The following is a 57,671-nucleotide window of genomic DNA, read 5'->3' on the forward strand; positions in this document are numbered from 1 at the left end:
TTAAGGCTAAGTTTTTACTAAAAATAGCAAAAATATTCCTATTCATAGAAATTGAAAGATTTATTCAACAGTCTTTCAAAGATAAATAGAATAACAGACATACTAAGACGAGATGACGGAATTAGCGGGGCGATGCACTATACTGAGCAAGTCAGCTGGATTCTTTTTTTAAAATTCTTGAACGACTATGAGAATGAAAAATCTCTAGAGGCAGAGCTAACAGGCGAAGAGTATACGTTTGTTTTAGATGAAAAATACCGTTGGAATACTTGGGCAGCTCCAAAAGGTGCAGATGACAAGCTAGATGTTATTAATGCTGATAGCGGTGATGATTTACTGGAGTTTGTTAATAAAGAGCTTTTTCCATATCTGAAATCTTTTAAATCGATAGATGAAAATGTCAAAACTCTTAAATATAAAATAGGTGCAGTATTTGAGTATATAGATAACCGTGTAGCTAGTGGTCATACTTTGCGTGATGTTATTAATGAAATTGATGAGTTAAACTTCAATAAAAAAGAAGACCTATACCAACTATCACAGATCTATGAAAACTTACTTAAAGAGATGGGTTCTGATGGTGGTAATAGTGGTGAATTCTATACTCCAAGACCACTAGTTAAGGCTATCGTAGATGTAGTTAATCCTCAAGCTGAGCAAACAGTATATGATCCAGCGGCTGGAACTTGTGGCTTTTTGATAGATGCTTATGAGCATATGTATAGCAAGGAGCTATCAACTACACAGTTGAAATTTCTTAATGAAGAGACTTTCTTTGGCAAAGAAAAAACACCTTTATCGTATGTAATGGGTGTGATGAATATGATCCTACATGGTATTACATCGCCAAATATTAACAAGGCAAATACACTTGTCAAAGATATTCGTAGTCTTGAGGAGAAAGATCGTTATAATATCATCCTTGCTAATCCACCATTTGGCGGTAAAGAAAAAACAACTATTCAGACTAACTTTCCAATCAAATCAAATGCTACGGAGCTACTATTTTTACAACATATTTACAAAAGTCTCAAACTAGGTGGTAGATGCGGGGTAGTTGTGCCAGAGGGTGTGCTTTTTCAGACAAATAACGCGTTTAAAAATGTCAAAAAAGAATTACTTGAAAACTATAATGTCCATACTATAGTTTCATTACCTGCTGGGGTATTTTTACCATATAGCGGAGTTAAGACAAATGTGATTTTCTTTGATAGAGAGGGTAGCACTACAGATATTTTCTATTATGAAATAACACCACCGTATAAACTAACTAAAAATAAACCAATTCAGTTTGAGCATTTTGCAGAGTTTTTAGAAATTTGGCAATCTCGCAAGCTTACAGAAAATAGCTGGATAGTAAATGTCGCAGATATTAAAGACTATGATATATCCGCTAAAAATCCTAATAAAATTGAAACAATCGAGCATAAATCACCATTAGAGCTAGTAAATGAAATCAAGCAAAATACTGCTGAGATAGATAAATTAATAAGTGAGATTGAAGCTGTACTAAAATAACTCCATCTGTCTATCATCAACTTCTCCTAGGCGTATACCAATACCCATTAAACGGATTGGATAATTTTGTTTTTGATATAACTCAATTATTAGATTTTTAAGGACTTCTTTATCTAGAGTTTTAGCTACTCTAGTTAGACTTGTTTTATTAAATTTAGTATCTGTAAATTTTACAAAAATACCTACAATATTTTTATAATACTCATCTGACATTCTGCTAGTTAGCTTGTCATATAAACTAAGTAGTTTTTCTAGACAAGCATCTAAAGTATTTAAATCGTCTAGATATGTATTTTCAACACTTACAGATTTACGAATACGGATAGGGTTAACTTCTCGATTATCAATACCTCTAGCATAATTATATAAACTAGCACCAAATTTACCGAATCTATCTATAAGGGTATTTAGACTAATCTGTTGTAACTGTGAGCATATTTCAACGTTCATATTTTTTAGTTTTTCTTGAGATACCTTACCAACACCAAAGAGTTTTTTGACTGGTAGATCTTTTACGAAATTATTAACTTGCTCGGGAGTTATTACATATAATCCATTAGGCTTATTTATATCACTAGCTATCTTTGCCAAGAGTTTATTTGGAGCTACGCCAGCTGAGCCTGTAAGACCAGTTTTGTCAAATATCTCTTGTTTAATTGCTTGAGCAATCAATGTCGCACTGTTTTTATATTCTTCTACATTTGTAACATCGAGGTATGCTTCATCAAGAGATAGAGGCTCAACCTTATCTGTAAAAGAATGAAATATCTCTCTAATAATTGCAGAAGCAGCTTTATATTTTGCAAAATCAGTATTTAAAAGTATTAGGTTAGGGCATTTTTGTAGTGCAATAGATGTTGGCATCGCAGAGTGGACACCATATTCGCGCGCAATATAGTTACATGTAGAAATTACCCCTCGCTTAGGATTTGTACCTCCAACTGCAAAGGGCTTATCTTTTAAGCTTGGATTTGTTTTTTCTTCTACTTGAGCAAAGAAATAATCCATATCAAGATGTATTATTTTTCTTGTCTTATCCATGATTATTATTTATAAATATCTGCAAATTCATCTATAGTTGCATCTTCTTGCCAGGAGTATTCTATCTCAATACTTTTTTGTTTAGCTACATCATAACCCAATAAATCTGCAATAAATCCTAAACTCATATCTATACCAGCACTAACTCCTGAGCTTGAGTAAATATTTCTATCTTTTACCCATCTAGCTTTATCAATCCATTCTACCTTTGGAGCTATAGATTTTGTCCAACTAAGAGCTTTCTTATTTGAGGTAGCTTTTTTATTATCTAGTAGAGTTGTCTGTGAAAATAAAGAAGATCCTGTACAAACTGTTAAGATATATTTAGCGTTAACTGCTAATCTAGTTAGTTCTATTATTAGTTCTTTATCATATATTAACTGGCGAGTACCCATACCTCCAGGGACAAATAATATATAATCTTTTGAGTTTATTTGATCTAGTTTTTTGGTAGCTATTGAGACATTTTGACTACTGATAATATTTCCACCTTTAAGAGAATAGTATTCAAGTTTGAAGTATTCTTTAAAACCTCCTAAGACTTCTACAGGACCAAATACATCTAGAGTCTCAAAATCATTAAATAATACAATTATAATATCTGTCATTTATAAGGTTATTTAAATACTAACTACTTAATTATATCATGACCATTTAGGAGGGTACTTTTTATAGCTGCTAAATTATATGTAATTTAATTATTAATTTATTATTAAGAGTATGAAAGTGTGTGATATGATTCTAAAACTGAATTAGATGAAATAAAGTAATGTACTAGGAGAACATCTAATATGATGTTAATAATGATTAAGTTAACACTATCTATACTAATGGTATTAGGGCTTATATATATTTCTGAGAAAAGTCCAAGATTAGGTGGATTGTTCTCTGGGTTACCATTAAGTGTAGGTATCTTTACTTATTTCTATGCCCAACAAAATGGAGTTGGATTTTTAGTTAACTCGATGCCTTATGCAATAGCAGGGTTTGCTAATACCTTGTTATTTACAATAGGTTTTTATCTGGGTGGAAAATTATATGCTAATCGGCGCTTTTTAAATACTATCAGTGCAACTGTTGCTGCTTTAATTATTTATTTTATTAGTGGATATTTTGTCACATTATTAAATTTAAACGTATTGTCAGGATTTGTAATATTTATATTATCTATGATAGTTAGTATTATATTTTTTTCTCAAGTACCAAAAACTACAAACGTCACTAAGAAAAATACATCAAAGCCACTTAATAAAATTATGATTATTTTATTTAGGATAGTATTTGTTTCCGTACTAGTTTTATTAATTACAGGAGTATCTAAATCTGTTGGCCATCAGTGGGCAGGGATATTTTCCTCATTCCCAGTAATGTTGGCATCAGTATGTACAGTATTAATTTTTAGCTATGGTGCACAAATTTATCCAAATGTACTTAAACACTTTTCATATGGAGTGTCTATTTTAGTAATATATGATTTGTTAATTTTTTGGTTATATCCAATTATAGGAATTAACTGGGGAACAGTTGTTGCTTACATTATTTGTTTTATTTATCTAGCATTGCTAAATAAGTTAAATCGATAGTCTACTTTTAGTTAAAACTCTTTTATATAAATACTTAATGTATATAATCTTAGATAATTAAAATATTTATATTAAAACTGATGATCTTCTTTAAGAATGTATCTTATCAAGTAGAGATAAAAGAGTTATTTGATAATATTAACTTCTCAATTTTTCCTAATCAAAAAATAGGTTTAGTTGGAAAAAATGGTACTGGTAAAACTACGCTTTTTAATTTAATACAAGGTAACTTAACTCCTGATAAAGGAGATATTGAGATTGCCAAAAATACTCGTATAGTTACGGTTAAGCAAGAGGTTGATGATTTTGATGCTAAAGTGATTGATTATGTAGTTAACGGTATAGAATCACTAAAGCAGCTAAAAATAAAAATGGATGATTCTCTAGCAACTGAGAATTTCGTTGAATATTCAAAATATCATGAGGAGTATGAATCTCTTGGGGGATATGCTATAGAATCTCAAGCGGGTAAGTTATTATCAGGTTTAGGTTTTAGTGTTAGTCAGTTACAACAAAAAGTAAAAGAACTCTCTGGTGGTTGGCAGATAAGATTAAATCTAGCTCAAGCATTATTACAAGAGTCAGATATTTTATTACTTGATGAACCTACGAACCACTTAGATCTAGATGCAGTTTTATGGCTTGAAGAATATTTACAAGAATATAAAGGATCATTATTACTTATTTCGCATGATAGAATTTTTTTAGATAATGTTGTCAAACAAATATTTCATATTGAGAATAAAAGTATAGCTATATATACAGGTAATTACTCATCATATGAAAGACAAGCTTATGAACAACAAGTTCTACAACAAAAGCAATTTGAGAAACAGCAAAAGCATATAGCTCATTTACAGAGCTTTGTTGATAGATTTAAAGCCAAAGCATCTAAAGCAAAGCAAGCACAAAGCCGTGTAAAAATGCTTGAGAAAATACAGCGTGTTGAAGCTGTTAAGACAGAATCAGACTTTAGCTTTGAATTTAAACAAGTCAAAGAGCATTTGGGTGGAACTTTAGTTAGTCTGCAAAATGCTGATCTTGGCTATGGCGATAAAAAGATCTTAAATAATGTAAAACTAAATATCTATAATGAGATGCGTATAGGTCTCTTAGGTTTAAATGGAGCTGGTAAGTCAACTTTGATTAAATCTCTAATTGGTGAGATTGATATCTTATCTGGTAAGATTGAAAAGCATCCAAATCTTAGAGTAGGGTATTTCTCACAGCATTCATTAGATATGCTTGACTCAGAGGCTTCACCATTACTACATATGCAGCGCTTAGATCCTAAAGCAACACAAGAAAAGCTACGAACTTTTTTAGGAAGCTTTAATTTTGTTGGTGATAAAGCGCTAGCAAAAGCAGGTACTTTCTCTGGTGGTGAAAAAGCTCGTTTAGCTTTAGCAATGATTGTTTATCAAGAGCCAAACTTTCTTTTATTAGATGAACCAACAAACCATTTAGATATTGGTGTGCGTGAAGCTCTAACAGTAGCATTACAAAGTTTCCAAGGAGCTATTATTTTAGTTTCTCATGATAGGTTCTTACTTGAATCAACGGTCGATGAATATATGCTTGTAGGTGAAGGCCAAGTTAGAGCATTTGATGGTGATATGAAAGATTATTATAAGTATATTCTTGAAGTTAAAAAGACTGAGAATAATATATCAAGTAAATCACCAGAATCTAGTGATGATCCTAAAAAGCAAAATAGAAAATTATCTGCAGATAAAAGAAAACAGCTAAAACCTATACAGGATAAAGTTAAAAAACTTGAGCGAGCATTAGAAAAGCTTCAGCAGCAAGATTTACAAATACAAAAAATTCTACAAGATCAAGAGTTGTATGATGACAAACAGAAGTTACAACAAATTTTAAACGATCATGCACAGTTAAAAGAAAAAATTGAAGAAACTGAGCTAGAATGGTTTGAAGCGTTAGCTGAGCTAGAAGAAATTCGATAAAATTGATACTTATTTAAAGCTTATAAAATTTCATTTCAAATATAAATAATTCTATTTTCAATTAATTAATTTTTTGTCTATTTTTTAATATTTTATATACAAACCATTTGGTCTGTAATATGATTAATAAAGGGAAGTAATATTCCGTTAAGCATTATAGAACTAGGGAGTTGGTTATGTTTCAAATAAGTAATAAAAAAGAATATACAAAAGTCACTGTGGAAGGAAAATTAACACATAAAGATTATATAAATACATTGATTCCAGTAATAGATGAGCTAGCGAAAAAAGGAGCTATAAAAGTAATGATTATTATAGATGATTTTACTGGAATGGAACTAAAAGCAATGGTAGATGATTTTAGAACAGCAATATCACATAGAAAAGATTTTGCTAAGATGGCTATTGTTACTCATAAAACTTGGATGAAAGTGTCTGTAGATATTTTTAAAGTGTTTATCTCAGGAGAGATTAAAATATTTGAAAATGAGAAAGATGCTGAAAGCTGGCTAATAGAGTAAGTAAAGTTAACATGAGTACACATCAAGTTAAAACAGAGCAAACAAAACAAAAAATATTACAAGCCGTATATCAAATAGTCAAAGAAGAAGGAGTACAAGCTCTATCTTCTACAAAAATTATTAAAAAAGCTGAAATTAGCAAAGGTAGATTTTTTCATCATTTCTCTCAAGTAGATGATTTATATTTATATATTTTGGATTGTTTTGTTGAGAAGTTGGAAGTTAATCTAGCATCTATAAAATTTAAAGATTTTGAAGAATTTCTTCATCAAGCAACAGAATATAGCTTTTTTTTACTAGATCAGTCACCAGAAGAAATTATTATGATTTTCTATTTTTTAGGATATAGCCAGCATAATTTTGAATATAGACCTAAGTTTAAAATGATTCTTAATAGCTCGTTTAAAAAGTGGGCAAATGATATATCTCAATATTTTAAATCTGATTTATCAGAGAAACAAAAGGAATATATGGTTCGGTTGTTAGATATGTATTTTTGTGGGTTGAGCTTTCATTATTTAATATTAGGTGAAAAGAAATTATATAAAGAAATTACCAATAGTTTTATAGAAATGTTTATTAGTTTTATCAAAAAAGAGGGATTAGTATGAAAATAGCAATTAATGGAGCAGGGGTAGCTGGACCAACTTTAGCTTGGTGGCTAAAAAAATATGGATATGAGCCAGTAATATTTGAAAAAGCATCAGCCTTACGTGAAGGAGGTTACGTAATTGATTTCTGGGGAACTGGATATGATATTGCTGAAAAGATGGGATTATTACCTGAATTAAAGGAGAAAGGTTATTTTATAGAGACTCTATCTCTTTTAAATAAAGAAGGTAAAAGAACCTCAGATATTAACGTAAAAACATTAGCATCAGTTGTTAATGGACGTTTTCTAAGTATTAGACGTAGCGATCTTGCTGCTACTATTTATAACTCTTGCCATGGTATAGAAGTAAGATTTGGTGAGCATATTGTAGATATGGAACAAGATAATAAGAGAGCACAGGTAACACTATCTAATGGTAAGCAAGAAGAGTTTGATCTAGTAATAGGAGCAGATGGTCTACACTCACATATTAGATCTAAGGTATTTGGTTCAACTGAGAAATATGAAAAAGACTTAGGAGCTTATGTTGTTGCTTTTACATTATCAGATTATCAACCAAGGGATGAACTAACGTATATGGTTTGTCCAGTAGCTACCAAGCAAGTAGCTAGATTCTCTCTGAGAGATAATAAAACATTATTTTTATTTACTTTTCGTTCAGAGCTTGTGACTGGTATTCCTAAAAATAAAGAAGATGCTAAAGAAATACTTAATAATATATTTGCAGATATGCAATGGCAAGAAGTAAATAAAGCACTTTCACAAATTGATGAAGTAGATGATTTTTATTTTGATCATGTAAGCCAGATTCATATGGGGAGTTGGAGCAAAGGTAGAGTTGCATTAATTGGTGATGCAGCAGCTTGTGCTTCATTATTAGCTGGTGAGGGTAGTGGTTTAGCAATGATCGAATCTTATGTGTTAGCAGGAGAACTTTATAAAGCTAAGGGTAACTATGAGTTAGCATTTAAAAATTATGAGGATAAGTTAAAATCATTTCTTCAGAAAAAACAAAAAACAGCAACTAGTAATCTTTATCTTTTCGCACCTAGAAATAACTTCCAAGTAAATATTGCTAAGCTAATGTTAAAAGTATCAAATATTCCTGTGCTTTCGAAAGTATTACTAAGGAGTATGTTGAAAGATAGAATCAAGTTACCAGAATATGATTAAGAATAAAAAAGATAGGTTTATCTATAAGCCTCATCCCAATTACCAGTTAACCCAGCAACTTCATATTCTGTTACACGATTTTCAAAGAAGTTTGTATGATCTGCGCCATTTAATATCCACTCTAACCATGTTAAAGGATTCTTTTCAATATTATATATTTCATTTAATCCTAACTGATTCAAACGTCTATCAGTAATATGACGAATATATTCTTTCACTTCACTGGCATTTAGACCTTCGATAGTTCCTATTTCATATGCAAGATCAATAAATCTATCCTCAAGCTCAACAGCTTGTGTTGCCATTAGATATATTTCTTTTTTAAATTCATTATCAACTATATAAGGGTTTTCTTGGCAATACATTCTAAATAGAGCAGCATTACCTTCTACGTGCATTGATTCATCACGAATAGACCATTCTACAACTTTTCCCATGCCCTTCATCTTACCAAAACGTTGAAAATTAAGTAGCATTGCAAATGATGCAAATAATGCAACACCTTCATTAAATACAGTTTTAGCTAGACATAAACCTAAACCACGACGAGTCGAAGGATCTGCATCCATCATAAATTCAATTTTATCTGTCATCGCTTTATACTCTAAGAAAGCATGATATTCAGAATCAGGGAGTCCTAAAGTATCATTAAGAAGAGCATAAGCTCTTTGGTGAATACCTTCACGAGCTGCAAATGATCCTAGCATATTACGTACTTCATTATTCTTAAAAGCAGGGATAAATTGATCATAATAATTTTGACCAACAGCAACATCAGATTGTGTAAATAGTCTTAGAATATTTGTTATATATTCCTTTTCTATTTTTGTGATTTTACCATTTTTCCAATCAGTAACATCTTCTGAAAGATCTATTTCATCTTCGATCCAGTGAGCTTTTTCATGCTTGACAGTTAGATCAACTGCCCAAGGATAACTAAATGGTTTATATGTTTTTGAGAATGTTGTTAAAGATGATCCTTTAACTCTAGCTATAACTTCACCAGCTCTAGCCATAAGATTATCATAGCCACCTATATGTACATCGCCAATGAATATTTGAGGTACAGATTTTATATGCTCTTCTATTAAAAGTATATTTTTGTTTACTTCTGAATAGAATTTAAATCTTTCTTCATCATTATCAAGAGTAATCTGTGTAAAAGGGATATCATTTGCACCAAACCAACTTTTTGCAAGGGCACAAAAAGGGCAGTTTGTTTTTGTGTATATTTTTACTTCCACTATTTTTTACCTATTTTTTACTTAAGATTTTATCAGCATTCGCTTTTAACTCTGTAAAGCCACCAATATGTTCATCATCAACAAATATCTGTGGTACTGTTGAGATATGGTAGCTAACCTTACCACTTTGATTCATTTCATCATAGAAGTTAGCTCTTTGAGCATAATCATCTATAGTGATTTCATCAAAATTTATACCATTATCATCAAACCATTGTTTTGCCCAAACACAAAAAGGACAACCATTTCTAGTATAGATTTTTACTTTCATATTTTATCCCTCACAAGCAATACATTCATTCTCAGACTGTTTTAGTTCAGAGAATTCTACTAATCTTTGTTTTTCCACTTTTTTAGAGATATTTTCCGCTCTATTGGAGGTTTCAGTTCTTAGATAATATAAACCCTTACAACCATATTTCCAAGCATTAAAGTGTACTTTATGTAGATATCCACGAGATGCTCCTGCTGGGAAGAAAACATTTAATGATTGGCCTTGGCATAGATATCTTTGACGCTCTCCACCTAAGTATACAACCCAATCTTGATCCATTTCAATAGCTGTTTTAAATACATCTTTGACTTCTTTACTTAAAAAGTCTAATTGTTGTACAGAGCCGCCATTTGTAATAATGTTAGACCAAACTTCTTCATTATTTCTACCAACTTTTTCAAGCTCCTGCTCTAGATATTTATTTTTTGTTAGATGTGATCCAACTCTTGTTCTAGATGTAAAGGCATTTGCTTTCCATGGTTCAATACTTGGAGAGGTATTTAATATTAATGAGCTGTTTGCATTTGGAGCAATTGCCAATAAATGAGCATTTCTACGACCACTACCTGCCATATCAGGAGCTTCTCCTTTTTCTTTACCAAGGATTAGAGTTTCCTCTACAGCTTGATCTTTTATTCTCTTGAATATTTCCTCATTAATTTCTTTAGCTCTTTGAGATTCAAAAGCTATACGATGTTTTTGTAAATATGAGTGAAAGCCCATAGCTCCTAGGCCAAGGCTTCTTTCACGAGATGCACTATACCTTGCTTTAGAGATTTCATCTCCAGCATGATCTATGAAAAATTGTAGGACATTATCTAAAAATCTAATTAGATCTTTAATTAGAGTAGTATCTTTCCACTCATCATATTTTTCTAAATTTACTGAAGATAAACAACAAACTGCTGTGCGATTTTCATCAGTAACTAGGTGTATTTCATTACATAGGTTTGAGCCTTTGATAGTTAATCCAAGCTCTTTTTGAGATTTTGGTAATGCTTTATTTGCCGTATCTATAAAGTTCAGATATGGTTCACCTGTACGATAACGAGTTTCAAGAATGGTCTCCCAAATCTTACGTGCTTTAACTACATCTCTTACAGTTTTATCATCTGGATCAACAAGTTTCCAGTCTTCATCATTAGCAACTGCTTGCATGAAATCATCTGTAAGGTTTACAGCATGGTGAAGATTTAGACATTTTCTATTAACATCGCCTGTAGGTACACGAATACCTAAAAACTCAACGATATCTGGATGAGATACATCCATATATGCAGCATAAGAGCCTTTACGAGTTTTACCTTGTCTATAAGCTACCATATCTGCATCTACTGTATGCATAAATGGTATTGGTCCAGGAGCCTTATCTGATACAGCTCTAACATTTGACCAATGTCCTCCAACACCACCACCTTTTACAGATAACCATCTAAGCTCAGAGGAGTGCTCTATGAGTCCTTCTAATGAATCTGGCACATATGATAAAAAACAACTAATAGGTAATGATTTAACTTTTGCACCTGGTAGGGGAGCATTAGAAAGCACTGGTGATGCAAACATAAACCAACCATTAGATGCAGCATCATATATACGCTGAGCTAAATTAGTATCCCCAAATGAGTATGCAACAGCGGCTCTAGCAAAAGCATACTGTGGAGATGGTTCATTTTCTAAGCAGTAATAGTTTGTAAGAAGTTGTAAAGCTTGCTCTGAAAGCTCACGATCTTTTGATACATTAATATTAATGCTAAGATAATTTTTGTCAGACATAGTAAAACCTATTTTAATACATTATTAATGTTACAAATCTATACTAGATTAGTATAGATTCAATTTTATATGTAAAATTTTATCAATTTTTTAAAATTTTGAAATACTAAATAGTTAAATATTATTCTTGACTTTGTAGAATGAGTTTTAAGATGTAGATGGTATAAGGATTATCTACATCTTAATAATTTTTTTATTTTGATAAAATTTCAGCGGCAGCTTTATTAAGCTCTTTAACTGCATCTATAGATATTTGTAATTGCTCTCTTTCTTTGTCAGAAATCTCAACTTCTACAGGTCTTACACCATTTGCAGAGATCTCAGTAGGAACACCAACAAATAAATCTTCATCTAGACCATACATACCAACTTTTACTTTAGCAGCACATGGTAGGATCATTTTTTTGTCTCTTAAATAACTTTCAGCCATTTGAATACCAGCAGCTGCAGGAGCATAATAAGCAGAACCAGTTTTAAGTAAAGCTACAATCTCACCACCACCACTTCTAGTTCTAGCAACTATAGAGTCTAGTCTTTCTTGCTTTAAAGTCCCTTCTTTTACAAGCTGCTCTAGAGAAACACCAGCAATATTAGACATTTTAGTAAGAGGTACCATAGTATCACCATGACCACCCATTACATAAGCTTGAACTTGTTGTACAGATACATTTAGCTCATCTGCTAAGAAAGTTCTGAATCTTGCTGAATCTAGAACTCCTGCCATACCAACTATTTTATTATCTGGTACACCAGAAAATTTTTGTAGCATGTTAACCATAATATCTAGAGGGTTTGTAATACATATCACAAATGCATTAGGACAGTTGTGTTTGATACCTTCACCAACTGATTGCATTACTTTAATATTAATACCTAAAAGATCATCACGAGACATACCAGGTTTTCTAGCAACACCTGCTGTTACTATTACAACATCCGAGTTTTCAAGGTCTCTAAAGTCATTTGTACCTCTAACTTTAAAATCAACGCCTTCAATTGGGCACGTTTGTAATAAATCAAGGGCTTTACCTTGAGGCATACCTTCAGCGATATCGAATAAAACTACGTCGCCTAGTTGTTTGATAAGTGCTAAATGAGCAAGTGTACCACCAATATGACCAGCACCGATAAGTGCTATTTTTTTTCTAGCCATTAAGATCTCCTTTTTTATGCTAAAAAGTGAATACAAGAATATATTTATAATTATACATAATTAATTGCTTGTTATTCAATGAAAACTTTTGTAACCATCATAGTTTATATTTATAATAGTAATCAAATAAATTTATTTATTCTTCTATGCAAAAAAAATATATCCAGAGTATAGGCTTATATCTAGGTATTATAGGCTTATTAATATTTATGTTTGGTCTAACTGAGACTAACATCTCTGATAAAAATATAATTGTATTAGTCGCTACATTTTTTCTATTTATTTCAGCAGCTATACAAAAAGAGCCTTTTTTTAGTGGTTCTCAAGCTATAGCATTTATAAGTGCTATTATGGTTTTCTTGCAAGTAGGAAAGACATATAACCTTGTAGTCTTTATATTTTTAGTAGTTGTATTTTGTATCTATTACTTTAGTAAGCATAAGTTAAATATTCCAAGAATATTTGCATTTATTGGCTTAGTATCCTTGTCTCTAGGCATACTTTTAGGTAGAAATGAGCCAATGGTTGTATGTGGAATTGTTTTAGCTATTTATGCAATATTTTCTATAAAGGAAGGCTTTAGTGTCGGGTGGGTATTTTTGATACTCAATATTTTATTTGCGATAGTAGCAGCTAATGCATTATATAGGTTTTATTAAGTAGGGGATAGCATTATGAGAAAATTATCATTTTTGGATAGAGTTATTGAAGAACTTGATAGTTATGCAAGATTTACAAAAGCGCCTTTAAATCCAAATAGAAAATCTCCAAGTAGCAATACAGTTGATGGTAAGTTATCTGAGAATGATAAAAAGCACGCTGCGGGGTTAATGAGAGTTGATTATACCGGTGAAATTTGCGCTCAAGGGTTATACAGAGGCCAAGCAAGTGTAGCAAAGTCAGCAGAGACTAAAGAGCATCTATACCATGCAGCTGATGAAGAGTATGATCATTTAGCATGGTGTGGCGAGAGACTTCAAGAGTTAGATGCTAAGCCTAGTTTACTTAATCCATTTTGGTATTGGGCATCATTTGGTATAGGAGCAACAGCTGGATCAATAAGCGATAGTTTAAGCTATGGTTTCGTTATAGAAACAGAAAAACAAGTTATGAAGCATTTAGATTCGCATCTAAAAAGTTTACCTATAAATGATAATCGCTCACGAGAAATACTTAAACAAATGTATATAGATGAATCTGAACATGCTGTTGAGGCAGAGAAGGCTGGTGGTAAAAAACTACCTAAACCTGTTAAAGTAGTTATGAAATTACAATCAAAAGTTATGACAACTCTTGCATATAGATTTTAATCTTAGCAATTTTGAAGTTCTAAATTATAAACTTGACTCTTTAGTCTTACTTTTGCCGCAATAGCTTCTTTTTTTAGTAGTGAGTCATTATTTTGATAAGGATTGTTTGTATAGTTTTTATATCCGCCTTCTCCAAGCATATATGCCAAATAAAGATCAAAACTATCAGAAGGTTTTAAGTGAAGTTTATGAGCTAATCGTGACATATACCAGTCTACAAATTCAACACTATCATTGAAATTATTACGTTTAGCATTAGGCTCAACATCTTTTTGGAATACTTTCCAAGTCCCATCTAATGCTTGAGCGTATCCAAATGCAGATGAATTTTTATTTTTTGCATTTGCGTGAAATTTTGACTCTTGATGAATAACAGCTAAAGTAAAAGCAGGGGGAATATTATATTTTTTATCAACGTTTTTTAAAGAATTTTTCCAGCTTGGATGATATTTTAATATTTGACAAATACTAATATTTGAGGTGTTTTGTGCTGAGGCTAGAAGGCTTGTAGTATTAAGTAGTAATATACTTATTATAAGTATAGCTAAATTTATTCTTTTCATAAAAAATTAAATTTTACAGCCTTTTAACTGAGAATTATAAAGTTTTGTATAATTGGTTACTTTAGCAGCAATTTTTTTATCTTCTTGGATTTTTGCTTTATTTTTAAATGTACCTGCTTTATAACGCTTAAATCCAGTTGCTCCAAGCATATATGCCATATAGAGATTTTCACTATCTGTCATACGTAGCTTTAAGCTCTTTGAAAGTTGCGACATATACCAACCTATGAACTGTACACTATCATCAAAATTATTACGCTTAGCATTTGATTTAACATCTTCTTGGAAATGTTTCCAAGTACCGTCTACTGCTTGAGCATATCCATAAGCTGAAGAGTATTTACTTTTAGCTTCAGAATCAAAACGAGATTCCTGATAAATAATTGCCATCGCAAAAGCTGACGGTAAGTTATATTTTTGTTCAGCTGTTTTTAGTGATTTTTTCCAGCTTGAATGCTGAGCTAATATTTCACAAGCTCCCATGTTATCATTAATTTTTGCCTTTTCAGAACAGCTTGAAACTATAATGATCAAAAATATTAGTAATAAATATTTAAAGTTAAAAGTTTTATGCATATTAAATTTAAATCAACTGCTAATAAATATAAGGGTAAATTATATAAATTTACATTTCTAGAGATAATTAAAATATTTAATGATTAAAATCATCGCCTATAATTGATTTGATAACAACTCCCGCTATAGTAAGCCCAAACAATGATGGCATATAGCTAAGAGTACCATTAGTAGCTCTAGATCTACCTTGTTGGTTTGGTTCAGGATCTTTAGGTGGTAGGGGGGCTATACCTTTTTCTGTTGAAAAAACTGCTTTTATGCCTTTTTTGACATTTTGTTTTTTAAGACGAGTTCTCATTGCTCTTGCTAATGCACAAACATCGGTCTTATAAATGTCTGTAACTTTTATTTGTGTTGGATCAGTTTTACCTCCAGCTCCCATACTAGATATGGTTTTTATATCTAATTCATGAGCAGTTTTTACTAGGTTTACTTTGGCATTTAGAGTATCTATAGCATCTATAACATAATCATATTTATATTGAGTAAGTAATTCATTAGTGTTTTCAGGATTTATAAAAGTTTCTAAAGCATTAACGTTACATTCTCGATTAATATCATTAATACGCTTTTTCATTACCTCTACTTTAGGCATACCAATAGTACTTTGTAGTGCTACAAGCTGGCGATTAATATTTGAAGGGTCAACAACATCCATATCAACTATTGTTAGGTTACCAACTCCAGCTCTTGCTAATGCTTCTATAACAAATGAACCAACTCCACCACACCCTGCAATAAATATATTAGCATTATCTAGTTTTTTTAAGCCTTCATCATTAACTAATATGCCTGTTCTTTCTGTAATTTCTTTAATCATATTATGAGTAAACCCTATTCATATCATTTATATAGTTATATGCAAATAAATTTGCATAAATTTCACCTGTAACATGATCTATTTCATTTATATTAAGATCAACAGGAAGCCAATCAATAGTATTAGTTAGAATTTTATCATTATTTAAAACAAAGCCATCTACTATAGCATTAGCATTCTTCATGAATTTATCATAATTTAAGCGAGTTACAACAGAGTCTTCTTTAAGTGCGAATAAATACATTGGAGTTCGAGTTTTTTCTCCATGATTTACAATATCTGCGTCTTTCATTGTTTCAAGAAGTTCTTTATTAGAGAATATTTTTTGGTTAAATAGATCATACATTGAGTTATTGCCAGTTGGTATACCATAGTGTGAAGCAGATTCTTGATTTGGATATTTTTTATATAATGCACTATTAAATATTGCTTCAGCAAAATCTGTATTAGGTATATGTTTTTGTAGAAAAAGGTTGTCAAATGTATAGTGTTTACCTTGGATATCACACTTATCCTGAGAAAAAGTAGAACATTGCATATTAAAGAACGCTTTATCGAAATCATTTATGCTAATAGTTTTTGAAATATTTCCATAGTGATAATAGCTCATGAAAGTATTAGACATTAATCCTGGTTTTAACATGGTTGTTATTAGTTTGCTATGCAAGGCATATTTAGTTGAATCGTTATTATCAGTCATAAAATTTAGTGTGGTTTGGCTAATATCATAAGCACCACTTAATCCTGCAGCAGCTCTATATTTATATAGATTATCTAGCTTATCTACACCTTTACAATCTCCTCGCCACCCTAAACATTTTGCACTCCATATAGAATAAGCACCACCTTCTGAATAACCTACTGAGTACAGGTTTAAATGTTGATTATTTTTTAAATCATATTTTTTACGAATATCTTTACTAACGTTATTTAACATATCTACAGCAGTATTTACAGTTTGTCTTGGATATAGAACATATGGATGATAGTTTTTATAATCATCTCCTTGACCAATGTAGTCTGGAGCAACAATAATATAACCATTTGCAGCATATATTGCAGCGTAGATAGTATTAAAAAGCATGCTGGTTTTATTATTTTTATTTAGATTGGAAGGAACTCCAGCATTATCAAACACAGTAGGGTGGTAATATATAACTACTCCTCGTGGATTTTTTGTATCTGGCAGCATTAAAAGTCCAGAGACGTTAGATTCTATTTTACCTGTTGCTGGAAAAGTGTTTATAGTTTTATAAGTAATTTTATTTAATTGAATATCTTTAATATCTTTATTAGCTAAAGAGTTAACGTCAATATTATAAGACTTCATATTCTGTATATTTTTTTTACAATCATCATCAGATAAATTTTTATTACAAAAATACTTGTTTAGATAATTTTTTTCGATATCTTTAGTTTTCCACATAGTTGTTTCAACAACTTCTGTATAACTCAAAGATGATATTAAAATTAAGCTAGTTAATAGAATTGTTTTTTTCATAGCTAGAGTTATTTTTAAGTTAAGTAATATAGCTATATTTTATCAATTATTTAGTTATAAGTCTGCTAGCTAGTATTATTAGTCTAAATTAATATTTCTAACATCTGTAATAGTCATTCCTGCTTTTAAAGCATTAATAAGTCCTGGCACACCATCTTCAAAGACATGACATTCATTATTTTTTACATTATATTTTTCTGCTAATAATGTAAAAGCTTCTGGAGTATTTTTACTTGGATGATTATCATCAGCAGTAATAATCTCATCAAATAATTCTGTCAACTCTAATGTATCTAAAGCTTTATATACATTTTTCTTCTTGCCACCAGATATTACTATCATGGGAATTTTTTTATGATAATGTTTGACTAAATCAACAATTGGTTGAATAGGTTTTGTCTGACTCAAAAGATTGTATGATGTTTCTTTTATTTGTTCTGCAATAAGAGGGACTTGCTTACTATCAAAGTTAAAAATTTCTTCTAAAATCATTTCACTAGGTAAGCCATTATATTTTTCAAGAGTACTTGGAAATATTGTTATTTGCTCTTTAGTTAAAACTTCTATCCAGGCATTAGTATGTATATGCATATTATCAGCTATAGTTCCATCACAATCAAAAATTAAAAGTTTAGTATTTTTATGAACAGGCAAAAGCATAGCATTTTATATTATTATTTATAATGTGAATTATTATATACGATAAATATTATTGACATAAGAGTAAATAATAAGCAAAATTAGTATCGTTAAATTTGATAAATAACCATAAGAATTTACTAAATGGAGGATGAAATTATGGTATTAGTAGGAAAAAAAGCTCCGGTATTTAATGCGCCAGCTGTATTAGGCAATGGTGAGATAGTAGATAATTATGATTTTGCTAAATCTATACAAGGTAAATACGCTGTTGTAGTTTTTTACCCATTAGATTTTACATTTGTTTGTCCATCTGAATTAATTGCTTTAGATAAAAGAACAGCTAAGCTTAAAGAATTAGGTGTAGAAGTTGTTTCTGTATCTATAGATTCTCACTTTACTCACAATGCTTGGAGAAATACTCCTATAAATGAAGGCGGTATTGGGCAAGTTAAATATACTATGGTTGCTGATATTAACCAAGAAATCGTAAAAGCATATGACGTTCAATCTGAAGGTGGAATGGCTTTTAGAGGTACTTTCTTAATTGATAGAGAAGGTGTGGTTCGTCATCAGGTAGTTAACGATCTTCCATTAGGTAGAAATATGGATGAAGTTATCAGAATGGTTGAAGCTTTACAATTCCATGAAGAGCATGGTGAAGTTTGTCCTGCTGGTTGGAATAAAGGTGATGAAGGTATGAAAGCATCTCCAGAGGGAGTAGCAGAATACTTATCAGGCCATGTTGTAGACTTATAATTCAATAATTTTCACTAAAATTCTATTCTTTTATAATTTTCTTTTAAGTTGCATAGATGAAAAAAATTTACTTAATTTTAATAAGCTTATTTTTGCTTACCTATAACATCTATGCAGCGAGTGATATTTCTAATGAAAATGCTCAAAAAACTTTAGATAACACTGATAAGAACAAAGCAAATAATTCAGCTGTTGATATTGTTGAGGAGTATGAAGGAGAATCTCTTTCTTCAGGTAGTACATTTGATGTTGGTAAAACATTACTAAACGTAATACATTTAGATAAGGTTAAACCACCATTTTTTGATGGAATTGATAATAATGTTATATTTTCACAAGCATTACTCAATACTCAACAAGAAACAGGAGATGGACTATTTATCCTAGAATCTCGTCAAAATGGACTTTTAAAAGATAATTATTTATATTTAGGCGGGATGGCTTCTTTTACTCCTGTTTGGGGTAGAGATTCTCAGGGAGGCTTATCTTCAAATTCTGTAAATAACTATACTTTAGAATATTATGTATTAAGTACTCTTGGTGAGTGGACTTCTTTTTATGCATCTTTAAATACTTATACAACAAATGGTCAATGGAATGTAACACCAGGAAATATCTTTTTTATATTAGGTAATTTAGAAAAATTTCCTATATATTCATATGCAGCTTTATCTACTGTTAATTTTGGTAACTTTAATGAAACAACTAACTTTTTACCTACATTAACTAGATTATATTTCATGCAATCTGGAGGAAACGTTAATGTTTCTTATAATCAGTATGGACTACAAGCAGACTTTGTTTTTCTAGGATCTTCACGAAATAATAACTTATTACAAGTTGCTAATGCCTATGATGGCAATGCAAACTTAGGATATTCTGTAAATTTAAAATATACTCGAGATTTAGATAAAGTTGGAGATTATTGGTATGCAGGAGCTGCATATTCTAATGTTTCAGGCTTTACAAATCAAAATAATGATAATGTAGGTGTTGTAGATTTTAACTTCGGTATAAATATTAATAAGTTCGAATTTATAAATGAATTTGTTTTTACTGATAAAGGTGTAGATAGAACAACAGATCTTTCAGCAGGGTTTAATTTAAGAGAATCTTTCTCAGCTTCTATATTTCCTGGTTTGCAAACTAAAGATTTTTTAACTAGTGGTTCAAGAGTATATTCTTGGTCATCACAGTTAGATTATACCTTTGATTTATATAATAAAGATCTTGTACCATATGTGAGTTATTCACAAATACAGCAATCATCTGATAATTATGCAGCAATGGTTAATACTGGATTTAGATATAATGCATTTTCAGATGCTTGGGTTGGTTTTAGCTATAGCTATATGAAAGGACAAGCAAAAGACTTTAATCAACAAGATAATGTATTAGCTCTATACATGAGGATATTCATTTAAAATAAATTATTTTTAATTTTATGTTAAACTACTATCGTTATTAAAGTAGTATAGGGATAAAAAATGGAATCTTTACCACAGTGTCCAAAATGTCAATCTGAGTATGTTTATCAAGATGGAGAACTATTAATATGTCCTGAATGTGGTTATGAATGGCAACTTGGCGAAGAAAATAGTAGTGAATTAATTATACACGACTCTAATGGTAATCTATTGCAAGATGGTGATACTGTAACAGTAATAAAAGATCTAAAGCTAAAAGGATCATCTCAAGTAATTAAAGTAGGTACAAAAGTTAAAAACATTCGTTTAGTAGAAGGTGATCATGATATTGATTGTAAAGTTGATGGTTTTGGAGCTATGAAATTAAAATCACAATTTGTCAAAAAAGTATAATAAGCAACAACTATGAAGCTTGAGAGAGTTTTATTTTTTATATTATTAATATCTATATTTAGCTTGTGTTATGCATATATTGTAAATGATAATGGTAAAAACATTAATGTTACGAATAAACAAGCTAATTTAATTGATGATATTGAAATGCAAGAGGGAGAGGCTTTAAGTAAGGAGCAAATTCTCAGCATTATTGGTCTTAATAGTGGCTCCAGTTTAAAATAAATTATGTTAAAAAGAATAGCTATTGCATTAACTACTTTTCTGATAGTTTTTATATGTAATAAAGCTATTGCAAGTGATGTATCTTCAAATAATAGTAGTTCTTCTGAGTCTAATACTAAATATTCACCTGATTTTATCAGAGAGTTGGAATCCAATGCATTTAGAAAAGTTTTTCCTAATGAAGATTTTATAGCTAATATAGCTCCCTTAGATTATGAAGAACAAAAAAAACAACAAGATGAGCAACAGGAAAAAGTTGCTCAACAAGCCATTCAAGATTTAGCTATTAAAGAAGGTGAAGCTCTTACAGATCATGAAAAAAGGGCGCTTGCTAAGAAAAGTGTTGATAATAAAATCAATGAGGCATTAAATTATGACCCAATAAAAACATCTTTTTTTAATGGTTTCCGGGTTAGTGAGACTTTTTCTCATGCGATGCTAAACACTCAGCAAGATACTGGAGATCCTCTATTTATGCTTCAGGCTAGAGAGCAAGGCATATTAGATGATGATTATATATATTTTGGTGCTAAATTAGCCTTGATTGATTGGTTTAGATTAAATAAAGTACCTCCAGGAGGAGAAAACCAACAGTTTTCATATGCTGTAAATGCTTATGTAGCCTCAACTATATCAAAATGGTTTAGTGCATTACTTGGGTTTACTCTTTATCAAGATCATCGCGATGACTTTAATGTTACACCTAATACAATCTATCTAATAGTTGGTAACTTATCAGAGAGCCCATTTTTTGGTTATGTTGCGAACTCAACAGTAATGTTTGGTAACTTTGATATTGTTTCTAACTATGTCCCAACTTTAACACGAACGTATTTTATGCAGGCTGGTGGAAATATTAACTTTTCTTATCATACTGATAAATTACATTTAAATGCAGTAATACTAGATGCTAATCCAAATAACTACTTCGGTGTTACAAATGCCGGTAGTAAAAGCGGCGTAGGATTTAGTTTAAATGCTAAATATATTTATCAAATGGACACTGTAGGTGATTATCAATTTTTTGGTGCAGCATATTCTAATGTTTCTGGCTTTCAAACTAGAAATGGAAACAATGTAGGATCTTTTGACGTAAACTATGGTTTAGCAATTTCAGATATAAACTTTGAAGCCGAGGCTCTTATTACAGATAGTGGAGTTGGCGGTGTTAATAACTCTTCTTCAGTTAGTCCCGATAATATAGCAGGAGTACCATTTTTTGGATCAGTAAGGCCTAGTGCTAATCTGATATATGATGGTTTCTTAGGATCAGGAGGAGTTGTAGCTTCATGGTCAACTCAAGCCAGTTATACTGCTACAGTTTTTAATAAAAGACTTATTCCTTATATTGATTATTCACAGATTCTTCAAAATGCACAAAATTATTCTTATCAATATGGGGCTGGTGTTAGATACAATATTTTTTATGGCTCTTGGCTTGGTTTGGATTATACTAATATTAATTCACGTAGCACTCACTTTAATGAACAACAAAATTATCTTTCTCTGAACTATACATTATATTTCTAGTTATCTATTGATATAATTATTAGCATAAGTTTTTTTAACAAAAATATTAATGTCTAGACAAGTTTTTATAGATACCGAGACAACAGGTTTTGATTATAAGATTGGTAATAGAATTATTGAATTTGGAGCTGTTGAAGTAATTGACAGAAGAGTAACTGGTAATACTCTACATTTTTATTGTAATCCTAATTATGAAGTTGAACCTGGTGCATTAGCTATACATGGTCTTACTAATGATTTCCTATCAGATAAACCTCTTTTTGAGGAAAAAGTAGATGAGATGATAGAGTTTTTAAAAGATGCTGAAGTAATTATTCATAATGCTGCTTTTGATGTGCCTTTTATAAACTGGGAGTTAGGATTATTAAAAAATAATAAATATGGAATTCTCGAAGATAATGTCACAAAAATTATTGATAGCTTAGATATTGCAAGAAAAAAGCATCCATTACAAAAAAATAATCTAGATGCATTATGTAAAAGGTATCAAATACGTAATGATCATCGTACATTCCATGGCGCATTACTTGATAGTGAGTTATTAGCAGATGTATATCTTGCAATGACTGGTGGTCAGACTAATTTAACACTACAAACGGCTAAAGCAACTAGTAAAGATAATATTAACCTTGATTTTACTAAACTAAATTTGCGTAGTGCTGATGAAACAATTAAGGATATTAATAACCATCAAGAATATTTGAAAAAAATATTAAAGCTACAAGAAGATAATATATGGTAGAGAAAGTAATATTTTTAGAAGTGCCAAGTAAAGACCTTATTCATGCAGGTAAAGACTTCTTTGGTAGAGATTTATTTTTAGAAAAAGCTGCATATAAAGCATGGCTTGATCTAAAAGAGACTGCTAAAATAGACCAAGTAGAATTATTTATAGTTTCGGGTTTTAGAAGTTATGAATATCAGCAGAAAATTATTGATAGAAAACTTGCGAATGGTCAAACTCTTGATGAGATTACTAAAGTGAATGCTTTACCTGGACAAAGTGAACATCATACGGGTAGAGCGATAGATTTAACGACAACTAATGAGAAAGAAGTTTTAACAGAGGAGTTTGAGAAAACTCTCGCTTTTAAATGGTTAACAAAAAATGCTCATAAGTTTGGTTTTGTAATGAGTTTTCCACCAAATAATAAGTATGGATTTATTTATGAACCTTGGCATTGGTGTTATCAGAATGAAGAAAATTAAGCAGCTTTTATTTATAGCATGCTTTCTATTACCTTTAAATGGTTATAGTAGTTTGTTTAATGATATTAAGAAGAATAAAACAAACTTAGAATTTGCTTCTCTTAATTATCCTTGGATATTTAGCTCGGTACGTAAAGATATTATAGAATCTAACTTAAAAGAAGCACTCAAACAAAATAATGATATAGGAAATGTTCAAGAGTTAAAAAATCTCAATGAACTTGAAACAGGTCGACTTTTACAGCTTGATGGAAGTTACCAAGATTCAATAAATTCATATAATGAAGCATTAAAATCAGTACCAACCAATAAAGATGAATTTCTTAAAAAAACTAAAGAAATACTATTAAGTAAAGATACATATAGTTACTACAATATTAAATCTGCATATAATATCCCTGATTATGAAATAACTTTTTTATATACCTATCAAGCACTAAATTATTTAAAGACAAATAATATTAAAGAAGCTCTTAAATCTTTAGATAGTTTAGATAATGCAAGTAGGTGGTATGAGCAGCAACTAATTATTAATGATGGGATGAAAGAGCTTGCTAAGAAAAGCTTAAAAGAGAATGATATAACAGATTCAAATCTTGGGATTGAAAATTTCAAAGCTTTAAATGAGATGATAAGTTTCTCAAAAAGGATTCCTAATGCATATGGTAATCCTATGAGCTATTATCTAAAAGCGATGTTAGAGTCAGCAGTCTCTAGGAACTATGAAAAAGCAGCTTCTGATTTATATAAAGCACAAAACTATACAGTTGGTAATAAATATTTAAACCAAACTATAAATGAGTTTAAATCAGCAATGGCTAGCCAAACATCTCCATTTCCTATGGGAATGGGTAGAATTGTCGTTTTTTATGAGCAAGGTTTAGTAAATGTTAAAAAATCACAAAAAATACCTTTAGATCTTGGTAATGTTGGTATAAAAAAAATAAGATTTCCTATATATCAAACGAATTATAATTTTTTTGATCCTAAAAAAGTAATAATCTCGACAGGAAATACAACACTAGTTGATACATATACTGAAACATTATTAGATGGTACACTATTTGCTATTAAATCCTTAGTAGAAGAATATCCTAGAATTATTACACAAAATGTCGTAATTGAAGCTGTTAAACATGATTATGGTAAAGGATTTGCATTAGGTGGATTATTAGGTAGTCATCTAAAATTCAATCTTTCAAAAACTGATCCTAAACGAGCAGACTTAAGAAGTTGGCTACTAATTCCAAATAGTGTTGACTTATTTGAGCAGGAAATAGATGGTGGAAGCTATACAATTCAGGTAAATAATGTTCGTCAGAAAATAGATGTTAAACAGGGTAAAACTACTTTATTATGGATCGTTGAGATTGGTGAGTTTAAGAAAGTCTATTATTTTATTTTTTAATTAGATATATAAAGCAATTTTAAAGTTTTAAATATATAATTCTACGTTAATTAATTTATTAAATTTAGTAGAAAAATCGTGTCGATAAATAAATTTATTTGCTTACAAAAGCAAAGTTTAGTTTTAGGTATATCAGCTGCTTTAACAATAGGTTTTTTTACAGCATATCAAATTATATTTGATCCGCAGAATATATATGGATTATTTGCTGCTTTAGGATGTTTCGTTGCCACATTACATCAAGTTTCAATACGAGATCATAATTTAAAATTTAAGCTTTATGCAGGAATTGTATTTGCAATATTGATAGGTTTAGCAACAGCTTTAGGGAGTTTTTATTCTAGTAATTTAATTATAAGTTCTTTTATATTATTAGCTTTTTCATTTTTAATAGGATATACAGCAAAATCTGATTTAGTATTTGCTAATGGGGTTCTTTTTATAGTTGATATGTATGTAATTGGAACTGGTTTTAGCTATAATATTTCAGATTCATTAATAGTCAGTCTTTTAACATTTATTGGTGCTATATTCTTTATTTTTATATTCATATTTATAAATAGAAAAATAATGATAAAAGACAAAAACTATAATAGTCAAAGATCAATAAGGATTATTCCTGATATTGAGTCAACTTTATATGCAATAAGTCTTTCATTAGGTCTAATAATTGGTAATTTTATTTCAATATACTTTAATATTGAAATAGGGTATTGGATACCAATGACAGTATTATTAATTTTTAAGCCTGATATTATTAGATCTTCTACTGCTATTAAACATAGGCTAATAGGAACTTTAATAGGGTCATTATTCGCTATACCTTTAGCAATTTTTTTATTTAATCCTTATATTATTTGGCTAGTTTTATTTATAACAACATTTCTTACTATTTGTTGTTTTATTAAACATTATGGTAGTTATGTATTCTTTTTAACCATATTTGTAGCAATGTTATTAAAATTAGCACATATGTCAGGATATAATATTAGTATTTCAAGACTTATATATACTATTATTGGAATAATAATAGTTGCTGGAATAATAATTGCTTCTAGATATTTAAAATTGATTTTTTCTAAGAATTAAACTTTATTTTATTATTTTAGATAATCAAAAACTACTTCACCAAATCCTAAAGTTACATCAGCAATAAAATGAGATCCTTTGATAATTTCTTTAATTGGTAAGTGATGAAGAGCTGCTTGTACATGATTAAAAACTTGCAGATCAACAGGTCCAGTCCAAGCACCTTTTACTGTCACATCTTTTACGTGATATTTAACAAGTTCACAGATGCTTACATCTTTACCATTTACATGAGGAATAGTTTTAAGTAAAAAGTTTGGTGTTTCTTCTAAAGCCTTCTTAATAACATTCTTATCTAGCTCTTCATATTTATAACCCATAGTACCGAATGCTACATCTACACTGTTATATTTAACCGTACCTAGTAAAGTATCAGAATCTACAGTTAGAGTAGGGTGAGCATATTTTTTTGGAAAACCCCAGATTTCACGACCAGCTGCAATTGATGGTAGATTATCTAGAAGCATAATATGCGAATATAGACCTTTTTTACCTTCAAACTCAACTTCAATAAGTTGACCAGCTTCATTAAAACTACCAAATCCATTTGCATCATGCATTTTCATAAATTCAAATTTTACAAGACCAGTTGGTTTAAGTGGCTCAGGGACATATTTTTTTAAAACTTCAATATCTGCTAAATAATCAATAATAAAGTATTCTCTATTTGTGAATTTATAAGCAATTCTATTTGCTGTTGGTGAAACTAAAGGCATTGAAAAAACGTTTTTCTTAACATCTTCTATTTTCATTCTTAATTCCAAAATGTGTATATTGTTAATGTTTATTATAATCGTAAATCATATTTTTTGGTAATTAGAAATGTAAATTTATTTTACTTTATCGTATAAATCACATTTTCGGTTATGTATACTAATTTAGTAAAATTGAAAAAAAATGTTTTTTACTATGAGTTATAAAACTATATCTTTTCTAAAGATATCATATGGAAATATTTTAGAATGGTATGATTTTTCATTATATATTTACTTTGCAACACTTATATCGACTAATTTTTTTCCTACAGAAAATCATCAGTTATCTTTACTACTAACTTTTGCAGTTTTCTTTATTGGTACTGTTATCAGGCCACTAGGTGCTTTAATTATGGGATATTTAGCTGATATCTTTAGTTATGCGTATGTTGTAAATGCATGTACTGTCGCCATGGGTATATCAACAGTATTAATAGGTCTAATACCAAACTATTCTAGTATAGGGATTTTATCGCCTATCTTATTAATTATATTAAGAGTGATACAAGGCTTATCTGTAGGTGGACAGTTTCCTACACTAATAACTCTCGGAGTAAGTAGCTCAAAAGAAAATGCGGGATTATCTGTTGGAATTATTTTTGCTATATCTTCAGCTGGATTTTTATTAGCTTCTATAATGGGTACTCTTTCTGAAGTTATATTTACCAATCATAATCAGCTTATTTGGAGAATTCCATTTATATCAAGTGGTTTACTATTTGCTACTTACATATATATAAATAGAAATGAAAATTATACTGAGCAACCTTCAAAACAAAAACAACAAACAAAATTGGTAGTAGCACTATTTAAGCAATATAAGCAAATAGTAGTAGTTTCATTAATAACATGCATGTGTGCTTCACTATATTATATGGTTTTTACATATCTTGTTAACTACCAGATTGAATATCAACATATATCAGAGAGTAGAGCCTTATTTTTAAATAGTATAGTACTATTTTTTGCATGTATTTTTTATCCAGTGTTTGGTTATATCGCAGATAAATATGGTTATATAAAAGTCTTTTATTTAGCTTTAATAACTTTAGTTTTATTATTTTATCCATTAATTATGTTAATAGCAGTCAATAATTTTATTATAAGTTTCTTAGCTATTTTAATATTTTGTATTATTATGGCAGCTATTCAAGGGGCAGTATCTCCATTTTTTGCGCTAGTATTTGATAATGAATGGCGAGCTACAGGATGTGCTATTAGTTATAGTATAGGTAATGGAATAAGTGGAGCAGCACCTCTATTGGCTGGTATATTTACAGCAAAATATGGTATTTCAGGTTTAGCTTTATATACTTTAGTATTAGTTGTAGCAGGTACATTAGGATCTTTAGGGATTTATAGAACTATGAAAAATAGTATTTAGCCTATAACAAGTATAATTTACACAGTAGTATTTAGAGTCTATAATTCTTATATGGATAACTTGTTTGTCTTTGATATTTTATAAATGTAATCTAGTTACATTTTATAGTTTTATCTCCCTTAACATCAAAAGGATAAGCTTAATATATGAAAAGAAATTATTTAATAGTATGGGTTGTGATGCTTGGTTTTTTTGCGGTATCGTTTGTAACCAATATTCTAGGACCTATAATTCCAGATGCAACTAATGATCTTCATCTAACACTATCTCAAGCAGGAGTTTTACCTTTTGCTTTTTTTATAGCATATATTATTTCTATTCCTGCGGGATATATGCTCGAAAGATATGGTTCAAAAAAAATGATTTTATTTGCATTTTTATTAGGATCGTTAGGATCAATATTATTTTGCCTTAAGGTAAGCTATATAACATATATCGTAAGTTTATTTACTGTTGGGACAGCAGCAGCTATTTTACAGGTAGCTTTTTGGCCTTTACTCAGAGTGGCTGGAGGAGAGGAAAATTATTCTTTTTTCTCAGTATTACAACAGGTATTTTTTGGAGCTGCATCTTTTGTTAGTCCATTTGTATTATCTTATTTAGTCATAAACTTGCCTTATCATGGAGATAGTAACTACTTTTTAATATTCTTTAATAAGTTGGTAGCTACAAACTTTAGTTGGGTTGCCATATATTGGTTTAATGCTATTGTGATGTTTTTATTAGTAATTTTTATTAGCATAATCAAATTTCCCAAAGTTGAACTAAATGCCGATGAGAAGTTAGAAGGTTTTGCTACTGTGAAGAAACTGCTTAAAAATAAAATTGTTTTGATATATTTTTTAGCGATATTTTCATATGTTGGACAAGAGCAAGGTATTAGCGTATGGATTTCAAAATTCCTAAATGAGTATCATGGATTTAATACTGATACAGTAGGAAATACTACAGTAGCTTTATTTTGGATTATGCAATGTGTAGGTGGAATATTAGGGATAGTACTATTAAAACTCTATAATGTTAAAAATATTTTAAAAGTATTTCTAACGTTACAGTTAATATCTTTAAGTTTAGCATTGTTTGGTTCTGCACATGTTTCATTAATATTCTTCCCAGTTTGTGGTTTTTTGACATCTATTATGTATGGAGGGCTTTTTTCATTGGGAATGAACTCTTTAAAATCGCATCATGGAACAATCTCTGGAATATTCTGTACAGGCATAATAGGTGGAGCGATAGTTCCATTAATTGTTGGAAATATAGGAGATTTTTTTGGCTTAAGAATAGGAATGTGTTTTGTTTACCTTACTATTATATTTATGCTATATGTTTCGATAACAGCAAAACCATTAGTAGATAATAAGACTATAAAATTAAAAGAACTATTATCAAAAAAATAATTAGAAGTAACTATGATGAAAGAGAGTATGATAAATAAAACTATTGTTGGTGTTGATATTGGCGGCACTAAAATAAATGCTGGAAGAATAGTTGGAGATATCCTATTAGAGTCATATTTAAATAAGATTCCAGAGACGGCTGAGTATGATGCCCAATCCGTTATAGATGCTGTAATTGATACTATTTCAAAAGTTTTTTCTAAAGATGTCGAAGGTATAGGTGTAGGTATACCAAGTGTTGCTGATAGAGAAAAAGGCATTGTGTATGATGTTCAAAATATAAAGTCTTGGAAAGAGATTCATTTGAAGGAGATTCTAGAAAGAGAATTTAAAGTGCCTGTTTTTATAGATAATGATGCAAATTGTTTTGCTATTGGCCAGAGGCTTTATGGTAAAGGTAAGCAATATGAAAATTTTGTTGGGATTACAATAGGTACAGGTATTGGTGGAGGGATAATAAATAATGGCTCTTTACTAAAAGACTATAATTGTGGTGCTGGTGAGTTTGGAATGCTACCTTATTTAGATGGAATTTTAGAAGACTATTGTAGTGGCCAATTCTTTATAAAAAAGATAGGTATTGATGGCACAGAAATTTTAAAGAAAGCTAAAAATAATGATAAAGATGCTATTGATATTTATAAACAGTTTGGCAAGCATCTAGGTGTTGCTATAAAGTCCATTATGTACACAATAGATCCAGAGGTAATTATATTAGCAGGATCTATAATTTCAGCTAGAGAATATTTTGAAAATACAATGTGGGAGGAAATACAAACATTTGCATTTACTAAATCTATTAAAAAAATCAAAATTGAATGGTCAGAAACAGCAGGGGACTTCCAAATTTTTGGCGCAGCAGCTGTTTACTTAGATAGATGTAAAGATTTATAGTAAAATAAAAGTAGCTAAGCATAGAAGTAAAAATTTCATATGAATAAAACCCAGATAGAAATCTTAAATTCTTTAGATGATAAGAAATACGTCAGTGGTCAAGATATTGCAGATAATTTAGGAATATCCCGAGCTGCTATATCAAAAAATATAAAATCACTTAAAGATAATTATCAGATAGATATATTTTCTAACTCAAAGATAGGCTATTTACTTGATGAAAAGCTTGATTTAATTAATCAAGATGAGCTTGAAAAAGATTTTAAAAATGTAAATTATTTTTATTCCATAGATTCTACTTCAAAATATGCTATTGAGAATCAGAGGAATTTAAAAGATAACGCAATTGTTATTACCGAACATCAAACAGATGGTTTTGGTCGATTTAATAGAAAATGGATATCTCCTTTTGGTAAAAATATTTACTGTACATTAGTTGAGATAGTTGACCTTGATATATCTAAACTAAATGGTTTATCTTTAGTAATAGCTATAAGTATAACTAAAGTATTAAATAGGTTGAATTTAGATGCTAAGCTAAAATGGCCTAATGATATCTACATTAATGATAAGAAGATAGGCGGAGTAATAATAAATATTTCAGCCGAGATAAATGATAGGGCTAAGCTTTTCATAGGTTTTGGCTTAAATGTAAATATGCGTAATAATCAAGATATCACAAAAAACTGGACCTCAATAAAATTAGAATCTAATCGACATGCTAATCGGACAAACTTACTTATACAAATAATAAATACTATAAGAGAAGACTTAATTATTTTCACTAAAGAAGGATTTTCTTCTTTTAAGAAAAATTATGAAAATTTAAACTATCTAAAGGATAAAGAGTTTACATTGATATTAGCAGATAAAAAATTTACTAATTGTAAATATAAAGGTTTATCAGGTATTGGTGAAATAATTATTGAAAATAATAATGGCTCTTATTCATTTTCCTCAGGAGATATTAGTATCTTAGATAGTTCTATAAATTCTAAATAATTAGCATTTTGAGTTATTTTTGCAATACATTTATATCTTGAAAACTTTTCGATAGTTTCTATCTGCTCATCTATAAAACTAATATTTTGATTATTACAGTTAGCTACCCAACCAACTAGTTTGACATTATGTCTTTTAAGTTCATTAATAGTTAGTAAAGTATGATTAATACAGCCAACTTTTATTGATGAAACTAATAATACTGGTATTTCTAAAGCTTTTATTAGATCAAACTGAGTTATTTGATTAGAATATGGCGTTAGTAATCCTCCAGCCCCTTCGACTAAGAGCATTTTTAGATCTTTGCAATAATTATTAGTAATAAATGATTCTAAGTTTTCTAATGATATATTAGTATTAGACTCTGCTGCAGCTATATGAGGAGCTATAGCTTCTTTAAATGATATTAGATTAATTTCATGAGGAGAGAGTTTGTAATTGTATGCTTGAGCAATACTCTCAACATCCTCACATAAATTGGATCTTTTACTTTTACCAGATGCTACAGGTTTTAAACAGATAGATTTAATATTCTGTGACTCATAAGCCTTGATTAAGTTAATTGAGACATATGTTTTACCAACATCTGTATCTGTTCCTATAATAAAAACTTTTTTCATATTTTTATTCCTTAAAACAAATAAATAAGCCAATATGATAACTAAGGTTAAACTGATTCTTATCAGAATATAGTTGTTTTATTTTCTTATAATTATGATTGGCTTTATTTCCTGTATATGTATTTACACCTGTAGATTTAAGATGATTAATAACTTCTTTAAAGCTATTGAAGTTTTGGTTTATATAGAAGCTATTATCGTATAGACAGTTTAGATTAGCTTTTTTGATAAATTCTAAGATAGATGATTTATTATACATACTATTTATACGTAAGATATCTTTTAATTCATAAAAATTATCATCCAAAATTGTACTAAAAGCTAAAATAGAACGATTATTTAGTTTACTTGCGATATTTTCTATTAAGTTTTTAAAATCTTGACTCCATTGAAATGACATATTTGAAAATATTAAATCATAGTCATTAGCAACTATATCTAAATCCTTATCAAAGTTAAGTTTATAAGTATTTAGATTTTTTATACTATTAGAATTTTGTGGGGGAGCAATATCTCCAATATCAATTTTATTAGGATTGAATGCTCTATTTAGTTCGAAAGGTTCTGAAAGGTCTCGAACTCCTAAGTTTAATATCTTATGTATATGATTGTAGTTTGGTAGTTTTGAGTATTTTAAAGTTTCTGCTAAAAGTAGTTGTCTAACTTTATTCTGGATACTACTTTTTTGTGTATACTGGTTTGCATTAGAGAAATTTGTTTCGACTTTATTATATATATCCATAATTTAACTCCTTAGAGATAATTTCTAAAGCTTCTTGAATTTGATCTAATGTATTACTAGAATGTAATGAAAATCTAAGAAGGGATTGGCCTTTAGGAACTGTTGGATATCTAAAACAAGAGACTATAATATTTTTATCATAAAGTTTATTTTTCAAGTTTATAGCTAAGTTATTATCCTTTATTAATATGCTTTTAATAGGAGATATATTATCTGATAATAACTCTAAATTTTTGTGTTTACATAATTGATTAAAGAGATCTATATTCTTATAAAGAGTCAGTCTTTGGTTATCTGCAGATTTTAAGTTTTCTAATTGTAATATTGAAGTTTTTAGTATTAATGGGGGTAGGGCTGTAGTATAAATATAGTTTCTAGCAAATTGGATTAGGTATTCAGCAATGCTATTTGTAGTGCAAATCATAGCACCAACCCCACCAAAAGCCTTACCTAAAGGAAGGATACTGATAGGACAGTCAGTATGTTTAAGTCTATGCTTATCTATAGAGCCTTTACCACATTTGCCTAAAATACCAAAGCTATGCGCCTCATCAACTATTAATTTACCTCTGGCTATATTTGATATTTTATCTAGTTTACTAACTGTTCCATAAGTACTAAAAGCTCCTTCAGTAGTTATATAACTTTTATTATTATAAATATTTTCTAGATGATCTAAATCTTGATGTTTATATCTTCTTAATTTTGCTTGTGACAACTTGATACCATCAATAATAGAGGCATGAATATACTTATCAGCAAATATTGTCTGGCTTTTATCAAATAAAGTTGAATAAATAGCTAGATTTGCCATAAAACCTGAGCTAAAAAATATAGCTCTAGGATAATTAACAAATTTAGCAAATTCTACTTCAAACTCTTTAGTCTCATCTGTATATCCGCAAACAATGTTAGATCCTTTGCTACCAAAACCATATTTGTCAAAACCGTCAATTAAACATTGTTTTAAATTAATGGATTTAGATAAATCTAAGTAGTCACTAGTAGTAAAATCAATAATGGATTTATCTGTATTAATATTGCTAGCTTTTAGCTCCCTTAATAAGTTATCTTTTTGATACTGAATATACTTATTTTCTAGATTTAGCATGATTTTAGATTAAGCTGTTAACCCCAGCTTTGATAATAGATAGTTATCTGAATTTACAGTAGCATTATTCTCAGTTAGAAGTTTATTACCATAAAAAATAGAGTTAATACCTGCAAGAAAACACAATGTTTGCGTTTCTATAGACATATTTTCTCTACCTGCTGATAGTCTAAGTCTAGCTTCAGGGAAAAGAATTCTAGTTGTTGCTATAAATCTCACAAGTTCTATATTATCAATCTGTGCTTCTGAATATTTGTCTCCTAGAGGAGTCCCTTTTACAGGTATTAAAGTATTGATTGGAATGCTTTTCGGTGGTGATGGTAATTCTAATAACTCCAATAATAAACTAAGTCTATCATCTAGGGATTCTCCCATTCCTAATATACCACCACAGCAAACATTGATATCTGCATTAGCTATATTTCTTATAGTTTCGATTCTTTCATCAAATTTTCGAGTTGAAATTATTTCAGGATAGTACCTTCTTGAAGTATCCAAATTATGATTATAATAATCTAAACCAGCCTCTTTTAATTTTGTCGCTTCTTCAGGATTTATACTACCTAAAGTTACACATGTTTCTAATCCTAGCTTTTTTACTTCAGATATAATATTAGTAACTTTATCTAAATCTTTCTTAGGTATATTTTTCCAGGCTGCTCCCATGCAGAATCTTTTTGAACCACTAGCTTTCGCCTGTTTTGCCTCTTCTAAAATATTATCTATATCTAGGAGCTTATGTTTCTGTATTTTTGTATTGTAATGCCCACTTTGAGGGCAGTATTTACAATCTTCAGGACAAGTTCCTGTTTTTATGCTTTTTAATGAGCATAGCTCTATATCATTATTAAAATTTTTCTTATGAACTTCTAGAGCATTAAATATTAATTCTGTAAGAGGCTTATCATAAATTGTTTTAATCTGTTCTAAATTCATGTTTGTATGGTTGATAACTTTAGGTTGTAAATTATTGTATATCTTGTATATAATTTATGTCAACCAAAAAATATAATAATAGTTTACAATGAAGTATAACACTAATATATGGCACCCTTGTACACAAATGAAAGACTTTGAAAAAGTTCCTCCTTTGAATATCAATAAAACAGAAGGTAGTTATATATATACAAAAGATAACAGAAAACTTTTTGATGCTATATCTAGTTGGTGGTGTAAATCTTTAGGACATAGGCATCCATATATCGTAAATAGATTAAAGAATCAGCTTGATAAGTTTGAACACACAATATTTGCTAATACAACCAATAATGAAATTGAGTATTTTGGTAATAGAATATGCAAACTAACATCAATGGATAAAACACTATATGCAGCTGATGGTTCATGTGCTGTTGAAATTGCTTTAAAGATGACTATACATTTACGTCAACTTAGAAATCAAACCTATAAAACTAAGTTTGTTTGTCTTGAAAACTCTTATCATGGTGAAACTTTAGCAACTATGAGTGTTAGTGATTGTGGTTTATATTCAGAGCCATATAAACCTTTATTATTTGATAGTCTAATTATAAAAGATTTACCATATGTAAATAGTAAAACAGATCCTCTGTGGGAGGATGCAAAACATCATTGGGATAAGACAGAAAAATTTTTAGAAGAAAATAAACAAAGTATAAATGTGCTAATAGTTGAGCCTCTATGTCAAGGAGCTGGAGGTATGTTGTTATATAGTAAAGATTATCTCAATAGGTTATGTAGCTGGTGTAAGCAAAATGATATTTATATTATTTTTGATGAAATTATGACGGGTGTTGGAAGGTTAGGTAAATTATTTGCATTAGATTATCTAGATGCTTCTCCAGATTTTCTATGTATATCAAAAGGCATTACATCTGGAGTGATACCTTTTAGTGTAACTCTGACAAAAAATCAATATTATGATATGTTTTATAAAGATAAAGTTTCCGAAGCATTTCTACACTCACATACTCATAGTGGCAATATCTTAGGAGTTGTAGCTGCAAATAGTGTTTTGGATATTTTCGAACAAGAGAATATATTAAATAATATAATAGAATTAGAAACTCTAATGTATAACTGCTTTTTAGAAATACAGCAAGAAATTCCTATCTTTAAGAATATTAGAAATCTTGGAGGTATGATTGCCGCGGATTTAGATATAGATAAATATAGATTTGGCTTTGATGTTTATAAAGAATCTATTAAATTAGGCGCATTACTCAGACCACTTGGTAATACACTTTATTGGCTACCACCTTTAAATTCAAAGCCAGATGATATCATTTACTTAAAAAAAGTTACAAAGCAGGCAATTATAAATGCTCTTAAACAGCTTAGCTAATATTAATTAGAACTTGTTTTATATTGTTGTATAGCAAATTTTATGATTTATTTATTAGTATGTTTAAGAAGATTTTTTATCCTATCTAAGATAATTAATGGTTATAAGCTTATTTTTAGTGAGAGATAAGAAAATAAATTTTAAGTAAAGGGAAGTTAAAATGAATTTAAAAAAAGTTTCTACGTTGTTAGTAACTAGCTTATTTGGTTTATCTATAGGATTTTCTTTAGATAATCCTACACCAGTAAAAAAAGATGACACCATATCTAATGGTCAGCTTGTATTTGCTGCGACTTTGATCAGGCATGGAGATAGAACTCCATGGATGCCAATTAGAAATCCTCAATATAGTTATTCATGGAAAGGAGGGGATGGAGAGTTAACACCTCTTGGAATGAGAGAAGAATATAAGCTTGGGAAATATATAAGACAACTTTATATGAATAAATATCATCTTTTACCAAAGACATATTCTAATGGAACAATTATATCATTGGCAGGACAGGAAAATAGACTAGTTGTGAGTACTCAATCATTCTTATATGGGTTATATCCTCTTGGAACTGGTCCAAAGTTAGATTCGGGATTACCTGCATTGCCTGGTGCATTAAATCCTATTCCTATATTTACTTTGCCGAATGCTCCAGTATTTGATATTGGCTCTGGAAAAGAATCACAAGTATTTAATCAGCTTGCAGAAAAAGAAGTCCATACACAAGCAGTATGGAAAAAATATAACGGTGAAGTATCTGAAAAACAGTTAGATGAATGGTCAAAAATTGCAGGATATAAAATAACAAATCTTTCTGATGCTGGTGGACTTTTTGATGATTTACATGTCCGTACTATCTACAATGTGCCTTTCCCAAAAGGTATTAGTATGAAAACTTATAATAAATATTATCCATTAACTAATTGGGCAGGGTTATATGAGCTTGGTCCGAAAAATATTGGAGATTTACTTGGATCTCCATTCTTGGATAATTTAAATAAGTATTTATCATCAAAAATTAATAATCAAAATAATAAGCTTAAATATATTGTTTATGGAGGACATGATACGACTATTGCAATCGTAATGAGCGCTCTTGGTGATCCTATATATACAAATCCACACTATGCTTCATATATGAATTTTGAATTATTCAAAGTTCATAATAATTATGTAGTAAACATAACTTATAATGGTAAAGATATTAAGATTCCTGCATGTGATAATAAAACTTACTGTAGCTATGAGAAGTTTAATAAAATAGTTAATCAAGCTTTAGCTGAAAGAAATAAAATGCTTAGTAAATAAGTAGTGTTTATAATAATATAAAACTAACAATAATTACTTAATTTACGATTTATTAGAAAAGAATTTAGAATTTATTCTTTTTTAGATACTTCATAAAGTAATAAACTCAGAAATATTATAGTTATCTAATATGACTTATTAATTTTATTTTTTTTATAAAAATATTCTCTATCTGCTATATATATAGTTTTCGTAGCTTTAGCATAGATATTTTTTTTAGAATCTACATAACATACAGGTAGACTAATTATAGCTTTATTGTTAGATAAAACATCCTGCTTTATAGTAGTAATAATTTTTTTAGACAATAAAAATCTTGCATATACATGTTCGGTAATTGGCTTAAGATAGTCTATATTTGCAGATAAATCCCATACAACGTAATCATCACCAAGAATCTCGCATAGTTGAAGAGGGTAAATGGGATCTAAAGAAGAATATATAGCCCCACCAAAACCTGTACCATGATAGTTTTTAGTATTTTCATTTAGATTGAATTTTAGATGAACCTCAAGAAAATCATCTGATACAAAAACTATTTCGCCTCCTGTCGCTACAAAGGCTGGGAGCTCGTTAAATCTTGCTATTAACTGCTCTGATTGCTCACCAAATTTTTTCCTTGTTTTAAAAACTGGAGTCATAATATCAAATTATTTTTTATCTATTATTAACAAATTCTACAACTTTATCTAGAGCTATTTTAGCATTTGGCAAAGGGCTAATTCCAATTGTAGTCATAAAACCATGATACATCTCATCATCATAATGAGTTTCAACTAAAGTTCCTTGTTCTTTAAGCTTTTTCTCATAAGCATAAACTCCATCAATTAAGATATCATGAGTAGCCGATACGATTAATGTATCAGGTTGCTTTGTTGCTTCATAAAACAAAGGAGATATTGTAGGCTCTCTAAGTTTTTTAGGTTGAGACATAATCTCATCACCAAGATATGCTTTAAGCATCATTTCACACCACTCTGCAGTAAGATGATATTTGTATTCATCATATTTATGGTTACTTTCATATTTTGTATACATATCAACAGCAGGATAAAATAGTACTTGTGCTTTAGGCATATTTTGTTGACGCTCATGACAAATAATTGTGACAAGATTTCCTCCAGCACTATCTCCCATTACAAAGATATTTTTAGGATCAATCTTGTAGTTACTAATATTTTGGTATAACCAATCATAAGCAAATAATGCATGCTCAATAGCATTAGGGTACTTATGCTCAGGAGCTAAACCATAAGCAAGTGAGAAAATATCAAAATTTCCTTGATCACAAAGATAACGACATACATGATCATAAGTATCAATCGAATTTAGAGACCATCCACCTCCATGAATAAAAAGCAGAGCTTTACCATTTGGCTTTTTAGACCTATAGTGTCTTAGTATAGTATTATTCTCTAATTTTATATCTTCTTCGAGAATATCAGGACGAGGAATTCTTTTAATTTGACCAATAGATAGACTTTTAAAGATTTCACGCTGCTCTCTTAAATCTAACTTTTTTATTCGTCGAACTTCAGGAGTATCTAATATTGCTTCTAAACTTGGATGATATGTCATAGTTTAATTCCTTTTAAATTTTATGTACTCTTATAATTTCAATATTTAATTTTTCTAACTTTCGTGAAAGCTCTCTTGTTGCTTTATCTAAAGTGTTTAGATCTATATCTTTTGTAAGCCCTAAAACTGATGGTTTACGTGAGTGACCAATTAGCGCTTTCAAATTTAGTCTTTCTTTTATCTTAATAATATTTTCTAGTAAATATTTAGCAGTATCAGTTTTTTTACCAAAGCCAAATCCAACATCAAAAAATATATTTTCTTTAGCTAAATTGTAATTTAATAAAATATTTTTCTTTTGTTCAATATATTTACAGATCTCATCTATAGCATTATCTCTATCAAGATATTGATTTCTATCTATTATTCCTAAATTATGTGTTATTACATACTTTTTGTTATATTTTGCAATTAATTTAGCTTTTTGCTCAATATTATTACACTCAACATCATTTATCATCCAGATAATATCATGATGCTTTTCTAAGATCTGCTGCATTACTTCTAATTTACGAGTATCTATACTAATTAAAGGCTTATATTTTAAATTTGTAAGATTTGATTTAATATATTCTAGAAATGTATCAAGTCTTTGAAACTCTTCATTTATTGATATTGGTTTAGCATCAGGTTTAGTTGATTCTGCCCCTATATCTATAATTTCAGCGCCATTGTCTATAAGTTCTTCTAAATTTAACTTACGTTTATCATTATCAAAATATCCATCTGAAAAAGATTGATCAGATAAGTTTACAATACCCATACGCATAGTATTTGAAAGAGATTGCTTCAGTTTTTCAATTGGATCAAGCTCTTTTAATCTTAGACTTAGGTCTATATCAATTTTTTTAGGGTGATGCCAATTTTTAGATAGCTCTAATAATGGAGCTAAGGCAAAATTACGATTGAGTAATTCTTTATGAGGAATTGAGAGGTTGTCAGCTTCTAGAATGAAATCTTCAGCAGCTAAAATATCTAAGTCAATAATTCTTGGCGACCAAATAGGAGCATTTAGATCTCTACCAATATTTTTCTCAATATTTTTTAATATAATTAAAAGCTCTTGTGGATTGAGGGTAGTGCTGATTTTTACAGCTGTATTTAAAAAAATAATATCCCAATCTTTAGGAGCTCCTTCTTTTAGTAAAGCTTTACTACTATATAAACTAGCTTTTCTTATAACTCTAATATTTGGTAATGCTTCTAGAGCATCTATTGCTAGATGAATGTTCTCAATAGTAAAACCTATATTTGTCCCAATTCCTATAATATATTGCATACTAGTTCCTAATAATAAAACTAGCTACTTTTATCTGTGAAACAGGTGGGGCTTTAATAAGTTTTAAATATTTAACTTTTACATCATTGTAACTATTTTGAATAAAAAGAAATATTTGTTTTGCTAAGTATTCGATAAGATTACAACTAATATTATCGCAGAAGCTCTGAATGTTGTTTCTTAAAGTGTAATAACAAATAGTTTCTTCTAAGTTATCAGTATTGCTAGCAGAATAGTTTTGATTGAATTCTAGTTCGATATCAAGCCTGATCATTTGTTTATAAGATCGCTCTTCTTCAGAACATCCTAGACTAACATAGATCTCAAGCTCATTTAAAAATAAAGATTGTTGCATTTGGTTAAAAGAATTAAATATAAAATTTTAATTTAATATATCATATTAGCAAGCACTTGAATAATTAATTACTCAAAAATGAGTCAACTTAAAAAATTTTTTGAAAATATTGAAAATCATCATAAAAGTAAAGGGCTTTTTTTTGGTGAAAATAAGTTTTTATATCAAGATCTTTTAAGCAAATCTTATGATTTAGCAAGATTGCTAGAATCTTATAGCTATAGAAAAGTTTTTTCTAATTTAAAAAACTCACCATTATCAATTACTCTATACATCGCTAGTTGGATAGCAGATATAGATTTTTTTGTTCCAATAAATCCTAGATTGGTTGATGCGGAGCTTGGAGGTATATTAGAAGAAAACTCGCTATTTATAACAGATAAATTGTGTCAATTAGAATTAAATGAATTAGAAATACTATATATTAAAGATGAAATAGAATTTCTTAAGAGTATACCTAAAACACAGAATTATAAGATGTTTGAAAAAGTAATAACAGCTCATATTAGTTCAGGAACTACAGGTTTTTACCAAAAGCACCAGCATAATATTAATCAAATTATAAAATATGCTCAAAATAGGGTTGATGATCTAGGTCTTAATCAAGATGATCATTTATTAATAGCTTTATCAATAAATCATGCATTTGCTTTTTCTTATCAGCTTTTACCAGCATTGATTATGGGATTAGATATTACAGTTATTCGAGAATTTAATCCTAAATTAGTAGCTAAAGTTATTAATGAATCTAATGTGACAGCTTTAGCTTTATTACCAACAATGTATTATTTCTTAGTTCAAGAATATATTAATAAAAATAATAAGTTACATTATTTAAGTGTTGCTGGAGATGTAGCATCCGAATCTTTAAATAATTTGGTTAAGACAAAACTAGGTATACCTTTATTAAATGGTATTGGTATGACAGAGGTCTTTGGATATGGACAAAATTTATCCGATAAAAATTCTAATACTATAAAAATTTTTAAAGATACTAAAGTAAGAATAGACAAATTTGTGAATAGTAATTATGGTAAGATTTTTATCAAAAACTATATACTTCCTTTGAATAATAAACAAGAATGGTTAGAAACTGGAGATATAGGTAGTTTTGATAGTCAAAAATATGAGCTTACTTTTTATGGTAGATATAAGGATATTATAATAAAAGGAGGCTCAAATATTTCACCTATAGAATTAGAGCAATCCATTTTAAAAATATCAGAGATTAAAAGCTGTGTTGTTGTAGGTAAATACGATAAAATATGGGGTGAAAGTATTTGGGCATATTTAGTTGCAGAGAAAGAGTATTCATTAGAATACATAAATAATAAACTTGCTAAATATTTATCACAATATAAGATGTTAGATGGCATTGTCTATATAGATAAGATTCCAATAACACCAACAGGTAAGACAGATAGAAAAAAACTGAAAGAACAGATAAATTATGAGTTCTAATATACCTAAGTTTGCTATATTTGAAGATACTTTAACTAGTAAAAAAAGTTATTATTTTTATAATCCTATTAAAGAAGTAGTAGCTTATGATAAAGAGTCTTTAGAGTTTGCTTTTTATGAGCTAGAAAACCTTCAACAACAAGGGTTATATTTAGCAGGCTACCTTAGTTACGAAGCAGGTTATTATTTAAAAGATGAGCTAAAACATTTACGTTCTCCTAATGATGGTAAATTACTTCATTTTGTAGCTTTTAAAACCTTTAGCCATAATATTATTACTAAGTCTCTCTGTATTGCTAAGCCTATTGATTTAATGATAGATAGTTTTAGTTATGAAGACTATTTGAGAGGATTCAAAAAAGTACAACAAGCTCTTACTGATGGTGAAAGCTATCAAATTAATTTAACTAAAAATATTTATGCTACTTCTGAGTTTGATGCCCAAGAATTGTATACTAGCCTAAAACAGAGCCAGTCAGTAAAATATGCAGCATACTTACCATTTTTAAATCCTGATATAGTTTCAATTTCTCCTGAACTTTTCTTTAAAAAAGAAGATAAGACAATCATAGTAAAGCCAATGAAAGGTACTGCTAGACTTAGTGGTAATGATCAAAAAGATTTAGAAATCTTTGAAGAGCTAAAATCTTGTGATAAAAATAAAGCTGAAAATTTAATAATCGTAGATTTATTAAGAAATGATTTATCAGGCATAGCAAATACTCATACAGTTAAGGTGGATAATCTTTTTTCAATAGAAAAGTATAAAAATCTTTTGCAAATGACTTCACAAATATCAGCTAAAGTTGATAAACAAATATCTTTTAGGAAAGTTTTAGATGGTTTATTTCCTTGTGGCTCTATAACTGGAGCTCCTAAAAAAAGAACTATGGAGTTAATAAAAGAAATAGAGAGACAAAAAAGAGGAGTTTATACAGGAAGCATTGGTTATATTTTACCCAATAATGATATGTGTTTTAATGTAGCTATTCGTACTATTCAAAAATATCAAAATAATCTGCAAATAGGTGTAGGTGGTGGAATAACTGTATATTCTGATGCAGAATCGGAATGGCATGAAATGGATACCAAGATAAGATTCATTAAAAGTATATATAAGCCAAGCTTTTCTTTGATTGAAAGTCTTTATTATTGTGATGGATTTAAATATTTAGATTTACATTTAGAACGTCTTGAAAAATCAGCTAAGCGATTCTTTTTTGATATAGATATAGAAGATATTAAAAAACAGTTAGAAATCTATTGTAAGAAATTAAACAAAAATAAAGAGTATAAAGTGCGTCTTGAATATAACTATGATAGATCTATAATAATTGAACATAGTCATATTGATACGAGTTTTATAGGTCCTGTTAAGCTGATAGTTTGTCCAGAGAAGATAAATTCTAAAAATAAATTATTTCAATATAAGACAACTCATGATTCTACGCGTGGTTTTTATACTCAAATGCATAATAAATATATTGCTACAAAAAAAAATTCTGAGCTTATATTTTTAAATGAAAATGACTATATTACAGAGACAAGATTTCATAATCTAGTTATAGAAAAAGATAAGCAGTTCTATACACCAAAACAAGATGATGGAGTCTTAGATGGAGTCGCTAGAAAATCTATGATAATTGAAAAAAATCTAAAGCCTAAAAGTTTGACTATAGATGACTTAAAATCTGCGGATTCGATATATCTTCTCAATAGTGTCAGAGGTTTGATACCAGCATATTTAGAGGTTTAATATGGTTTTATATATTGATCATTATGATTCATTTACAAATATTATTGTTGATTATATGACCTATCTTGGCTATGAAGTATGTGTTAAAAAGACAGATCAGGAAATAGATGATATCACAAAGTATAGCCATATTGTAATTGGCCCAGGACCTGGGCATCCTAATGAGTTAAAAGATAAATACTCAATTATTGAGTACTGTGAGCAAAATAATATACCTTTACTTGGTATATGCTTAGGTCATCAGCTAATAGCTCAATATTATGGTTCTAATATAATAAAGGCTAAACAGATATATCATGGTAAGACTTCTAGAGTTTTTCAAATAGAAGAGTCTAAGTTATATAAGAATGTTCCTGATAGCTTTAATGTCACGCGCTATCATTCACTAATAGTAGATAAGATTAAGAATCCATTAGTAACGATAGCTACAACTGAAGATAAAGAAATTATGGCTTTTAAGCATAAAAAAGCCAAAATATTTGGTGTGCAATATCATCCGGAAGCATATTTAACAGAGAATGGATTAGAGACCTTAAAGAATTTTTTAGAGATCTAAACTTTTCTTATTCTTTAAAAAAGTTATTCCAATAATAGTTAGTAATATAAAAAATATGCTTATTAGGGCTGCAAAATTAACAGAAAATATAATAATAAATCCACCAAATATACATACAATAGCATTTCCGAACATTGATAAAGAAGCACGTAAGCCTAGTATTTCTCCTTGCTTATCATCTGGTGCAATATCAGAAAGCATAACTAGTTGCAAATTATTAGCTGTACCAAATGCTAGTCCTAGAAGAGCAAACTATAAAATAACCAAATAAATATTATTAGAGATTAATAAAAGATAGCCTATGAGCATAATACTAAACATCAAATATAAATTTTTCTTTAATGAGAATCTTCTATTTAAGAATGAAGGAAGGTACAACACACTTATAGAAAGACTTATGCTATATATCGCTGTTAATATTGCAATAGTCATAGATTTCATGTCCCAATTATTTGCAAGTATAACGGGATAAAATTCATAATAAGTTAGAATAGATAATGATAAAAACGTACTACTAAATAGCAGTATTTTTATTGAATCGTTCCTGATAACGTTTGATAAATTTTTAATAATTCTAAATTCTTCAAATATATTTATTTTCTTTGAAGTTATTTTTGGCATACTCTCTGTAAGTTTATATTTCACTAATATCATTAATATAATTGATACAAAAGCTGCAAAAAGAAAAGGTGTAGCATAGTCAAACCAATACACTATATGATGATTACATAATACAGCACCTATAATGGGGCCAAGAACATAAGCTAAAGATGCCGTTGCTGATAATTTACCTAAGTCTTTTTGCTTATTTTTTGTTATATCAACAATAAATGCTTGAACTACAATATAATTAGCCTCAAAAGCTCCTGTTATGAATCTTGTTATAATCAACAAGAATACACTACCTTTAGATATTGCAATAAAAGATAAAAAATATCCAATAGCTGAAAAGATAAGTGTATTTATTAAAATTTTTTTACGTCCATATTTATCTGAAAATCTACCAATAATAGGTGCTCCTATAAATTGTCCTAGAGGATATACAGCTAGAGTAAAACCCAGTCCAATATTTAATATTTCTTGGGAGGCGTAAGGAAATAAACTATAATTATTAATAAATAAAGGCGCAAAAATAGCATAGGGCATTGAAGTACCAACAACACTAAAAAATATTATAAATAATAAAAAATATATCTGATTGTTAGTTTTATTTCTCATTTTAAAAAGGAACTGGATATTTTCTTCTTACTTCTTCTATATCTGCTAATACTTCTTGTGATAGCTCAAGATTAATAGCGCTAATATTTGTTTTTAATTGTTCCATTGATGTTGCGCCAATTATACTAGAACTCATATATGGTTTACGAATTGTAAATGCGATTGCCATTTGACATATATCTAAGTTATGTTTTTTAGCTATATTAATATAACTATTTATAACGCCATCTTTTACCTCAAGTCTATAAGCTAACATATCTTTTAAATTCTGATTAGAAAGGAATCTATCTGACATGCGTGAATCACTAGGGCGTTTATTATTCAGATATTTCCCTGATAATACTCCCATATTTAGAGGGGACCATGTTAGATATGAAATATTCTCAAGAGCACATATCTCCATAATATCAGTTTCATCTCTACGGCGTAATAAATTATATTCATTTTGAAGGCTTTAGATTCGTGGTAAATTATATTTTTCAGAAAGGTTTAAAAATTGATTTATTCCCCAAGCTGAATCATTTGATATTCCAATATGTTTAATTTTACCAGCTTTAATAAGCTCATCACATGTTTGTAGAGTCTCAAGAATATTTTCAATAATTTTAGGTTTATCAGAATTATCTTTAGTAGGCTCATAATTCCACCATAAATTAAAATGATAATGAGGTCTATTCGTAGGCCAATGAAATTGATATAAGTCGATATAATCTGTCTGTAGACGCCTTAAGCTATTATCAACAGCTTGAATAATATTGACTTTATTTGTTTCTGGATTAACTTCATTTCTAATATACGATACTGGAGAGAATTTCGTTGCAAGTATAACATCCTCTCTTTTTTTATATTTTGAAAACCAATTACCAATTATTTTTTCTGTCTTACCATAAGTTTCTGGAGTTCTAGGAAAAGCATACATTTCTGCAGTATCCCAAAAGTTTACACCTTGTGATAAAGCATAGTTCATTTGCTCAAAACCTTCTGACTGAGTATTTTGTTCTCCCCAAGTCATAGTTCCTAAGCATATTCTACTAATATTAATATCAGTTTTACTTAGCTTAATATATTTCATATCTAATGTTTTTTAAAAAAATAGATGAAAATTATAACAAATAATATTGCTAGTGAATAAGCGAATGGTTTTAAAAAAACTATTTTAGAATGGTACAGGATATTTTCTTCGAACTTTCTCAATATCAGCAAGTACTTCTTTTGATAAGTTTAGATTAATGGCATCAATATTTGTTTTTAATTGTTCCATTGATGTAGCACCAATTATACTAGAACTCATATATGGCTTTCTAATTGTGAATGCTATTGCCATTTGGCAGATATCTAAGTTATGTTTTTTAGCAACATTAATATATTCTGTTACTGCATCATCATTTGTATCAAATCTAAAACCATAACGATCTTCTTGGCCATCTAAAATTTCAGCTGACATTCTAGTGCCAGCAGGGCGTGCACCATTACGATACTTACCTGTTATAACTCCTTGCTCAAGAGGAGACCATGCTAAATAAGATATATCCTCTAAAGCACATGTTTCCATAACATCTGTTTCATCTCTGCGTCTATTAATATTATATTCATGTTGAATACTCTGAAGGCGAGGTAAGTTATGCTTTTCAGATAATTTAATAAATTGATTAATACCCCAAGCAGAATCATTTGATAAGCCTATATATTTAATTTTACCAGCTTTAACTAGCTCATCACATGTTAGAAGAATTTCATAGATATTTTCAACTATTTTATCTTTATTTTGTTGACCAGCTAAAGGTTCAAAGTCCCACCAATTACCAAAATGATAGTGAGGTCTATTTGTAGGCCAATGAAATTGATAGAGATCTATATAATCAGTTTGTAAGCGTTTTAAGCTATTGTTTACTGCATCAATAATATTAGCTTTATTTGTTGTTGGATTTTCTTCATTTCTTGCCCATGGCATAGGAGAAAATTTAGTAGCTAAAATTATTTCATTACGTTTATTTGTTGCTTTAAACCAATTTCCAATTATTTCTTCTGTTTTACCATATGTTTTAGCAGTTGGTGGGATTGCATACATCTCAGCAGTATCCCAAAAATTTATGCCTCGTGATAAAGCATAATCCATTTGTTCAAAACCTTCTGCTTGAGTATTTTGTCTACCCCAAGTCATAGTTCCTAAACATATTCTACTAATATCAATATCAGTTTTACCTAGTTTAGTATATTTCATAAGGACTTATAAAAATTTAATATTAGCAAAAGTATAACAAATATTTATAGAGTAGGATTCTAGTTTTTGAAAAATTATTATTTAAAAGTTATATTTTTAATATTTAAGTTATTATTATATTTTATATCCTCATTAGGGAATGCATCATAGTTTTTATGTGCCGCATGCAGTTTTGATATATCTAGCTTTTCAATAACAATATCCTCTTTATTAAAATTACCTTTTTTAAGGTAATTAAGAGCAAAGGCTTTATTTTGAGGAGATGTAAATAGTATTTGACTAACTCCATCAACACCTTGAGTATGTTGTCTATCGAAACCAGAAGCCATACCAACAACCATACCATAAGCAAAATTTTGTATTGATAACATTTTTACTGCAGTATGAACTCTATTTAGACCATAAAGATCATTTGTATATGATGGAACTATTATTATGTCAGGTTTTATTTTTGAAAGTTCTTGAGAGATATTAGGAAACTCACTTGTATAACATATCAAAATTGCAATTTTAACACCTTTATAATTTAAGACTAGAATATCTTTACCAAACTTTGTATAACCAACATTTCTTTCTTCAGGTGTTAGGTAAACTTTATCATTTTCTATTATTTGACCATTTGGTAAGCCTATTATAACAGTATTCGATATCTTGCCATTATCATCTTTTGCGATAGTTCCACCCACTAAAACAATATTAAACTTTTTAGATAATTTAGAGATCAAATTTTTAGTTTTTGAATAATAACTACTAAGCTCAACAATACTTTGTTTATTCCATGGTAAATCATTAATAAGATTTACAGAATCATCCTCTGGGAAAACAACTATTTCAGCACCTTGATTCTTAGCTTCCTTAGTCATTTGCTCAATATTTGTAGCAAATTGTTCGAAAGATTGTTGTTTAATAAGCATCTGAACAGCAGCAACATTTACTGTTTGAGAATATCCGAAACTCATAAATATTATAAGGAGTAGAAGATATCTTATATTTTTCATCATTTCATAAACCTTTTAAAAAATTACACAAATTATACTTTTAAAAAAATAAAGATGTAAATTTATTTTTATTTTAAAAAAGATATACTTACAGAGGAGTTATATAAAATTAAGGGGCTAACATGCAAAATTTTGAATATTATAATCCAGTAAGAATTTTCTTCGGTAAAGGTGAAATAGCTAAGCTATCTGATGCTATAAGTAAAGATAAAAAAATCTTGATGATATATGGTGGTGGGAGCATCAAGAAAAATGGTGTTTATCAGCAAGTAAAAGATGCTTTAGTAAATCATCATTTATATGAGTTTTCAGGAATTGAACCAAATCCAGAATATGAAACTTGTATGAAAGCAGTAGAATATATAAAAGAAAATAATATAGATTTTATATTAGCTGTTGGTGGAGGATCAGTAATAGATGCTACTAAATTTATTTCAGCAGCGGTCAAGTTTGATGGCCAACCATGGGATATCTTAGCAAAGGGTGCTGAAGTTAAAAATGCTGTCGATTTTGGTACAGTTTTAACTATTCCTGCGACAGGATCTGAGATGAATGCTGGAGCAGTTATTTCAAGAAGAGAAATAAATAAAAAGCTAGCTTTTATGAGTGAAAAAGTATTTCCTAAATTTTCAGTATTAGATCCTGAAGTTACTTATACTTTACCAGCTCGTCAAGTTGCAAATGGTGTAGTTGATGCATTTGTACACGTTATGGAACAATATCTAACATTTCCACAAAATGCTCCTTTACAAGATAGATTTGCTGAGGGAATATTACAAACTCTTATTGAAGAGGGCGATAAACTTATTGATAAACCTAATGACTATAATGTAAGAGCAAATATAATGTGGTCAGCAACTATGGCTCTTAATTCTTTAATTTCCCGAGGAGTTGCTATGGACTGGTCTACTCATATGATTGGTCATGAGTTGACAACTTTTTATGGTTTAGATCATGCTCAGACTCTTGCTATTATTCTACCAAGTGTTATGCAACATAAGAGAGATAAAAAAGGTGATAAAATAGCTCAATATGCTGAAAGGGTATGGGGTGTACCTAGATCTGTAAGAAAGGATGAAAAAATTGATATAGCTATAATTAAAACAGTAGAGTTTTTTGAAAGAATTGGAAACGCTACAAAATTAAGTTCTTATGATTTTGGTACTGAGCACTTTGATAAGATAATAAAAAGTCTTGAAACTAATGGAATGAATGCTTTAGGTGAGCATCAAGATATTACATTGGCAGATACTAGACAGATCTTAGAAATGAGTTTATAAAAAAATATTCTGTTCTTAAGTAGATGTTTTAATTAAAATACTTTTATCCTTTACCTTTTATAGATTATGTTTTACTGTGATTTCTAAATTTAGATTTGATAAATGTAACTTAAGATCTACTGATATTTTTTTATTAAAAATATCAGAAAACATGAGTCAGATAGATTTAGATATTATTCCAGATAATCAAGTCTTAGAAGTCAAAAAATATAAGTTTAAAATAGATCAAGATAAAAGATTATTAGCACGTAGTTTTTTGTATAATTATTTAAAATCTAAATATCAAATTAATAGTTTTGAACTAAAATATGGTCAGTATCAGAAGCCTGTATTAAAAGTTAATAATAGTATTGATTTTAGCGTCTCTTATTCTGAGGAATATATAATAGTTGCGATTAGTAATAAATATAATATTGGTGTAGATATTGAATTTATAGATACTAAAATTAACCATCAAGATTTGATTAATATAATAATGCATCCAGAGGAAATATCTTATTATAATCAACTGACTAATGAATTTGATAAATTAGATTTTTTCTTTGAAGTTTTTAATGCTAAAGAAGCCGTAATAAAAAGCTTGGGAATGGGTTTATATTTTAATGTTCAAAATATTAATATCTTAGATGTTCCTAGTTTTAGTAACTTTATAAATAAAGAGTATTTTCTAAATAGGAGGTTATTTGATCAATTAGATAATTATAAAACTAGTATATGTTTAGTTGAGAGATAATCGTTTAAGCTCTAATACATGCAACTTTTCGTGTATCAGAAACTTTTGTAACACTAGGTTTTAATGTAGCACACTCTGATACTGCTATAGGGCAACGTGTCCTAAAAACACAACCTGATGGTGGATTTATTGGTGACGGTAAATCTCCCTCAAGAATTTGGATTTTCTTATTACGTTCTAAATCAGGGTCTGGAAGAGGTACTGCTGATAATAAAGCCTTAGTATATGGGTGCTGAGGATTATCACAAAGAGATTTTGATTCGCCAACTTCCATTACATTTCCTAGATACATTACCATTATTCTATCTGAAATATGCTTAACTACACTTAGATTATGAGCGATAAATAATATAGTCAAATTAAGAGTCTTTTGTAAATCTTTTAATAGATTTACTATTTGTGCTTGGATTGAAACATCTAGTGCACTAACAGGTTCATCACAAACAAGAATAGTTGGTTTTAAAATTAAAGCTCTAGCTATACCAACACGTTGACATTGTCCTCCAGAGAATTGATGAGGGTAGCGATTGACATGCTTAGGTGATAAACCTACCAACTTCATAATCTCTTCAACTTTTTTGAGTCTTTCTTTTGATGATAGATTTGGCTCATGTACTCTTAAAGGTTCTGCTATGATATTACCAATAGTTATTCTTGGGTTTAATGATGCAAATGGATCTTGGAAAACCATTTGAATATCTTTTCTCACAGGTTGCCATTCTTTTTTTGTTTTAAGAGCTGTTAGGTCTTTTCCAGCCCAAACAACTTTACCTTCTGTAGCATTTACAAGTCCTACAATAGCTCTAATTAGAGTTGATTTGCCACATCCTGATTCACCAACAATACCTAGTGTTTCACCTTTTACTACATCAAAGGAAACGCCATCTACGGCCTTAACATACTTAGTTTCTTTCCATGGCCAGGCTTTTTTAAGAGGAAAATGTATTTTTAAGTCACTAATGTTTAATAAAAAATCCTGAGTCATTATTTATTAACCTCTCTTATAATATTTTTACTATTAAAGCATGCTACTAAATGCTTATTATTAGTTCCCATATTCTCAAGTATAGGAGCTTTTCGTATACAGTTATCTGTTACATAAGAGCATCTTGGTGAAAATGCACAACCTTTAGGTAAATGTGATAAATCAGGTGGTTCACCTGGTATTGCTTGTAGTTGTGATTTTGGTAAATCCACACGAGGGGTCGCAGCCATTAATCCTGTAGTATAAGGGTGATAGTGATTATTAAATAAGCTATTGATATTAGCAGATTCTACTAGAGAACCTCCATACATAACCATAACTCTATCACATGCTCCAGCAACTACGCCAATATCATGAGTAATTAAAATAGTAGCCATTTGAAACTCTTTTTGAAGGCCATTAAGTAACTTTAAAATCTGTGCTTGAACAGTCACATCTAAAGCCGTCGTAGGTTCATCAGCTATTAAGAGTTTAGGCTTACACATCAGTGCCATAGCAATCATTACACGTTGACGCATTCCTCCTGAAAACTCATGAGGATATAGCTTAATTCTATTTTTAGCATCAGGAATATGTACAGCATCTAGCATTTCAATAGCATGTTTACGAGCTTCAGCTTTTGAACAATTTTTATGAATCATCATAGTTTCACAAAGCTGTGCTTCTACATTTATATATGGGTTTAATGAAGTCATAGGATCTTGGAAAATCATCGAGATATCATTTCCACGAATCTGATTTAGAGCTTTAGTTTTCATACCAACAAGCTCTTGATCATTTAGTTTCACAGAACCTGTAATAATTGCATTAGGAGCTGATAACCCCATAAGAGCTAAAACTGTTTGGCTTTTTCCAGAGCCTGATTCACCAACTATTCCTAATGTTTCACTTTCATCAAGCGTAAAGCTAATATTATTAACCGCACTTATTAAATCATCATTAGTTTTGAATTTTACATTTAAATCTTTAACTTCTAATAATGACATAAATCCTCCTTAACGATGTTCACGTGGGTCTAAGGCATCTCTTAAGCCATTACCTATAAAATTAAAACATAATAGTGTTACTGTTAAAAATATTGAAGGAATAACTAAAATCCACCAATAATTGAAAGTTATCACAGCAACACCATCACTAATTAAACCACCCCAGTCAGTCATAGGGGGCTGTACACCTAAGCCTAGGAAACTTAAAAATGCAGCTGTCATAATAACTATCGGAACAGTTAGGGTGATATATACAGCTATAATACCTATTAGGTTTCTGACAATATGACGAGTAATAATCGTTCTTTCCTTAACACCACAAACATATGCAGCCTCAATAAACTCTTTACTCTTAAGTCCTAAAGTTTGACCTCTAACAACCCTTGCCATATCTAGCCAACTTACGGCGCCAATAGCAACAAAGACTAGAACAAAGTCTCTACCAAAAATAGTGACTAACAATATCGCGAAAAACATAAATGGTAGGCCATATAATATGTCTACTATACGCATTAAAAAACTATCAATCTTACCTCCAAAGAAGCCAGCTGTAGCACCAACAAGTGTACCTATTATTACACTTACAAGAGTTGCTACAAATCCTATTTCTAAAGTTATTCTCCCACCTACCATTACACGAGTGAAAACATCACGACCTAGATCATCTGTACCAAACCAATGTACAGCACTAGGACCTTGATCTACTTGAAGTAAGTTCTGATCTGCATAACTATATGGCGAAAACCAAGGCAGTATAATTACAGCTAAAACTATTAATACTAATATTACTAAGCTAATCATTGCTGTTTTATTTTTCTTGAAGCGTAACCAAGCATCATGATAAAGGCTACGTCCTTTAAAGGCTTCATCATGAGATTGCTCTACAATATTTGTTAAAAAATCAGCATTTTTCTTTTTTTGATTTAATGTAAAACTTTGAGTCATAAATCTACCTCCTAATATCTAATTTTTGGATCTAAAAAGGCGTAGATAATATCAACGACTAGATTAAAAAGAATCACTAAAACGCTATACACAATAGTCAAAGCAAGTACAAGGTTATAGTCACGATTTGTCGCTCCTTGAACTACCTGAACACCAATTCCTGGAATAGTGTATACCGTCTCAACAACTACTGAACCTGTTAAAATCCCAGCAATAGCAGGCCCTAAAAAAGATACCACTGGCATCAATGATGGCTTTAGAGCATGTTTCCAAATAATACGAGGCATAGATAAGCCTTTAGCCTTAGCTGTACGAATAAAAGGAGAACTAATTATTTCAATTAAGCTACTACGTGTAATTTGTGTAATAATAGCAATGTATGGTATGGCTAATACAGTTACAGGAAGAATCATATCATTCCACGTACCCCAACCACCAGATGGGAACCATCCTAATATTACAGAAAATATTAATACTGCTATAGGAGCCGTTACTACTACAGGAGTAGAAATGAATAACATTGCAATAATAGTAATAATATGATCAATAAAATTAACTTTTGTATTACGGCTTATCGCTGAAAATATACCAAATATAACGCCAAAAATCGTTGCAATAATAATACTAAAAATACCTAATTGAACAGAAACCCAAAATCCTCCTTGACCACCATCAGGAAATACAAGGTTATTTATAGATTGGCCTTGATATTTAAAAGAATATCCTAAATTACCGTGAAGTAAACCATCAAGATAATAGAAAAATTGTTGCCATAATGGTAAATCTAAATGATATTGATGATGTAGTTGCTTTAATACTTCAGGCGATAATGCTCTATCAGATGCAAAAGGATCTCCTGGAGTCATATGAACCATTAAAAAACTAATTAAAATAACTATAAAAAGGGTAGGGATAGCTCCCATTAACCTTCTTAGAATATAACTAAACATTTACTTTCCTTATTATCAAATCTATTTCTTATAGTTAAATGAGAACCACTTATCATATATATAATCTTGATGGTTAGTTTCCATTTGATAATTTTTTACATATGGTTTGACAAGATGCACAATAGCATTTGAGTATAACGGAATAATTGGATAATCATTCATACCAATCTCTGCTGCTTTTGTATAATAAGGTTGTGCCGCTTTAGCTGTTGGTTGTTGCTCAGCTTGATTCATAACTTTATCATATTCAGGATTACAATAACCTGGATTATTTTGTGGGTTATTACATGTCCACATATCCAAGAAATTATCAATCGTATTAAAGTCAGCTATCCAACCATCTCTAGCTACACCTTGATAATCATGAGCTTGTCTTACTTTAAGGAAAACTTTGAACTCAGAGTTTGCTTCTGTACTTTCTACTCCTAAAGTTTGTTTCCACATTTGGGCAATTGCTTCCATTACTTTCTTGTGTACAGAATCAGTATTATATTGTATAGAGATTTTTAATGGATGCTCTTTTGAATAGCCTGCTTCCTTATAAAGTTTCTGAGCTAGAGCAATACGCTTTTCCATTGGCCAATCTTTCCACTTGTATGTAACATCTTTATAACGCCCATTTTCAATACTAGTAGGAAATAAACTATAAAGTGGAATATCACCTTCTTTGGTAACATATTTTGTAATATCTCTCCTATTAATTACTAAAGATAGAGCTTCTCGTAATTTCACATTATCTTTGAACGGTGCTTTCTCTAGGTTAAAATCTAAATACTCCATATCTAACCATTGAGTAGTTTTAAGCTGGCCTGGGAATTTTTTCTTAATTTCCCCAAGATTACTTGATGGAACATACATCACAAAATCAGCTCTACCTGCAGCATATGCATTATATGCAGATGTTCTATCTACGATTGGTAAAAATTCAACATTTTTTATATGAACATTTTTAGCATCCCAATAGTATGGGTTTTTCGTTACTGTAATATGTCCATTTGGTATCCATTCTTTTAAGTAGTATGCTCCGTTTGAAATATAGTTTCCTGGTTGGAAGAAAGCTTCACCATATTTTTCAACACCTGGCTTATAAGCTGGATATGATATTGGATCAGCCATAATGCTTAGGAAAAAATAAACTGGATGTGATAGTGTAATCTGTAAAGTATTTGGATCTAGTGCTTTAACACCTAATGATGAAACAGGCTTTTTACCATCCATAATAGCTTGAGCATTTTCAATAGGAGCAAGTTTATAGCTCATTTCAGAAGCATTTTTAGGAGTGACATTACGTTGGAATGAATAGACAAAATCATCAGCTGTTACAGGCTGACCATTTGACCATTTAGCATCTTTACGCAGATAGAAAGTATAAACTAAATTATTATCAGAAACTTTCCATGATTTAGCAACTCCTGGGACTGGAGTATTTGATTGATTTAACGCTAGAAGACCTTCACCTATATCAAATAATATATTTGATGCTACATTAGTTTGCGCATGCATTGGATCTAATGAATCAGGCTCAGAACCATTAGCTCTAACAAAAGTATCTTTATTAGCAGGAGCGTAAATACTTGCTGTTGAGGAGTCTGTATTCTTGTTGCTAGAATCGCAACTTACTAGAGTCATTGATAGTAGTCCTGTTGCTATCATTAAAGATAATGTTTTTTTGTATTGCATATTCAATCCTTTTGGTTTAGTATAGTGACAAGATTATGTTTTTAATAATCATTATCATTTACTATTGATTTTAAAATAGCTGTCCCTGAGAACATCACTTAATATTTTTATCACATTAATAACAATACAAGCAATTTGTTTACAGCAAAGATTAAAAAATATATTAAATTTAGATTAATAACAATTTTAAATATGTATTTATTCAAAAAAATACATATTTTATAAATAAAAAATTAAAGTTTTGAATAATTATTTATAAGTGTAAATAATATCTTTTAAGATTTGATAAAATTTAGAATGAAGTTAAATGTTTTTAAAATTTATTTAGTTGAAGTATCAATAGGTTTTCCATTAATTGCTATTACAGGTCCAGGCTCTAAAGGAAGTTTTTTGATAGCATTATCATCTTGACAACCGATTAGGTTAAGTTTTCTTAAATCATTAAATGATGAAGTAGGGCAACCATCTTTAATTTTGCTAGGAAGACAATAACCTTTCCAAGTTCCAAAATCATGAGTCTCTAAGCATTTTTTATACTCTGGAACAGATAGATATTTTGGCGTATATGTTCCAGGATTTGTACCTACCATTTTAGGTGTATTTTGAGTAGTAGTTTTATTTGTATAACAGCTAGTTATTAATGTTGATAAAGTCAAAAGTGAAGCTGTGGCAAATGATATCTTTATTAATTTTCTCATATTTATCCTTTCTTTGTTATGAATCAAAAGTAACTATTATGAATAATAATTAGAGGGTTTTCTCTTTACAATAGTTTTAAACGAGATAGTTTAAAATAGTTATATGATTGATAATTTAAAATCTAATTGTCATTTTTAGAAATATTTTTAGC

58 protein-coding genes and 1 pseudogene are annotated in these 57,671 nt (G+C 29.6%); 29 read left to right on the forward strand and 30 right to left on the reverse strand.

Annotation, left to right across the window (positions count from 1 at the left end; translation table 11 throughout):
• The first annotated feature begins 51 nt into the window (after positions 1-51).
• On the forward strand, positions 52-1,518 hold the full coding sequence (locus R8535_RS02655; protein WP_329496423.1) for a type I restriction-modification system subunit M: 1,467 nt from the start codon (positions 52-54) through the stop codon (positions 1,516-1,518).
• On the opposite strand, the gene dinB is transcribed toward R8535_RS02655, so the two are convergent.
• Complete coding sequence (gene dinB / locus R8535_RS02660) at positions 1,510-2,559, reverse strand: DNA polymerase IV (RefSeq protein ID WP_329496421.1); 1,050 nt, start codon at positions 2,557-2,559, stop codon at positions 1,510-1,512. The two genes, R8535_RS02655 and dinB, sit on opposite strands and share 9 nt — an antisense overlap.
• A gap of 5 nt (positions 2,560-2,564) precedes the next feature.
• Positions 2,565-3,167, reverse strand: a complete 603-nt coding sequence (locus tag R8535_RS02665; RefSeq protein WP_329496419.1) for a DJ-1/PfpI family protein — start codon at positions 3,165-3,167, stop codon at positions 2,565-2,567.
• Between the two features lie 183 nt (positions 3,168-3,350).
• Here R8535_RS02665 and R8535_RS02670 point away from each other — a divergent pair, with 183 nt between their 5' ends.
• The 5 genes from R8535_RS02670 to R8535_RS02690 all read left to right on the forward strand — a co-directional run bounded on the left by R8535_RS02670 (position 3,351) and on the right by R8535_RS02690 (position 8,416).
• The gene (locus R8535_RS02670; RefSeq protein ID WP_329496417.1) at positions 3,351-4,142 is read left to right on the forward strand and encodes an MFS transporter; all 792 of its coding nucleotides are present in this window, start codon (positions 3,351-3,353) and stop codon (positions 4,140-4,142) included.
• An 80-nt stretch (positions 4,143-4,222) separates the two neighbouring features.
• Positions 4,223-6,109: an ABC-F family ATP-binding cassette domain-containing protein gene (locus R8535_RS02675; protein WP_329496415.1), complete on the forward strand. Its 1,887-nt coding sequence runs from the start codon at positions 4,223-4,225 to the stop codon at positions 6,107-6,109.
• A 176-nt stretch (positions 6,110-6,285) separates the two neighbouring features.
• Complete coding sequence (locus R8535_RS02680) at positions 6,286-6,630, forward strand: STAS/SEC14 domain-containing protein (protein ID WP_329496412.1); 345 nt, start codon at positions 6,286-6,288, stop codon at positions 6,628-6,630.
• Between the two features lie 11 nt (positions 6,631-6,641).
• On the forward strand, positions 6,642-7,241 hold the full coding sequence (locus R8535_RS02685) for a TetR/AcrR family transcriptional regulator (RefSeq protein WP_329496411.1): 600 nt from the start codon (positions 6,642-6,644) through the stop codon (positions 7,239-7,241).
• On the forward strand, positions 7,238-8,416 hold the full coding sequence (locus tag R8535_RS02690) for an FAD-binding domain (RefSeq protein WP_329496409.1): 1,179 nt from the start codon (positions 7,238-7,240) through the stop codon (positions 8,414-8,416). Before R8535_RS02685 ends, R8535_RS02690 begins: the two co-directional genes overlap by 4 nt.
• 17 nt (positions 8,417-8,433) lie before the next feature.
• Here R8535_RS02690 and R8535_RS02695 read toward each other — a convergent pair whose 3' ends face one another.
• From R8535_RS02695 to mdh, 4 genes are all read right to left on the reverse strand, one after another.
• Positions 8,434-9,663, reverse strand: a complete 1,230-nt coding sequence (locus R8535_RS02695; protein ID WP_329496427.1) for a ribonucleotide-diphosphate reductase subunit beta — start codon at positions 9,661-9,663, stop codon at positions 8,434-8,436.
• Positions 9,664-9,670: 7 nt separating this feature from the next.
• The gene (locus tag R8535_RS02700; RefSeq protein WP_329496407.1) at positions 9,671-9,931 is read right to left on the reverse strand and encodes a glutaredoxin; all 261 of its coding nucleotides are present in this window, start codon (positions 9,929-9,931) and stop codon (positions 9,671-9,673) included.
• Between the two features lie 3 nt (positions 9,932-9,934).
• Positions 9,935-11,707, reverse strand: a complete 1,773-nt coding sequence (locus R8535_RS02705; protein ID WP_329496405.1) for a ribonucleoside-diphosphate reductase subunit alpha — start codon at positions 11,705-11,707, stop codon at positions 9,935-9,937.
• 193 nt (positions 11,708-11,900) lie between these two features.
• Entirely contained in the window at positions 11,901-12,860 is a 960-nt protein-coding gene (gene mdh, locus R8535_RS02710; protein ID WP_329496403.1) for a malate dehydrogenase, read from the reverse strand.
• A 146-nt stretch (positions 12,861-13,006) separates the two neighbouring features.
• Between mdh and R8535_RS02715 the strand changes: the two genes are divergently transcribed.
• Both R8535_RS02715 and coq7 read left to right on the forward strand, forming a co-directional pair.
• Positions 13,007-13,519: an MFS transporter gene (locus R8535_RS02715; RefSeq protein ID WP_329496401.1), complete on the forward strand. Its 513-nt coding sequence runs from the start codon at positions 13,007-13,009 to the stop codon at positions 13,517-13,519.
• 15 nt (positions 13,520-13,534) lie between these two features.
• Positions 13,535-14,170: a 2-polyprenyl-3-methyl-6-methoxy-1,4-benzoquinone monooxygenase gene (gene coq7 / locus R8535_RS02720; RefSeq protein WP_329496399.1), complete on the forward strand. Its 636-nt coding sequence runs from the start codon at positions 13,535-13,537 to the stop codon at positions 14,168-14,170.
• A 2-nt stretch (positions 14,171-14,172) separates the two neighbouring features.
• Here the strand turns inward: coq7 and R8535_RS02725 are convergent, their stop codons facing one another.
• The 5 genes from R8535_RS02725 to R8535_RS02745 form a co-directional block, all read right to left on the reverse strand.
• Positions 14,173-14,733 (reverse strand): transglycosylase SLT domain-containing protein, encoded by a 561-nt coding sequence (locus tag R8535_RS02725; protein WP_329496396.1) that lies wholly within the window; start codon positions 14,731-14,733, stop codon positions 14,173-14,175.
• 6 nt (positions 14,734-14,739) lie between these two features.
• Entirely contained in the window at positions 14,740-15,309 is a 570-nt protein-coding gene (locus R8535_RS02730; protein WP_329496394.1) for a transglycosylase SLT domain-containing protein, read from the reverse strand.
• Between the two features lie 76 nt (positions 15,310-15,385).
• Positions 15,386-16,129, reverse strand: coding sequence for a tRNA threonylcarbamoyladenosine dehydratase (locus tag R8535_RS02735; protein ID WP_329496392.1), 744 nt, complete (start codon positions 16,127-16,129; stop codon positions 15,386-15,388).
• 1 nt (position 16,130) lies between these two features.
• Positions 16,131-17,630 (reverse strand): lysophospholipase, encoded by a 1,500-nt coding sequence (locus R8535_RS02740; protein WP_329496391.1) that lies wholly within the window; start codon positions 17,628-17,630, stop codon positions 16,131-16,133.
• A 78-nt stretch (positions 17,631-17,708) separates the two neighbouring features.
• Complete coding sequence (locus R8535_RS02745) at positions 17,709-18,290, reverse strand: HAD family hydrolase (RefSeq protein WP_329496389.1); 582 nt, start codon at positions 18,288-18,290, stop codon at positions 17,709-17,711.
• A 138-nt stretch (positions 18,291-18,428) separates the two neighbouring features.
• On the opposite strand from R8535_RS02745, the gene R8535_RS02750 reads away from it, so the two are divergent.
• From R8535_RS02750 to R8535_RS02790, 9 genes are all read left to right on the forward strand, one after another.
• On the forward strand, positions 18,429-19,028 hold the full coding sequence (locus R8535_RS02750) for a peroxiredoxin (protein WP_442902158.1): 600 nt from the start codon (positions 18,429-18,431) through the stop codon (positions 19,026-19,028).
• A 56-nt stretch (positions 19,029-19,084) separates the two neighbouring features.
• Positions 19,085-20,452 carry a hypothetical protein gene (locus tag R8535_RS02755; RefSeq protein WP_329496387.1) on the forward strand — a complete coding sequence of 456 codons (1,368 nt, stop codon included), beginning with the start codon at positions 19,085-19,087 and terminating at the stop codon, positions 20,450-20,452.
• A gap of 63 nt (positions 20,453-20,515) precedes the next feature.
• Complete coding sequence (locus tag R8535_RS02760) at positions 20,516-20,848, forward strand: zinc ribbon domain-containing protein YjdM (RefSeq protein ID WP_329496386.1); 333 nt, start codon at positions 20,516-20,518, stop codon at positions 20,846-20,848.
• Positions 20,849-20,860: 12 nt separating this feature from the next.
• Positions 20,861-21,073, forward strand: a complete 213-nt coding sequence (locus R8535_RS02765) for a hypothetical protein (protein WP_329496384.1) — start codon at positions 20,861-20,863, stop codon at positions 21,071-21,073.
• A gap of 3 nt (positions 21,074-21,076) precedes the next feature.
• Entirely contained in the window at positions 21,077-22,603 is a 1,527-nt protein-coding gene (locus R8535_RS02770) for a hypothetical protein (protein WP_329496382.1), read from the forward strand.
• Between the two features lie 49 nt (positions 22,604-22,652).
• The gene (dnaQ, locus tag R8535_RS02775; protein ID WP_329496381.1) at positions 22,653-23,345 is read left to right on the forward strand and encodes a DNA polymerase III subunit epsilon; all 693 of its coding nucleotides are present in this window, start codon (positions 22,653-22,655) and stop codon (positions 23,343-23,345) included.
• Positions 23,339-23,812 (forward strand): M15 family metallopeptidase, encoded by a 474-nt coding sequence (locus R8535_RS02780; protein WP_329496379.1) that lies wholly within the window; start codon positions 23,339-23,341, stop codon positions 23,810-23,812. The genes dnaQ and R8535_RS02780 overlap by 7 nt, the downstream gene beginning before the upstream one ends.
• Positions 23,799-25,220: a hypothetical protein gene (locus tag R8535_RS02785; protein ID WP_329496425.1), complete on the forward strand. Its 1,422-nt coding sequence runs from the start codon at positions 23,799-23,801 to the stop codon at positions 25,218-25,220. The genes R8535_RS02780 and R8535_RS02785 overlap by 14 nt, the downstream gene beginning before the upstream one ends.
• 78 nt (positions 25,221-25,298) lie before the next feature.
• On the forward strand, positions 25,299-26,309 hold the full coding sequence (locus tag R8535_RS02790) for an FUSC family protein (RefSeq protein ID WP_329496377.1): 1,011 nt from the start codon (positions 25,299-25,301) through the stop codon (positions 26,307-26,309).
• An 11-nt stretch (positions 26,310-26,320) separates the two neighbouring features.
• On the opposite strand, the gene R8535_RS02795 is transcribed toward R8535_RS02790, so the two are convergent.
• Positions 26,321-27,061 (reverse strand): acetoacetate decarboxylase, encoded by a 741-nt coding sequence (locus tag R8535_RS02795; RefSeq protein ID WP_329496375.1) that lies wholly within the window; start codon positions 27,059-27,061, stop codon positions 26,321-26,323.
• Positions 27,062-27,218: 157 nt separating this feature from the next.
• Between R8535_RS02795 and R8535_RS02800 the strand changes: the two genes are divergently transcribed.
• The 4 genes from R8535_RS02800 (at position 27,219) to R8535_RS02815 (ending at position 31,744) form a co-directional block, all read left to right on the forward strand.
• Positions 27,219-28,448 (forward strand): MFS transporter, encoded by a 1,230-nt coding sequence (locus R8535_RS02800; RefSeq protein ID WP_329496373.1) that lies wholly within the window; start codon positions 27,219-27,221, stop codon positions 28,446-28,448.
• A gap of 146 nt (positions 28,449-28,594) precedes the next feature.
• Complete coding sequence (locus R8535_RS02805; protein WP_329496371.1) at positions 28,595-29,848, forward strand: sugar MFS transporter; 1,254 nt, start codon at positions 28,595-28,597, stop codon at positions 29,846-29,848.
• A 12-nt stretch (positions 29,849-29,860) separates the two neighbouring features.
• On the forward strand, positions 29,861-30,742 hold the full coding sequence (locus tag R8535_RS02810; RefSeq protein WP_329496369.1) for an ROK family protein: 882 nt from the start codon (positions 29,861-29,863) through the stop codon (positions 30,740-30,742).
• Between the two features lie 39 nt (positions 30,743-30,781).
• Positions 30,782-31,744, forward strand: a complete 963-nt coding sequence (locus tag R8535_RS02815; RefSeq protein WP_329496368.1) for a biotin--[acetyl-CoA-carboxylase] ligase — start codon at positions 30,782-30,784, stop codon at positions 31,742-31,744.
• On the opposite strand, the gene bioD is transcribed toward R8535_RS02815, so the two are convergent.
• The 4 genes from bioD to bioB are packed head-to-tail and all read right to left on the reverse strand — an operon-like array spanning position 31,687 to position 35,153.
• Positions 31,687-32,364, reverse strand: coding sequence for a dethiobiotin synthase (gene bioD, locus R8535_RS02820; RefSeq protein WP_329496367.1), 678 nt, complete (start codon positions 32,362-32,364; stop codon positions 31,687-31,689). The two genes, R8535_RS02815 and bioD, sit on opposite strands and share 58 nt — an antisense overlap.
• A 4-nt stretch (positions 32,365-32,368) precedes the next feature.
• Positions 32,369-33,106, reverse strand: a complete 738-nt coding sequence (locus R8535_RS02825; protein WP_329496365.1) for a biotin synthase — start codon at positions 33,104-33,106, stop codon at positions 32,369-32,371.
• A complete protein-coding gene (locus R8535_RS02830; RefSeq protein ID WP_329496363.1) occupies positions 33,093-34,217 on the reverse strand; it encodes an aminotransferase class I/II-fold pyridoxal phosphate-dependent enzyme in 1,125 nt (374 codons plus the stop codon). The genes R8535_RS02825 and R8535_RS02830 overlap by 14 nt, the downstream gene beginning before the upstream one ends.
• A 9-nt stretch (positions 34,218-34,226) precedes the next feature.
• Entirely contained in the window at positions 34,227-35,153 is a 927-nt protein-coding gene (bioB, locus tag R8535_RS02835) for a biotin synthase BioB (RefSeq protein WP_329496361.1), read from the reverse strand.
• Between the two features lie 88 nt (positions 35,154-35,241).
• Between bioB and bioA the strand changes: the two genes are divergently transcribed.
• Positions 35,242-36,540: an adenosylmethionine--8-amino-7-oxononanoate transaminase gene (gene bioA / locus R8535_RS02840; protein ID WP_329496359.1), complete on the forward strand. Its 1,299-nt coding sequence runs from the start codon at positions 35,242-35,244 to the stop codon at positions 36,538-36,540.
• A 160-nt stretch (positions 36,541-36,700) separates the two neighbouring features.
• The gene (locus tag R8535_RS02845; protein ID WP_329496357.1) at positions 36,701-37,840 is read left to right on the forward strand and encodes a histidine-type phosphatase; all 1,140 of its coding nucleotides are present in this window, start codon (positions 36,701-36,703) and stop codon (positions 37,838-37,840) included.
• Between the two features lie 125 nt (positions 37,841-37,965).
• On the opposite strand, the gene R8535_RS02850 is transcribed toward R8535_RS02845, so the two are convergent.
• Genes R8535_RS02850 through R8535_RS02865 form a run of 4 tightly spaced genes read right to left on the reverse strand, consistent with a single transcriptional unit; the run spans position 37,966 to position 41,052 of the window.
• Positions 37,966-38,481: a PaaI family thioesterase gene (locus R8535_RS02850; RefSeq protein WP_329496356.1), complete on the reverse strand. Its 516-nt coding sequence runs from the start codon at positions 38,479-38,481 to the stop codon at positions 37,966-37,968.
• A gap of 16 nt (positions 38,482-38,497) precedes the next feature.
• Positions 38,498-39,418, reverse strand: coding sequence for a pimeloyl-ACP methyl ester esterase BioJ (bioJ, locus tag R8535_RS02855; protein ID WP_329496354.1), 921 nt, complete (start codon positions 39,416-39,418; stop codon positions 38,498-38,500).
• 13 nt (positions 39,419-39,431) lie between these two features.
• Entirely contained in the window at positions 39,432-40,697 is a 1,266-nt protein-coding gene (gene folP / locus R8535_RS02860; RefSeq protein ID WP_329496352.1) for a dihydropteroate synthase, read from the reverse strand.
• A gap of 1 nt (position 40,698) precedes the next feature.
• Positions 40,699-41,052 carry a dihydroneopterin aldolase gene (locus R8535_RS02865; RefSeq protein ID WP_329496350.1) on the reverse strand — a complete coding sequence of 118 codons (354 nt, stop codon included), beginning with the start codon at positions 41,050-41,052 and terminating at the stop codon, positions 40,699-40,701.
• Between the two features lie 78 nt (positions 41,053-41,130).
• Here R8535_RS02865 and R8535_RS02870 point away from each other — a divergent pair, with 78 nt between their 5' ends.
• From R8535_RS02870 to R8535_RS02885, 4 genes are read left to right on the forward strand one after another with little or no spacing between them, the layout of a single operon-like run.
• Positions 41,131-42,513 carry a class I adenylate-forming enzyme family protein gene (locus R8535_RS02870; protein ID WP_329496349.1) on the forward strand — a complete coding sequence of 461 codons (1,383 nt, stop codon included), beginning with the start codon at positions 41,131-41,133 and terminating at the stop codon, positions 42,511-42,513.
• Complete coding sequence (gene pabB / locus R8535_RS02875) at positions 42,503-44,269, forward strand: aminodeoxychorismate synthase component I (protein WP_329496347.1); 1,767 nt, start codon at positions 42,503-42,505, stop codon at positions 44,267-44,269. The genes R8535_RS02870 and pabB overlap by 11 nt, the downstream gene beginning before the upstream one ends.
• Position 44,270: 1 nt before the next feature.
• The gene (locus tag R8535_RS02880; protein WP_329496345.1) at positions 44,271-44,825 is read left to right on the forward strand and encodes an anthranilate synthase component II; all 555 of its coding nucleotides are present in this window, start codon (positions 44,271-44,273) and stop codon (positions 44,823-44,825) included.
• Positions 44,826-44,880: 55 nt separating this feature from the next.
• Positions 44,881-45,096 (forward strand): hypothetical protein, encoded by a 216-nt coding sequence (locus R8535_RS02885; protein ID WP_329496344.1) that lies wholly within the window; start codon positions 44,881-44,883, stop codon positions 45,094-45,096.
• Here R8535_RS02885 and R8535_RS02890 read toward each other — a convergent pair.
• From R8535_RS02890 to R8535_RS02905, 4 genes and pseudogenes are all read right to left on the reverse strand, one after another.
• Positions 45,078-46,043 (reverse strand): MFS transporter, encoded by a 966-nt coding sequence (locus R8535_RS02890; RefSeq protein ID WP_329496342.1) that lies wholly within the window; start codon positions 46,041-46,043, stop codon positions 45,078-45,080. The genes R8535_RS02885 and R8535_RS02890 overlap by 19 nt on opposite strands.
• A gap of 1 nt (position 46,044) precedes the next feature.
• Positions 46,045-47,115, reverse strand: a pseudogene (locus R8535_RS02895) (aldo/keto reductase).
• A gap of 84 nt (positions 47,116-47,199) precedes the next feature.
• Positions 47,200-48,264, reverse strand: coding sequence for an aldo/keto reductase (locus R8535_RS02900; protein ID WP_329496340.1), 1,065 nt, complete (start codon positions 48,262-48,264; stop codon positions 47,200-47,202).
• A gap of 77 nt (positions 48,265-48,341) precedes the next feature.
• Positions 48,342-49,265 carry a nitrilase-related carbon-nitrogen hydrolase gene (locus R8535_RS02905; RefSeq protein WP_329496338.1) on the reverse strand — a complete coding sequence of 308 codons (924 nt, stop codon included), beginning with the start codon at positions 49,263-49,265 and terminating at the stop codon, positions 48,342-48,344.
• A 119-nt stretch (positions 49,266-49,384) separates the two neighbouring features.
• Between R8535_RS02905 and R8535_RS02910 the strand changes: the two genes are divergently transcribed.
• Together R8535_RS02910 and R8535_RS02915 are read left to right on the forward strand one after the other, a co-directional pair.
• On the forward strand, positions 49,385-50,542 hold the full coding sequence (locus R8535_RS02910) for an iron-containing alcohol dehydrogenase (protein ID WP_329496336.1): 1,158 nt from the start codon (positions 49,385-49,387) through the stop codon (positions 50,540-50,542).
• Positions 50,543-50,693: 151 nt separating this feature from the next.
• On the forward strand, positions 50,694-51,275 hold the full coding sequence (locus tag R8535_RS02915; protein WP_329496334.1) for a 4'-phosphopantetheinyl transferase family protein: 582 nt from the start codon (positions 50,694-50,696) through the stop codon (positions 51,273-51,275).
• Between the two features lie 4 nt (positions 51,276-51,279).
• Here the strand turns inward: R8535_RS02915 and R8535_RS02920 are convergent, their stop codons facing one another.
• From R8535_RS02920 to R8535_RS02945, 6 genes are all read right to left on the reverse strand, one after another.
• Complete coding sequence (locus tag R8535_RS02920; protein WP_329496332.1) at positions 51,280-52,260, reverse strand: ABC transporter ATP-binding protein; 981 nt, start codon at positions 52,258-52,260, stop codon at positions 51,280-51,282.
• The gene (locus tag R8535_RS02925; RefSeq protein ID WP_329496330.1) at positions 52,260-53,246 is read right to left on the reverse strand and encodes an ABC transporter ATP-binding protein; all 987 of its coding nucleotides are present in this window, start codon (positions 53,244-53,246) and stop codon (positions 52,260-52,262) included. The genes R8535_RS02920 and R8535_RS02925 overlap by 1 nt, the downstream gene beginning before the upstream one ends.
• Positions 53,247-53,255: 9 nt before the next feature.
• Positions 53,256-54,191 (reverse strand): ABC transporter permease, encoded by a 936-nt coding sequence (locus R8535_RS02930; RefSeq protein ID WP_329496329.1) that lies wholly within the window; start codon positions 54,189-54,191, stop codon positions 53,256-53,258.
• Between the two features lie 11 nt (positions 54,192-54,202).
• Entirely contained in the window at positions 54,203-55,141 is a 939-nt protein-coding gene (locus tag R8535_RS02935; protein WP_329496326.1) for an ABC transporter permease, read from the reverse strand.
• A gap of 21 nt (positions 55,142-55,162) precedes the next feature.
• Positions 55,163-56,821, reverse strand: coding sequence for a peptide ABC transporter substrate-binding protein (locus R8535_RS02940; RefSeq protein WP_329496324.1), 1,659 nt, complete (start codon positions 56,819-56,821; stop codon positions 55,163-55,165).
• 320 nt (positions 56,822-57,141) lie between these two features.
• Positions 57,142-57,519 (reverse strand): hypothetical protein, encoded by a 378-nt coding sequence (locus tag R8535_RS02945; protein ID WP_329496322.1) that lies wholly within the window; start codon positions 57,517-57,519, stop codon positions 57,142-57,144.
• Between the last annotated feature and the right edge of the window lie 152 nt (positions 57,520-57,671).

Origin of the sequence: Francisella sp. 19S2-4, from assembly GCF_036281795.1 — a bacterium.
GTDB lineage: Bacteria > Pseudomonadota > Gammaproteobacteria > Francisellales > Francisellaceae > Francisella.

Coding starts and splice junctions, on each gene's coding strand:
- folP (WP_329496352.1), bottom strand. CDS start 40,697: ATGCAATATATTATAGGAATTGGGACAAATATAGGTTTTACTATTGAG.
- pabB (WP_329496347.1), top strand. CDS start 42,503: ATGAGTTCTAATATACCTAAGTTTGCTATATTTGAAGATACTTTAACT.
- R8535_RS02750 (WP_442902158.1), top strand. CDS start 18,429: ATGGTATTAGTAGGAAAAAAAGCTCCGGTATTTAATGCGCCAGCTGTA.
- R8535_RS02705 (WP_329496405.1), bottom strand. CDS start 11,707: ATGTCTGACAAAAATTATCTTAGCATTAATATTAATGTATCAAAAGAT.
- R8535_RS02870 (WP_329496349.1), top strand. CDS start 41,131: ATGAGTCAACTTAAAAAATTTTTTGAAAATATTGAAAATCATCATAAA.
- R8535_RS02665 (WP_329496419.1), bottom strand. CDS start 3,167: ATGACAGATATTATAATTGTATTATTTAATGATTTTGAGACTCTAGAT.
- R8535_RS02815 (WP_329496368.1), top strand. CDS start 30,782: ATGAATAAAACCCAGATAGAAATCTTAAATTCTTTAGATGATAAGAAA.
- R8535_RS02675 (WP_329496415.1), top strand. CDS start 4,223: ATGATCTTCTTTAAGAATGTATCTTATCAAGTAGAGATAAAAGAGTTA.
- R8535_RS02740 (WP_329496391.1), bottom strand. CDS start 17,630: ATGAAAAAAACAATTCTATTAACTAGCTTAATTTTAATATCATCTTTG.
- R8535_RS02830 (WP_329496363.1), bottom strand. CDS start 34,217: ATGCTAAATCTAGAAAATAAGTATATTCAGTATCAAAAAGATAACTTA.
- R8535_RS02915 (WP_329496334.1), top strand. CDS start 50,694: ATGAGTCAGATAGATTTAGATATTATTCCAGATAATCAAGTCTTAGAA.
- R8535_RS02940 (WP_329496324.1), bottom strand. CDS start 56,821: ATGCAATACAAAAAAACATTATCTTTAATGATAGCAACAGGACTACTA.
- R8535_RS02945 (WP_329496322.1), bottom strand. CDS start 57,519: ATGAGAAAATTAATAAAGATATCATTTGCCACAGCTTCACTTTTGACT.
- R8535_RS02800 (WP_329496373.1), top strand. CDS start 27,219: ATGAGTTATAAAACTATATCTTTTCTAAAGATATCATATGGAAATATT.
- dnaQ (WP_329496381.1), top strand. CDS start 22,653: ATGTCTAGACAAGTTTTTATAGATACCGAGACAACAGGTTTTGATTAT.
- R8535_RS02700 (WP_329496407.1), bottom strand. CDS start 9,931: ATGAAAGTAAAAATCTATACTAGAAATGGTTGTCCTTTTTGTGTTTGG.
- R8535_RS02805 (WP_329496371.1), top strand. CDS start 28,595: ATGAAAAGAAATTATTTAATAGTATGGGTTGTGATGCTTGGTTTTTTT.
- R8535_RS02755 (WP_329496387.1), top strand. CDS start 19,085: ATGAAAAAAATTTACTTAATTTTAATAAGCTTATTTTTGCTTACCTAT.
- R8535_RS02680 (WP_329496412.1), top strand. CDS start 6,286: ATGTTTCAAATAAGTAATAAAAAAGAATATACAAAAGTCACTGTGGAA.
- R8535_RS02845 (WP_329496357.1), top strand. CDS start 36,701: ATGAATTTAAAAAAAGTTTCTACGTTGTTAGTAACTAGCTTATTTGGT.
- R8535_RS02760 (WP_329496386.1), top strand. CDS start 20,516: ATGGAATCTTTACCACAGTGTCCAAAATGTCAATCTGAGTATGTTTAT.
- R8535_RS02670 (WP_329496417.1), top strand. CDS start 3,351: ATGATGTTAATAATGATTAAGTTAACACTATCTATACTAATGGTATTA.
- R8535_RS02690 (WP_329496409.1), top strand. CDS start 7,238: ATGAAAATAGCAATTAATGGAGCAGGGGTAGCTGGACCAACTTTAGCT.
- dinB (WP_329496421.1), bottom strand. CDS start 2,559: ATGGATAAGACAAGAAAAATAATACATCTTGATATGGATTATTTCTTT.
- R8535_RS02900 (WP_329496340.1), bottom strand. CDS start 48,264: ATGAAATATACTAAACTAGGTAAAACTGATATTGATATTAGTAGAATA.
- R8535_RS02685 (WP_329496411.1), top strand. CDS start 6,642: ATGAGTACACATCAAGTTAAAACAGAGCAAACAAAACAAAAAATATTA.
- R8535_RS02810 (WP_329496369.1), top strand. CDS start 29,861: ATGATGAAAGAGAGTATGATAAATAAAACTATTGTTGGTGTTGATATT.
- bioA (WP_329496359.1), top strand. CDS start 35,242: ATGAAGTATAACACTAATATATGGCACCCTTGTACACAAATGAAAGAC.
- R8535_RS02735 (WP_329496392.1), bottom strand. CDS start 16,129: ATGATTAAAGAAATTACAGAAAGAACAGGCATATTAGTTAATGATGAA.
- R8535_RS02825 (WP_329496365.1), bottom strand. CDS start 33,106: ATGGATATATATAATAAAGTCGAAACAAATTTCTCTAATGCAAACCAG.
- R8535_RS02930 (WP_329496329.1), bottom strand. CDS start 54,191: ATGACTCAAAGTTTTACATTAAATCAAAAAAAGAAAAATGCTGATTTT.
- R8535_RS02920 (WP_329496332.1), bottom strand. CDS start 52,260: ATGACTCAGGATTTTTTATTAAACATTAGTGACTTAAAAATACATTTT.
- R8535_RS02745 (WP_329496389.1), bottom strand. CDS start 18,290: ATGCTTTTGCCTGTTCATAAAAATACTAAACTTTTAATTTTTGATTGT.
- R8535_RS02780 (WP_329496379.1), top strand. CDS start 23,339: ATGGTAGAGAAAGTAATATTTTTAGAAGTGCCAAGTAAAGACCTTATT.
- R8535_RS02715 (WP_329496401.1), top strand. CDS start 13,007: ATGCAAAAAAAATATATCCAGAGTATAGGCTTATATCTAGGTATTATA.
- R8535_RS02925 (WP_329496330.1), bottom strand. CDS start 53,246: ATGTCATTATTAGAAGTTAAAGATTTAAATGTAAAATTCAAAACTAAT.
- mdh (WP_329496403.1), bottom strand. CDS start 12,860: ATGGCTAGAAAAAAAATAGCACTTATCGGTGCTGGTCATATTGGTGGT.
- R8535_RS02765 (WP_329496384.1), top strand. CDS start 20,861: ATGAAGCTTGAGAGAGTTTTATTTTTTATATTATTAATATCTATATTT.
- bioJ (WP_329496354.1), bottom strand. CDS start 39,418: ATGACATATCATCCAAGTTTAGAAGCAATATTAGATACTCCTGAAGTT.
- R8535_RS02890 (WP_329496342.1), bottom strand. CDS start 46,043: ATGAGAAATAAAACTAACAATCAGATATATTTTTTATTATTTATAATA.
- bioD (WP_329496367.1), bottom strand. CDS start 32,364: ATGAAAAAAGTTTTTATTATAGGAACAGATACAGATGTTGGTAAAACA.
- R8535_RS02885 (WP_329496344.1), top strand. CDS start 44,881: ATGCTTATTAGGGCTGCAAAATTAACAGAAAATATAATAATAAATCCA.
- R8535_RS02785 (WP_329496425.1), top strand. CDS start 23,799: ATGAAGAAAATTAAGCAGCTTTTATTTATAGCATGCTTTCTATTACCT.
- R8535_RS02795 (WP_329496375.1), bottom strand. CDS start 27,061: ATGAAAATAGAAGATGTTAAGAAAAACGTTTTTTCAATGCCTTTAGTT.
- R8535_RS02880 (WP_329496345.1), top strand. CDS start 44,271: ATGGTTTTATATATTGATCATTATGATTCATTTACAAATATTATTGTT.
- R8535_RS02770 (WP_329496382.1), top strand. CDS start 21,077: ATGTTAAAAAGAATAGCTATTGCATTAACTACTTTTCTGATAGTTTTT.
- R8535_RS02905 (WP_329496338.1), bottom strand. CDS start 49,265: ATGATGAAAAATATAAGATATCTTCTACTCCTTATAATATTTATGAGT.
- R8535_RS02725 (WP_329496396.1), bottom strand. CDS start 14,733: ATGAAAAGAATAAATTTAGCTATACTTATAATAAGTATATTACTACTT.
- R8535_RS02730 (WP_329496394.1), bottom strand. CDS start 15,309: ATGCATAAAACTTTTAACTTTAAATATTTATTACTAATATTTTTGATC.
- coq7 (WP_329496399.1), top strand. CDS start 13,535: ATGAGAAAATTATCATTTTTGGATAGAGTTATTGAAGAACTTGATAGT.
- R8535_RS02910 (WP_329496336.1), top strand. CDS start 49,385: ATGCAAAATTTTGAATATTATAATCCAGTAAGAATTTTCTTCGGTAAA.
- R8535_RS02935 (WP_329496326.1), bottom strand. CDS start 55,141: ATGTTTAGTTATATTCTAAGAAGGTTAATGGGAGCTATCCCTACCCTT.
- R8535_RS02850 (WP_329496356.1), bottom strand. CDS start 38,481: ATGACTCCAGTTTTTAAAACAAGGAAAAAATTTGGTGAGCAATCAGAG.
- R8535_RS02865 (WP_329496350.1), bottom strand. CDS start 41,052: ATGCAACAATCTTTATTTTTAAATGAGCTTGAGATCTATGTTAGTCTA.
- bioB (WP_329496361.1), bottom strand. CDS start 35,153: ATGAATTTAGAACAGATTAAAACAATTTATGATAAGCCTCTTACAGAA.